The sequence below is a fragment of the Nocardioides psychrotolerans genome, from assembly GCF_900113685.1.
GTDB classification, from domain to species: domain Bacteria; phylum Actinomycetota; class Actinomycetes; order Propionibacteriales; family Nocardioidaceae; genus Nocardioides; species Nocardioides psychrotolerans.
Window position 1 is genome coordinate 56,645 of the sequence record NZ_FOQG01000013.1, and the last position, 56,091, is coordinate 112,735.

At 71.6% G+C, this 56,091-nt stretch carries 55 protein-coding genes (1 of these 55 running past the window's edge); 17 read left to right on the forward strand and 38 right to left on the reverse strand.

Annotated features, from left to right (window positions below; translation table 11 throughout):
• Together BM204_RS15405 and BM204_RS15410 are read right to left on the reverse strand one after the other, a co-directional pair.
• Positions 1–791, reverse strand: partial view of an ATP-binding protein gene (locus BM204_RS15405; RefSeq protein ID WP_091115123.1) — the 5' end (the start) only. 1,336 nt of this gene lie to the left of the window's left edge; the window shows 791 of its 2,127 coding nt (coding positions 1–791); the start codon lies at positions 789–791; its stop codon lies off the left edge, out of view.
• A 431-nt stretch (positions 792–1,222) separates the two neighbouring features.
• Positions 1,223–2,620 (reverse strand): amidase, encoded by a 1,398-nt coding sequence (locus tag BM204_RS15410; protein ID WP_091115124.1) that lies wholly within the window; start codon positions 2,618–2,620, stop codon positions 1,223–1,225.
• A gap of 123 nt (positions 2,621–2,743) precedes the next feature.
• Between BM204_RS15410 and BM204_RS15415 the strand changes: the two genes are divergently transcribed.
• Entirely contained in the window at positions 2,744–5,167 is a 2,424-nt protein-coding gene (locus BM204_RS15415) for an SCO7613 C-terminal domain-containing membrane protein (protein WP_143099787.1), read from the forward strand.
• Here BM204_RS15415 and BM204_RS15420 read toward each other — a convergent pair.
• The 8 genes from BM204_RS15420 to moeZ all read right to left on the reverse strand — a co-directional run bounded on the left by BM204_RS15420 (position 5,146) and on the right by moeZ (position 11,936).
• A complete protein-coding gene (locus BM204_RS15420) occupies positions 5,146–5,463 on the reverse strand; it encodes an MGMT family protein (RefSeq protein ID WP_091115129.1) in 318 nt (105 codons plus the stop codon). The genes BM204_RS15415 and BM204_RS15420 overlap by 22 nt on opposite strands.
• The gene (locus BM204_RS15425; RefSeq protein WP_091115132.1) at positions 5,460–5,996 is read right to left on the reverse strand and encodes a hypothetical protein; all 537 of its coding nucleotides are present in this window, start codon (positions 5,994–5,996) and stop codon (positions 5,460–5,462) included. Before BM204_RS15425 ends, BM204_RS15420 begins: the two co-directional genes overlap by 4 nt.
• Positions 5,993–7,291: a DUF58 domain-containing protein gene (locus BM204_RS15430; RefSeq protein ID WP_091115135.1), complete on the reverse strand. Its 1,299-nt coding sequence runs from the start codon at positions 7,289–7,291 to the stop codon at positions 5,993–5,995. The genes BM204_RS15425 and BM204_RS15430 overlap by 4 nt, the downstream gene beginning before the upstream one ends.
• A 12-nt stretch (positions 7,292–7,303) precedes the next feature.
• On the reverse strand, positions 7,304–8,302 hold the full coding sequence (locus tag BM204_RS15435; protein ID WP_439895894.1) for an AAA family ATPase: 999 nt from the start codon (positions 8,300–8,302) through the stop codon (positions 7,304–7,306).
• On the reverse strand, positions 8,299–8,772 hold the full coding sequence (locus tag BM204_RS15440; RefSeq protein WP_143099788.1) for a hypothetical protein: 474 nt from the start codon (positions 8,770–8,772) through the stop codon (positions 8,299–8,301). The genes BM204_RS15435 and BM204_RS15440 overlap by 4 nt, the downstream gene beginning before the upstream one ends.
• 10 nt (positions 8,773–8,782) lie before the next feature.
• Entirely contained in the window at positions 8,783–9,571 is a 789-nt protein-coding gene (locus BM204_RS15445; protein WP_091115139.1) for a DUF4129 domain-containing protein, read from the reverse strand.
• 104 nt (positions 9,572–9,675) lie between these two features.
• Entirely contained in the window at positions 9,676–10,569 is an 894-nt protein-coding gene (locus tag BM204_RS15450; protein WP_170259182.1) for a chymotrypsin family serine protease, read from the reverse strand.
• 140 nt (positions 10,570–10,709) lie between these two features.
• Complete coding sequence (moeZ, locus tag BM204_RS15455; RefSeq protein ID WP_091115141.1) at positions 10,710–11,936, reverse strand: adenylyltransferase/sulfurtransferase MoeZ; 1,227 nt, start codon at positions 11,934–11,936, stop codon at positions 10,710–10,712.
• A 257-nt stretch (positions 11,937–12,193) separates the two neighbouring features.
• Between moeZ and BM204_RS15460 the strand changes: the two genes are divergently transcribed.
• The 4 genes from BM204_RS15460 (at position 12,194) to BM204_RS15475 (ending at position 13,979) form a co-directional block, all read left to right on the forward strand.
• The gene (locus BM204_RS15460) at positions 12,194–12,793 is read left to right on the forward strand and encodes a TetR/AcrR family transcriptional regulator (protein ID WP_091115278.1); all 600 of its coding nucleotides are present in this window, start codon (positions 12,194–12,196) and stop codon (positions 12,791–12,793) included.
• Between the two features lie 17 nt (positions 12,794–12,810).
• The gene (locus BM204_RS15465; protein ID WP_091115143.1) at positions 12,811–13,032 is read left to right on the forward strand and encodes a DUF3107 domain-containing protein; all 222 of its coding nucleotides are present in this window, start codon (positions 12,811–12,813) and stop codon (positions 13,030–13,032) included.
• Positions 13,033–13,085: 53 nt separating this feature from the next.
• Entirely contained in the window at positions 13,086–13,388 is a 303-nt protein-coding gene (locus BM204_RS15470; protein WP_091115145.1) for an MmcQ/YjbR family DNA-binding protein, read from the forward strand.
• Between the two features lie 72 nt (positions 13,389–13,460).
• Positions 13,461–13,979: a P-loop nucleotide/nucleoside kinase family protein gene (locus tag BM204_RS15475; protein ID WP_143099789.1), complete on the forward strand. Its 519-nt coding sequence runs from the start codon at positions 13,461–13,463 to the stop codon at positions 13,977–13,979.
• A gap of 982 nt (positions 13,980–14,961) precedes the next feature.
• Here the strand turns inward: BM204_RS15475 and BM204_RS15480 are convergent.
• Entirely contained in the window at positions 14,962–15,663 is a 702-nt protein-coding gene (locus BM204_RS15480; RefSeq protein WP_091115149.1) for a ferritin-like fold-containing protein, read from the reverse strand.
• 230 nt (positions 15,664–15,893) lie between these two features.
• Between BM204_RS15480 and BM204_RS15485 the strand changes: the two genes are divergently transcribed.
• The gene (locus BM204_RS15485) at positions 15,894–17,348 is read left to right on the forward strand and encodes a DEAD/DEAH box helicase (RefSeq protein WP_246166302.1); all 1,455 of its coding nucleotides are present in this window, start codon (positions 15,894–15,896) and stop codon (positions 17,346–17,348) included.
• A gap of 45 nt (positions 17,349–17,393) precedes the next feature.
• Positions 17,394–17,630, forward strand: a complete 237-nt coding sequence (locus BM204_RS15490) for a hypothetical protein (RefSeq protein WP_091115152.1) — start codon at positions 17,394–17,396, stop codon at positions 17,628–17,630.
• Between the two features lie 6 nt (positions 17,631–17,636).
• Here BM204_RS15490 and BM204_RS15495 read toward each other — a convergent pair whose 3' ends face one another.
• Positions 17,637–18,329: a L,D-transpeptidase gene (locus tag BM204_RS15495; protein ID WP_170259181.1), complete on the reverse strand. Its 693-nt coding sequence runs from the start codon at positions 18,327–18,329 to the stop codon at positions 17,637–17,639.
• A 5-nt stretch (positions 18,330–18,334) separates the two neighbouring features.
• Positions 18,335–19,120 carry a ParA family protein gene (locus BM204_RS15500; protein ID WP_091115156.1) on the reverse strand — a complete coding sequence of 262 codons (786 nt, stop codon included), beginning with the start codon at positions 19,118–19,120 and terminating at the stop codon, positions 18,335–18,337.
• 61 nt (positions 19,121–19,181) lie between these two features.
• Here BM204_RS15500 and BM204_RS15505 point away from each other — a divergent pair, with 61 nt between their 5' ends.
• Entirely contained in the window at positions 19,182–19,949 is a 768-nt protein-coding gene (locus tag BM204_RS15505) for an SDR family NAD(P)-dependent oxidoreductase (protein ID WP_091115158.1), read from the forward strand.
• A 1-nt stretch (position 19,950) separates the two neighbouring features.
• Here BM204_RS15505 and BM204_RS15510 read toward each other — a convergent pair whose 3' ends face one another.
• Genes BM204_RS15510 through BM204_RS15525 form a run of 4 tightly spaced genes read right to left on the reverse strand, consistent with a single transcriptional unit; the run spans position 19,951 to position 24,056 of the window.
• Positions 19,951–20,829 (reverse strand): PHP domain-containing protein, encoded by an 879-nt coding sequence (locus BM204_RS15510; protein WP_091115160.1) that lies wholly within the window; start codon positions 20,827–20,829, stop codon positions 19,951–19,953.
• Between the two features lie 22 nt (positions 20,830–20,851).
• Positions 20,852–21,487: a DUF6758 family protein gene (locus tag BM204_RS15515; protein ID WP_246166293.1), complete on the reverse strand. Its 636-nt coding sequence runs from the start codon at positions 21,485–21,487 to the stop codon at positions 20,852–20,854.
• Positions 21,488–21,518: 31 nt separating this feature from the next.
• Positions 21,519–22,094 carry a histidine phosphatase family protein gene (locus BM204_RS15520; protein ID WP_091115162.1) on the reverse strand — a complete coding sequence of 192 codons (576 nt, stop codon included), beginning with the start codon at positions 22,092–22,094 and terminating at the stop codon, positions 21,519–21,521.
• 6 nt (positions 22,095–22,100) lie between these two features.
• Complete coding sequence (locus BM204_RS15525; RefSeq protein ID WP_091115164.1) at positions 22,101–24,056, reverse strand: CASTOR/POLLUX-related putative ion channel; 1,956 nt, start codon at positions 24,054–24,056, stop codon at positions 22,101–22,103.
• Positions 24,057–24,143: 87 nt separating this feature from the next.
• Here BM204_RS15525 and BM204_RS15530 point away from each other — a divergent pair, with 87 nt between their 5' ends.
• Positions 24,144–25,307 (forward strand): MFS transporter, encoded by a 1,164-nt coding sequence (locus tag BM204_RS15530; RefSeq protein WP_091115167.1) that lies wholly within the window; start codon positions 24,144–24,146, stop codon positions 25,305–25,307.
• Positions 25,308–25,478: 171 nt separating this feature from the next.
• Positions 25,479–26,384 carry a DUF559 domain-containing protein gene (locus BM204_RS15535; RefSeq protein WP_143099790.1) on the forward strand — a complete coding sequence of 302 codons (906 nt, stop codon included), beginning with the start codon at positions 25,479–25,481 and terminating at the stop codon, positions 26,382–26,384.
• 99 nt (positions 26,385–26,483) lie between these two features.
• Here the strand turns inward: BM204_RS15535 and BM204_RS15540 are convergent, their stop codons facing one another.
• A complete protein-coding gene (locus BM204_RS15540) occupies positions 26,484–27,023 on the reverse strand; it encodes a MaoC family dehydratase (RefSeq protein WP_246166289.1) in 540 nt (179 codons plus the stop codon).
• 105 nt (positions 27,024–27,128) lie between these two features.
• The gene (locus BM204_RS15545; RefSeq protein WP_091115174.1) at positions 27,129–27,314 is read right to left on the reverse strand and encodes a DUF5302 domain-containing protein; all 186 of its coding nucleotides are present in this window, start codon (positions 27,312–27,314) and stop codon (positions 27,129–27,131) included.
• Positions 27,315–27,435: 121 nt separating this feature from the next.
• Between BM204_RS15545 and BM204_RS15550 the strand changes: the two genes are divergently transcribed.
• A complete protein-coding gene (locus BM204_RS15550; RefSeq protein WP_091115177.1) occupies positions 27,436–27,942 on the forward strand; it encodes a DUF6174 domain-containing protein in 507 nt (168 codons plus the stop codon).
• Here BM204_RS15550 and BM204_RS15555 read toward each other — a convergent pair.
• The 10 genes from BM204_RS15555 to BM204_RS15600 form a co-directional block, all read right to left on the reverse strand.
• A complete protein-coding gene (locus BM204_RS15555; RefSeq protein ID WP_091115179.1) occupies positions 27,912–28,955 on the reverse strand; it encodes a hypothetical protein in 1,044 nt (347 codons plus the stop codon). The two genes, BM204_RS15550 and BM204_RS15555, sit on opposite strands and share 31 nt — an antisense overlap.
• 26 nt (positions 28,956–28,981) lie before the next feature.
• Positions 28,982–30,025, reverse strand: a complete 1,044-nt coding sequence (locus tag BM204_RS15560; protein WP_091115181.1) for a DUF2332 domain-containing protein — start codon at positions 30,023–30,025, stop codon at positions 28,982–28,984.
• A gap of 24 nt (positions 30,026–30,049) precedes the next feature.
• Positions 30,050–31,249 carry an acyl-CoA dehydrogenase family protein gene (locus BM204_RS15565; RefSeq protein WP_091115183.1) on the reverse strand — a complete coding sequence of 400 codons (1,200 nt, stop codon included), beginning with the start codon at positions 31,247–31,249 and terminating at the stop codon, positions 30,050–30,052.
• Between the two features lie 106 nt (positions 31,250–31,355).
• Entirely contained in the window at positions 31,356–31,577 is a 222-nt protein-coding gene (locus BM204_RS15570) for a hypothetical protein (RefSeq protein WP_091115185.1), read from the reverse strand.
• 7 nt (positions 31,578–31,584) lie between these two features.
• Positions 31,585–32,880, reverse strand: a complete 1,296-nt coding sequence (locus BM204_RS22710) for a DUF6752 domain-containing protein (RefSeq protein ID WP_307725912.1) — start codon at positions 32,878–32,880, stop codon at positions 31,585–31,587.
• Between the two features lie 2 nt (positions 32,881–32,882).
• The gene (locus tag BM204_RS15580; protein WP_143099791.1) at positions 32,883–34,466 is read right to left on the reverse strand and encodes a class I SAM-dependent methyltransferase; all 1,584 of its coding nucleotides are present in this window, start codon (positions 34,464–34,466) and stop codon (positions 32,883–32,885) included.
• Between the two features lie 11 nt (positions 34,467–34,477).
• Positions 34,478–35,542: an endonuclease/exonuclease/phosphatase family protein gene (locus BM204_RS15585; protein ID WP_091115192.1), complete on the reverse strand. Its 1,065-nt coding sequence runs from the start codon at positions 35,540–35,542 to the stop codon at positions 34,478–34,480.
• Positions 35,539–37,761 (reverse strand): cutinase family protein, encoded by a 2,223-nt coding sequence (locus BM204_RS15590; protein ID WP_091115194.1) that lies wholly within the window; start codon positions 37,759–37,761, stop codon positions 35,539–35,541. Before BM204_RS15590 ends, BM204_RS15585 begins: the two co-directional genes overlap by 4 nt.
• A gap of 50 nt (positions 37,762–37,811) precedes the next feature.
• Positions 37,812–39,239: a phospholipase D-like domain-containing protein gene (locus BM204_RS15595; protein WP_143099792.1), complete on the reverse strand. Its 1,428-nt coding sequence runs from the start codon at positions 39,237–39,239 to the stop codon at positions 37,812–37,814.
• 188 nt (positions 39,240–39,427) lie between these two features.
• Entirely contained in the window at positions 39,428–39,841 is a 414-nt protein-coding gene (locus BM204_RS15600; protein WP_143099793.1) for a hypothetical protein, read from the reverse strand.
• 68 nt (positions 39,842–39,909) lie between these two features.
• On the opposite strand from BM204_RS15600, the gene BM204_RS15605 reads away from it, so the two are divergent.
• The 4 genes from BM204_RS15605 to BM204_RS15620 are packed head-to-tail and all read left to right on the forward strand — an operon-like array spanning position 39,910 to position 43,270.
• A complete protein-coding gene (locus BM204_RS15605) occupies positions 39,910–41,181 on the forward strand; it encodes a magnesium transporter MgtE N-terminal domain-containing protein (protein ID WP_091115200.1) in 1,272 nt (423 codons plus the stop codon).
• Positions 41,174–41,743, forward strand: a complete 570-nt coding sequence (locus BM204_RS15610) for a DUF1003 domain-containing protein (protein WP_091115202.1) — start codon at positions 41,174–41,176, stop codon at positions 41,741–41,743. The genes BM204_RS15605 and BM204_RS15610 overlap by 8 nt, the downstream gene beginning before the upstream one ends.
• 12 nt (positions 41,744–41,755) lie before the next feature.
• Positions 41,756–42,931: an Mrp/NBP35 family ATP-binding protein gene (locus tag BM204_RS15615; RefSeq protein WP_091115204.1), complete on the forward strand. Its 1,176-nt coding sequence runs from the start codon at positions 41,756–41,758 to the stop codon at positions 42,929–42,931.
• A gap of 3 nt (positions 42,932–42,934) precedes the next feature.
• The gene (locus BM204_RS15620; protein WP_091115206.1) at positions 42,935–43,270 is read left to right on the forward strand and encodes a sec-independent translocase; all 336 of its coding nucleotides are present in this window, start codon (positions 42,935–42,937) and stop codon (positions 43,268–43,270) included.
• Positions 43,271–43,284: 14 nt separating this feature from the next.
• Here the strand turns inward: BM204_RS15620 and BM204_RS15625 are convergent, their stop codons facing one another.
• The gene (locus BM204_RS15625) at positions 43,285–43,818 is read right to left on the reverse strand and encodes a hypothetical protein (protein ID WP_091115209.1); all 534 of its coding nucleotides are present in this window, start codon (positions 43,816–43,818) and stop codon (positions 43,285–43,287) included.
• A 101-nt stretch (positions 43,819–43,919) separates the two neighbouring features.
• On the opposite strand from BM204_RS15625, the gene BM204_RS15630 reads away from it, so the two are divergent.
• A complete protein-coding gene (locus BM204_RS15630) occupies positions 43,920–44,621 on the forward strand; it encodes a LysM peptidoglycan-binding domain-containing protein (protein WP_170259180.1) in 702 nt (233 codons plus the stop codon).
• Positions 44,621–45,142, forward strand: coding sequence for an Rv3235 family protein (locus BM204_RS15635; RefSeq protein WP_091115214.1), 522 nt, complete (start codon positions 44,621–44,623; stop codon positions 45,140–45,142). The genes BM204_RS15630 and BM204_RS15635 overlap by 1 nt, the downstream gene beginning before the upstream one ends.
• A gap of 113 nt (positions 45,143–45,255) precedes the next feature.
• On the opposite strand, the gene secA is transcribed toward BM204_RS15635, so the two are convergent.
• The 8 genes from secA to mtrA form a co-directional block, all read right to left on the reverse strand.
• On the reverse strand, positions 45,256–48,078 hold the full coding sequence (secA, locus tag BM204_RS15640; RefSeq protein ID WP_091115216.1) for a preprotein translocase subunit SecA: 2,823 nt from the start codon (positions 48,076–48,078) through the stop codon (positions 45,256–45,258).
• Between the two features lie 73 nt (positions 48,079–48,151).
• Positions 48,152–49,351 carry a winged helix-turn-helix domain-containing protein gene (locus tag BM204_RS15645; protein ID WP_246166287.1) on the reverse strand — a complete coding sequence of 400 codons (1,200 nt, stop codon included), beginning with the start codon at positions 49,349–49,351 and terminating at the stop codon, positions 48,152–48,154.
• Positions 49,352–49,373: 22 nt separating this feature from the next.
• A complete protein-coding gene (locus BM204_RS15650) occupies positions 49,374–50,042 on the reverse strand; it encodes a response regulator (RefSeq protein ID WP_246166285.1) in 669 nt (222 codons plus the stop codon).
• Between the two features lie 85 nt (positions 50,043–50,127).
• Positions 50,128–50,751, reverse strand: coding sequence for a ribosome hibernation-promoting factor, HPF/YfiA family (hpf, locus tag BM204_RS15655; RefSeq protein ID WP_091115222.1), 624 nt, complete (start codon positions 50,749–50,751; stop codon positions 50,128–50,130).
• 385 nt (positions 50,752–51,136) lie between these two features.
• Positions 51,137–51,898: a ComF family protein gene (locus BM204_RS15660; protein WP_174813023.1), complete on the reverse strand. Its 762-nt coding sequence runs from the start codon at positions 51,896–51,898 to the stop codon at positions 51,137–51,139.
• A 61-nt stretch (positions 51,899–51,959) separates the two neighbouring features.
• On the reverse strand, positions 51,960–53,732 hold the full coding sequence (locus BM204_RS15665) for an LpqB family beta-propeller domain-containing protein (RefSeq protein ID WP_091115224.1): 1,773 nt from the start codon (positions 53,730–53,732) through the stop codon (positions 51,960–51,962).
• Entirely contained in the window at positions 53,729–55,351 is a 1,623-nt protein-coding gene (gene mtrB, locus BM204_RS15670) for an MtrAB system histidine kinase MtrB (protein ID WP_091115226.1), read from the reverse strand. The genes BM204_RS15665 and mtrB overlap by 4 nt, the downstream gene beginning before the upstream one ends.
• A 17-nt stretch (positions 55,352–55,368) precedes the next feature.
• A complete protein-coding gene (gene mtrA / locus BM204_RS15675) occupies positions 55,369–56,091 on the reverse strand; it encodes an MtrAB system response regulator MtrA (protein ID WP_439895895.1) in 723 nt (240 codons plus the stop codon).

Sequence of the window (56,091 nt, forward strand, 5' to 3'; positions counted from 1 at the left end):
GTGCTCTCTGGCGCGTCCTGCACGATGCTGGGGAAGCATGCGGCGAGCCCGATGAGGACGTAGCCGGTGATCCAACCGAGGTCGAGCACCGTGCCGAACTCGAAGGTCTCCTGGGCAGCGCGCACCGCGAAGGTAAGGTCGCCGACGGCGTACATGATGAAGCCGCTGGCGATCAGGGTCAGGGGCAGCCGGTCGGCTCCGCTGCCGCGCAGCACCAGCAGCACGGCGACCGTCGCCAACACCACGTCGAGCACCGGGAAGACCAGGTCGACGGCCCAGGCCGACAGGCTGCCGGAGGCCGAGCCGATGAGCTCCTCGTAGACCAGCACGGAGGACATCACGAGCACGGCCGCTGCAGCCACGAAGCCGTCCAGCGACATCAGCACCAGGTCGACCCCGCGGCGTCGGGTCGTAGGGAAGGTCAGGACGCCGACGATCGAGAGCAGCAGTGCCACCGCGATCGTGGTCTCGCCCACGACGCTCGGGGCGGCGACGGGGTCGGCACCGACTGCGGTCGACCACACGTTGCCCGCCACGGCGACGACGGCGGCACTGGTCAGCAGCAACCAGGAGCGCCGCCGGCGCCCCGCCGTACGTCGGGCACGCGCGGCGCAGGCGACGAGCGTGAAGAGGCCGGCGACGAGCAGGCCGACACCACTCACCCCCGCACTCAGGTCCGTCGGGTCGCGCACCTCGAGGAGCAGGCCGAAGCCGACGACCGCCGCCGCAGCTGCGGGCACCAGGAACCGAAATGCGCGTTGCTGCGCGACAAGGTCCCGAGCCTTCTCCATGCCCGCGAAGGTATCGCAGAGCAGGCCGTCCGGCCCCGGGGACGCACGGGCGCGGACCCGGAGATAGGCGAAGGGCCCTCGTGAGTATGAGTCACAAGGGCCCTTCTGGGTGATCGGTCACGGTGATGCTTCCGATCGACTGCTCTTCACATCCGGCCCCGGCAGCCTCATCACCCGGCTGCCGCGACAGGTCCCCGGGCGAACCGGATCTCCGTCGTCTGGACCCTCGTCTCCGAGCCGTCCCGCTCTCCCCGGGGGGAGTGCGTGAGGAAGTTCTACCCCTGATGTGACGTCCGGCACAAGAGGCCGGCGAGACATTCTCCTGGTTCCACCGGAAGTGGCCTGGTCATCCACAGACGAGGCCCTGTTCATGCACAGATCAGGCCCGGTTCTCCACAGCTCCAGACAGCTCCAGCGACCGTGGCGCGCCGTCAGCGGGCGAAGGCGCGAGCCTGCTCGAACGCAGCCGCCACCTCGAGCAGCCGGCGGTCCGCGCCGTGCGGCGCCACGATCTGCACCCCCACGGGCAACCCGTTCGGGGTCGTGCCCGCAGGCACCGAGATGGCCGGGCACCCGGTCATGGTCACCAGGTAGGCCGAGCGCATCCAGTCGAGGTAGGAGGTCGACGCCACGCCGTTGATCTCGGTGGGGAACTCCTGGTCGGCCGGGAAGGGCGGCACCTGGGAGACCGGCAGCACCAGCACGTCGTAGCGCTGGAAGAACACCCGCATCCGCTCCGTCAGCGTCGAGCGCTGGGCGTAGGCCCGGGCGACGTCGCTGCCGGTGAGCGACTCCCCCGCCCGGATGTTGTCGGCGAGCGAGGCCTTGAACGCGTCGGGCTCCCGCGCCAGGAGCGGCCCCAGCTTGGCCTGGAAGAGCCACGCGCGCAGGGTCCGGAAGGCCTCCTCGGCGCCCCCCATGTCGGGGTGGTCGCCGAAGACCCGCGCGCCGGAGCGGGACATCAGTCGCCCCGCCTCCTCCACCACGGCCGCGACCTCGCGGTCGACGGCGAAGGCCCCACCGAGGTCGCGGGACCAGGCGACACGCAGCCCGTGCAGGGAGCCCGTCACCGGTGGGGCGAAGGTGGAGCCCGCGTCACCCAGCGCCATCGGAGCCCGGGGGTCCGGGCCGGCGATGACCGACAGCAACAGCGCCACGTCGCCGACGTTGCGCGCCATCGGGCCGCCGGTCGCGGTCGACTCCCACTGGTTGTCGCGCGGCCACTCCGGCACCCGCCCCAGGGACGGACGCAGCCCGACGACCCCGCAGAACGAAGCGGGGTTGCGCAGCGAGCCACCCATGTCGGAGCCCTCGGCGAGCGGCACCATGCCCGAGGCCAGGGCCGAGGCCGCTCCCCCGCTCGACCCGCCGGCCGACCGCGTCGGGTCGACCGGGTTGAGGGTGGTGCCGAAGACCGAGTTGTAGGTGTGGGAGCCGGCTGCGAACTCCGGCACGTTCGTCTTGCCGATCAGTACGACGCCCGCTCGCCGCAGGCGCTCGACGATCAGCTCGTCGGAGTCCGGGACGTTGTCCGCGTAGATCGTGGATCCGTAGGTGGTCCGCCAACCGGCGGTGGCGTGGGTGTCCTTGACCGCGAAGGGCAGCCCGTGCAGCGGCCCGGTCGCCGCTCCGGACGCCAGGTGCTGGTCGGCGGCCGCCGCCCCGGCGCGGGCGCGCTCCTCGTCGAGGGACACGATCGCGTTGAGCTCGCCGTTGCGCTGACCGATCCGCTCGAGGTGCAGGTCGAGCAGCTCGCGCGCCGAGATCCTGCGCTCGCGGACCGCTGCGACCATGTCGCGGGCGGTGGACTCGACCGACAGCTCACTCATGGGCTCATGATCGCCCATGGCCGAGATCTTCCCCCAGGCGCTCGCCCGACGGCCGCCCTGAGTACGAAGGACCAGCAGGCCTGAGCCGAAGGACCATGGCGCATGGTGCCCGACGGGCGTGTGATGGGCACCATGACGCGCTACGCCGATCCCTTCGTCTGCCCCGACTGCCACACCCCGATCCCCCCCGGCGCCGACACCTGCCGCTCCTGTGCCCTCCCGTTGACCCACCCGCTCGCCGGAGAGCTGTTGAGCACCCTCACGCACGCCGACGACCTGCTGCTCCAGCTGCGCGCCGCGGCGACCCGCCCCGGAGCCGTGAGCACCGGCGCCTCGATGATCCCCGCGGTCGCGCCGATGCCGGCCGCGGCGCCCTCGCCCCGGCGTACGGGCGTGCGGACGGCGTCGGTCCCCCAGATCCTGCTCGGCCTCGGCGCCACCTGCCTCCTGGTCGCCGCCGTCATCTTCCTCGCCGTCGCCTGGTCCTGGCTCGGCATCGAGGGCCGTACGACGGTGCTGGTCGCGCTCACCGCGGTCAGCGGCGGCACGGGGGCCTGGCTCGCCGGGCGCGGGCTCCGCGTGGCCGGCGAGGCGTTGACCGTGGTCGCGCTGGGCCTGCTGGCCCTCGACGTGGTCGGGGCCGACGACGCGGGCTGGCTCGGCGACCTGTCGCTCGCCGGTCTCGTCGCCGTGGCCGGCGCCGTGCTGGGCACGGTCTCGCTGGGGCTGGCCCTCACCCCGACCCGCCTGGTCACCCCGCAGCTCGCCGCCGCCCTCGGCCTCGGCCTCGCCTGGGCCGGCACCGACAGCGCAGTCACGGGGCAGGACCTCCTGATCCCGACGCTCGCCGTGCTCGCCTTCGCCGCCCTCGCCCTCCTCGGCCGCACGACCCGCCGTGCCGTGCTCCCCTGGGCCGCCCTGGTCGGCGCCGGCTTCGCCTGGCTCGACCTGCTCGTCTCCTCCCTCGACGGTCTCGAGGTCGGCGGCACCCTCACCTTCGCCGGGGTGTGGGGCGGCACCGGTGGGGGCGTGCTCGTGGCTGCGGTCCTGCTGCTGGTGCCACTCGCCGTCGACCGTCGCCACGAGCTGACGCAGACCTGCCTCACCGCCGCCGCGGTCCTCACGACCGGCGTCCTGGTCGTCCCCGCCCTCGACGAGCCCCTCACGACCGCGATCGCGGTGGCCCTCGGCGTGCTCGTCGCCGGGACCGCTGCCGCCGCCGTGCTGCCCCGCGCGTGGTCGGCCGTCGCCCTCGTCCCGGCGGTGCTCGCAGCGCTGCCGGTCTCCATCGTCGCCGCAGCCCTCGTCGTCGACGCCGGCGTCCGGGTGCTCCTGGTCGACGGCCAGGACCTCCGCCTGGCCGAGGAGGACGCCCTGGTGCACCCGAGCCTGCTGGTGCCCGCCACGGTGGCCCTGCTCCTGCTGCTCGCCGTCACCCTCCCGGGCCTGCAGCGGCTCCTCTCGCACACCGTCGCGCCGCTCGCGCTCGTCGTCACCGCCGTCGCCACCCTCGCTCTCTTCGGGGTCCCGCTGTGGACCGTGGTCGTCGCGACCGCCGTGGTCGGTGTCGCCCTGGTCGCCGACGGCCTGCGCAACGACCCCGTCGCGGGAACCGTGCGCGCGATCCTGGCTGTTGTCGTCCTCCTCGCCGTCGTCGTCGCCGCCCTGCCGTCGCCGGTCCTCCTCACGGGCACCCTGGCCCTGCTGACCCTGGCCGCCGCCGCGATCCTGCTCCGCGGCCGCTTCCCCCAGGCCGACCTGCTCGGCGGCGCCACGCTCCCGGTCGCCCTCGCCGCCACGATGTGGTCCGCCGCCGACCTCGCCGACATCGACGCGGTCCTGCGCGCGGTGCCGGTCCTGGTCGTGGTCGGGTTGCTGGCGATCGTCCGTCCCCGCGCCGAGGTCGAGGCCGCTGCCGCGGTCGCCGGGGCCACCGCCGCCGTGCTGGCCGTCGCCGCTGCGGTCGACGGGCCCACGGTGCTCGCGATCCACCTCACGGTGGCCGGTGCGTTGGTGACCGCCACGAGCCTGGTCCACACCTCGCGCCGTCAGCTGGGCTGGGCCGGAGGCCTGCTGCTCGCCGCTGCGACCTGGGTCCGGCTCGCCGACCTGGGGGTCGACGCACCCGAGGCCTACACGCTGCCGAACGCTGCCGCCCTGGTGCTGCTCGGCCTGCACCGCCTGCGCACCCTCCCGGAGGCCTCCAGCGCGACCGCCCTCAGCCCCGGGTTGGTGCTCGCCACCGTGCCGTCGCTGCTCTGGGTCCTGGCCGGCGACCCGATCTCGCTGCGCGCCGCGCTGCTCGGCGCCGCGTGCCTCGCGCTGGCCCTGCTCGGCGCCCGGCTCCGTTGGAGCGCGCCGCTGGTCGTCGGCGCCGTGGTCGGCGGCCTGCTCGTGCTGCGCGAGCTTGTGCCCTATGCCGGGCAGACACCGCAGTGGGTCGTCATCGGCCTGGCCGGCACCGTCCTGACCGTGGTGGGGGTGACCTGGGAGCGCCGCCTCGTCGAGCTCCACCAGGCAGCGACCTACCTCGAGCGCCTGCGCTGACCCGACTCCTGGGGCGACCAGAAGGCCGCCACGATGTCGACGCTGCCGGAACGGCGCAGCGGCGTGCCCTCCTCGACGTAGGCCTGGCCGGCCTCGTCGTGGTGGCTCGGTGGCAGGGACCCGTCGCTGCGCACCACCCGCCACCACGGCACGGGTCCGCCGTGGCGGGACAGGCAGGCACCGACCTGCCGCGGCCCGCCTCCCACCACGTCGGCGATCGCGCCGTAGGTCGTGACCCGGCCGCGCGGGATCCGCTCGACGACCGACAGCACCTGCTCGACGTAGTCCTCGGTCATGCCCTGCTCCTCGGCCCCAGGGCCGTGGTCGCGACCACGGCGGCCACGGCCAGCGCGGCGACCGCCGTCACCCAGAGCCCGGCCGGCTCGGGCTGGCCCTCCAGGGCCCTGGCCAGCAGCCACACCACCGGCGCGACGAGGAACAATGCGGCGCCGCGCACCAGCCAGGTCAGCGTCAGGCGGCGGTCCAGCGGCAGGTCGGCGGGGCCGTAGGAGGCCAGCAGCGCCGCCACGTGAGCCGCGACCAACGCCCCAGCCGCGAGCACCACCCCCGGCGGTGTCGACGGGGACGAGCCGAGCCCCCACGTGAGCAGCACCGTCGCGAAGGCGACCGTTCCGGCCGGAGACTCCGGGAACAGCGCGAAGCCGAGGCTCGCCGCCACGACGACTCCCAGTCCCAGCCGACCGGGCGGGTCGCCGGTGAGACCGGCTGCCACCGTCGCCAGCACCGGTCCGGCCAGGACCACCAGCCGCAGGGCCCACTGTCCGCGGGTCCACGGAGGCATCACCTGGCCGATCACCTGGCCGGTCACCGCATCCCCAGGTGGGGCTGACGCGCGCGACGGGCCAGGCGGTGCGTGACCTCGTCGATGGTGCCAGGGCCGCGCCACGGCACCACCGGGCAGCCGAGCGTGGCCAGGCTCGCGAGCACCTGCTCACGCTCCAGGCGCCGCATCCGCCACGCCAGGTCGGCCAGCAGCGGATCGGCCGCTGGGTCGAGGCCCGCCTCGGCGTCCTCCGGCATGGTGTCGACCACCAGCGTCGGCAGGCCACGGCGTACGGCGGTCGCGGTCAGCGTCGCCACCACCTCGGTCAGCATCGGCGACAGCACCACCACCATCGTGCCCTCGGTGGCGCGCAGCTGCAGCCGCTCGAGCTCGCCGTCGTGGGCGGAGCCCGGCTGGATCGAGGCCAGCGTGCCGAGCACGCGGCGCAGGTGTCGCTGCCCGGAGCCGTAACCCACCTGGGACAGGGAGCGGCCCAGCACCCGCAGCGAGACCCGGTCGCCCTGACGCGTGGCGTGCTCGGCGACCGCCGCGGCGGCGCGGACCGTCAGGTCCAGGCTGCTCTCCGCACCGTCCACCCCGCCGGAGCGACCGTGGTCGGCGATCGCGTCGACCACCAGCAGCACGCCGGCGTCCTCCTCGGCGCGGGTCGTGGTGACGTGCAGCTGGTCGGTGCGGGCCGAGACGCGCCAGTTGATGCGGCGCAGCCGGTCGCCGGGCACGAAGGCCCGGATGCCGGCGAACTCCGTGCCGCTTCCCGGACGGGACGAGCGGTGGGCCCCGACGAGTCCCCGCGGCTGGGGCGACTCGGCGTGCGAGGCGTAGTGGAGGCCGATCGGCAGCACCCGCACCTGGTCGCCGATGATCGTGGTCGGGCCCCAGCGGAAACCGGCCCAGGGCGAGGTCAGCGCGACCGCCTCCTCACCGACGACCCGGCGACCCCACCGCTGGGGGCTGAACTCGAGGTCCACGGGACCGGCGGCGAGCAGCCCGGTGACCCGACCGCCGGCGGGGCGGACCGCCAGGAACGGCTCGGGAGACGCGACCCGGGTGACCTGCTCGACGTCCTCGGCGTCGGCGAGCACCAGTCGCGACGTGGTGCCCTGTCCCTCGTGGAGCGCGTGGTGGTCGAAGTCCGTGCCCACCGACGGGGTCCGGCGAGGCCGACCCGCCAGGGCGAGCGCCGCGGCCACGAGCAGCGGGGCCACGAGCACCAGCAGCGTGGGCCTCCCGGCGAGCACGGCCGCGACCGTGCCCGTCGTGGCGATCACGGCGGCACGGCTGGTGGCAGCGGTCGGCCGCCACTGCTGGGGCCTGGTCACGTCGACACCGGCTCAGCGCTCGAGCGCGGACGGTGTCGCCACCCGGTCGAGGACGTCGCCAACGACCGAGTTGCCGCTGCTCGCGCTCATCCAGAGCTCGGGCTTGATGGTGATCCGGTGGGCCAGCACCGGGCGGGCGATCGCCTTGACGTCCTCGGGGATGACGTAGTCGCGGCCCCGAACGAGGGCGAACGCACGAGCCGCCAGCACCAAGCCCAGCGACCCGCGGGGCGAGGCTCCGGTGAGCACCTCGCGGTGCTCGCGGGTGGCCACCGCGACGTCGACGCAGTAACGCGCGACGCTCGGGTCGACGCGCACCGTCTCGACCGCCTCCTGCATGGACCGGAGACCAGCGGCGTCGGTGACCTGGTCCAGCACGATCTCCTCCCGACCGCGGTCCATGCGCCGAGCCAGCACGTCGTACTCCTCCTGCAGGCTGGGGTAGCCGAAGCCGACCCGCATCAGGAAGCGGTCGAGCTGCGCCTCCGGGAGGGGGTAGGTGCCTTCGTACTCGATCGGGTTGGCCGTGGCGACGACGTGGAACGGATCGGGCAGCGCGAAGGTCTCGCCCTCGACGGTGACCTGACGCTCCTGCATCGCCTCCAGCAGGGCCGACTGGGTCTTGGGCGGCGTCCGGTTGATCTCGTCGGCCAGCAGCAGTCCCGCGAAGAGCGGACCCTGGCGGAACTCGAACTCACCGCGTCGCTGGTCGTAGAGGAACGAGCCGGTGAGGTCGGAAGGGAGCAGGTCCGGGGTGAACTGCGCCCGGGAGAAGTCGAGCCCGAGGGCCTGGGCGAACGACCGCGCCGCCAGCGTCTTGCCCAGCCCCGGGAAGTCCTCGATCAGCACGTGGCCCTTGGCGAGCAAGGCGGTGAGCACGAGCACCAGCGGCTCGCGCTTGCCGACGACGGCCTGCTGGACCTGGTCGAGCACGCGGCTCGCGGTGGCGGTCGCGTCCTCGGTGCTCATCGGTGTGCTCATCGGTGTGCTCGCGGGGGTCGGCTGGGTCATAGGGACTCGATCCTCTGCACGTGTCGTTCGATCTCGGACCTGGTCAGTCGGCGGGGTGGGTCGTCCACGAGGCCGAGCAGCTCGGGGCCCAGGAGCTCCTGGCCGCGCACGGAGCCGGGCGTCTCGCCGTGACGGACCCGCAGCGTGCGCTCGGCGAGCAGCACCAGGCGGTCGCGCAGCGCCCGGTCGGGCAGGGTGGCGGCGAGGTGGCTCTCCATCACGCTGAGGTAGCGCTGGGTCTGGAGGTCCAGCCCGCGTGGCGCGGCCGGGCGCACCGTGTCGGTGCCCCAGGTGGGCGCCGGCTTCCCGAGCGCGTCGAGGACGAACCCGGTCGCCGCGACCGCGAGGACCACCAGGAGACACACCCGCGCCACGTCGAAGCCGGTGTCGGCCAGCTCCCCGATCGTCAGCACCGCGGCGGCGACGACCACCGCGAGAGCGGCCCGGCGCCACCAGTGCACCGGCCTCATCGCACCGGCCTCATCGCACCCGGTCCCGGTCGCCGGCCCGGTCGACCAACCGGGCTGCCCAACGTTGCGCGAGGTCGGCGTGGAGGTCGTCGAGCGCCGCACGCGCTTGGTCACGGGCCTGCTCGTCGAGCTCGTGGTCGGAGAAGCGCGCCTCCCGGTAGAGCGCGGCCAGCCGCGAGACCGAGTGCCGATCGGCCGCGACCAGGTCGAGCAGGCGCAGCGTGAACTCGGAGGACGTCTCGTGCGGCAGCCGGGCCACGCCGACCCCGGCTGCTTGGGACTCGAAGCGGTGCCAGCACGCGACGATCGCATGGCGAGGCGTGCCCTCGGCGAGCGTGCCGCGTTGGTCGCTGGCGTCCTCGAGGATCGCCTGGGCCACGGCCGGGGAGTGCTGCGGCAGGGTGTCGAAGTCGACCTCGGGCGGTGTCCCCTGGCGAGGGTTGCGCCGAACCCCGGCCACTCGTCGTACGACGGCGACGACACGACGACCGACGTAGAGCACGACCAGCAGGGCCAGCGCCCCGGACAGCACCGTGGCCAGGGGCTGGACCCACCCCGAGGACTCACGCTCCTGCGAGCGCCGCGGCTGCGGGTCAGGCACGGCGCGCGGACCCGTGGCGGTGTTCGCGTCGGTGTTGCGGCTCAGGGAGACATCCGCGCTGCCCTGGTCGTCGGCCACGTCGTCCGGCCCGATCGAGGCCGCCCAGGTGCCGAGCACCAGCAGCAGCCCTGTCACCGCCAGCACCCCCAGGACGGCCAGGGCGGACGAACCGCTCCGAGGCTGTCGAGCGTCTGCCATGTCGAGCAACGTACCTGGTGTCACCGGGGCCGGAACTGACCGATGGCCCCGTCCTGCGTGAGGACGGGGCCATCGTCATGCTCCCGGGTGGTGCGTCTGGTGCGTCAGAGGATCGGGGCGAACGGCTCCGTGCCCAGGGCCAGCTTGAGGCCGGCGATGGTGCCGTGGGCCTGGGCGTAGGCGAGCTCGCTGCGCAGGTCGCCGACCCCGTTGGCGCCCACGAGCGGCGCAAGCTGCACGGTCGACAGGGTGCCGAGCGCCTTGCCCTCGGCGTCGATGAAGGCCGAGCCCGAGTCTCCCGGGATGCCGGGGGTCACCGTGTAGACGGGGTGGTTCCAGCCGTCGCTGTCAGTGCCGAGGCTGACGCCCTGCTTGGGCGAGAGCTGCTCGAGGCCACCCCGGAGGCTGGAGTTGCCGAACGAGTAGACGGTGTCACCGGCCGGCGCACCGGCGGCGTTGACGCCCACGGGGCCACCCCAGAAGGGGATGCTCGGGTTGACCTTGGCGACATCGGCCGCGTCGACCCTGACCAGCGCGAAGTCGTTGAAGGCACACGTGTTGGCGTCGGTCTCGTTGCGGCCCTGCATGGTCAGCCACGAGGAGTAGACGAGCGTGCCCGCGCCGACCTGCTCGCCGGAGGACGCCAGGCTTCCGCCTCGGTTGAAGGTGACGCGGGTGCCGAGCGGGAGGGACCCGGAGTCGCAGCCGTCGGTCTCGGTCGCCGTGCCGGTGCCGGCGCAGTGGGCGGCCTGGCCGAGGTAGACGTTGCCCGCAACGTCGGTGAAGACGAAGTTGGCGGTGCACTGACCACCGGAGGTGTAGGTCTGCACACCGGGCGTGATCGCAGCGGTGGCGGCGGGGGCCCACGCGGCAACGCGGATCGGCTTCTTGGCGGCCTCGGCGCCAGGGGCGCCGGCCAGGGTGACGGCCAGGGCGGCGCTGGAGAACGCGGCGGCAAGACCTGCGAGGCGGCGCGTGGACTTCGTTGCAACGAGCATCGAGTGATAACCCTCCTGAGTGGGTCGGCGACGATGCCGACGGGTGCGGTCGGGGTGTCCAACGACACACTCACCCGTTGAGTTACGGGCGAGTAGTCACAAATGACTACTCGCCCGTCCCAGGACCCAGGGGTCAGGCCTCAGTAGGTCGGCTGGCTGGGGTCGATCTGGTTGACCCAGGCCACCACGCCGCCACCGACGTGCACGGCGTCGGCGTAGCCGGCGCCCTTCACGATCGCGAGGGTCTCCGCGGAGCGCACGCCGGACTTGCAGTGCATGACGACCTGTGTGCCCGTGTCGACGGGGGGGAGCTGCGCCAGGGCTGTTCCGTTGAGGAAGTCGCCCTTGGGGATCAGCACCGAGCCCGGGATCTGGTTGATCTCGCGCTCGTTGGGCTCGCGCACGTCGACGAGCACGAAGTCGCGGGTGCCCTCGTCGCGCTCCTTGAGCATGTGCTCGAGCTGGGTGACCGAGATCGTCGAGCCGGCGGCGGCGTCGGCCGCCTCCTCCGAGATCGCACCGCAGAAGGCGTCGTAGTCGATCAGGCCGGTGACCGTCGCGTGCTCGCCGCACAGCGCGCAGTTGGGGTCCTTGCGGACCTTGAGCTTGCGCCACTCCAGCTCGAGGGCGTCGTAGATGACCAGCTTGCCGACGGCCGGATCACCGATGCCGGCGAGGAGCTTGATGGCCTCGTTGACCTGGATCGAGCCGATCTGGGCGCACAGGACCCCGAGCACGCCGCCCTCGGCGCAGCTCGGGACCATGCCCGGCGGCGGGGGCTCGGGGTAGAGGCAGCGGTAGCAGGGTGCGTCGACGCTCTCGCCGTGCTCGTCGGTCGCGTGCGGCCAGAAGACCGACGCTTGGCCGTCGAAGCGGTAGATCGAGCCCCAGACGTAGGGGATCTTCAAAAAGTACGCCGCGTCGTTGACCATGTAGCGCGTCGCGAAGTTGTCGGTGCCGTCGACGATCAGGTCGTAGCCCTCGAAGACCTGGAGGACGTTGTCGTTGTCGAGACGCTCCTCGTGCAGCACCACGGTGACGTAGGGGTTGGCCTCGGCGATGGACTCCTTCGCGGAGACCGCCTTGGACTTCCCGATGTCGGACTGCGTGTGGATGATCTGGCGCTGCAGGTTGGACTCGTCGACCTCGTCGAACTCCGCGATGCCGAGCGTGCCGACACCCGCAGCGGCGAGGTAGAGCAGGGCGGGGCTGCCGAGGCCGCCGGCGCCGATGACCAGCACCTTGGCGTTCTTGAGCCGCTTCTGCCCGATCATGCCCACGTCGGGGATGATCAGGTGGCGGCTGTAGCGGCGTACCTCGTCGATGGTCAACTCGTCGGCGGGCTCGACCAGCGCGGGAAAACTCACGGCGTACTCCTCGAAACGGTGGGGGGCGGTGCTCGGGTTGCTCCGGATGCAACGCCGGGACAACGCGGTGACCGTCGCTCATGTTCCCCGTCGGGGTCCTGCCGACCACCCCGCGTCCCGTCATCCGGACCAGGTGACCAGCGAGTAGGCTCGCAGCCGTCAACAGGCAGGTCCCCTCTGGACCAGTCCGGGCAGGAGCACACACGGTGAGCGCAGGTCAGTACGACGTCGGGGTGGCGCGCCCGCGAGGCGCACGCATGCCGCGCCGTGAGCGCCGTGCCCAGCTGCTGTCCTCCGCCCTCGAGATCTTCGTGGCCCAGGGCTACCACGCCGCCGCGATGGACGACATCGCCGAGCGGGCGGGGGTCTCCAAGCCGGTGCTCTACCAGCACTTCCCCGGCAAGCTCGAGCTCTACCTCGCGCTGCTGGACACCTCCTGCGACCAGATCATCGAGAACTGCCGCGTCGCCCTGGAGATGACGCAGGACAACAAGCTGCGCGTCGGCGCGACCATCGACGCCTTCTTCGAGTACGTCGCCAACGACTCCGGTGCGTTCCGGCTGGTCTTCGAGTCCGACCTCACCAACGAGCCGGCCGTGCGCGAGCACGTCGAGCGGGTCACCACCGAGTGCGCAGCCCTGATCGCGCACGTCATCGCCGACGACACCGGCCTGCCGGAGACCGCCTCGCGCCTGCTCGCGGTCTCGCTCGTGGGCATGGCCCAGGTCAGCGCGCGGTTCTGGCTCAGCGAGGCCGGTGGCATCTCCCGCACGGAGGCAGCCGCCCTTGTGTCAGCCTTGGCCTGGCGCGGCATCCGCGGCTACCCCAAGACCGACGAACACCCCCAGCAAGACTGAACTGAAGGAGACGACCTGTGGAGGTCAAGATCGGCGTCCAGTACGCCTCGCGAGAGCTGGTCGTGGAGACCGACGAGAACGCGGAAGCGGTCGAGAAGGTCGCCGCCGAGGCGCTCAAGGAGGACGGCGTGTTCACCCTGACCGACACCAAGGGCCGCAAGACCATGGTCCCCGGCTCCAAGATCACCTACATCGAGATCGGTGGCGGCGTCGCCGGTCACGTGGGGTTCCGCAGCTGACCTGACCGGGCCACGCCTGTCGGGACCACCCCGTCCGGACGTATCGCCCTGGGATGGACCTGGACGAGGTCGGCCGCCACGCGGAGTCGCTGCCCGACGTCCAGCGCAAGGGCACCGAGGCGCGACCAGGCTGGGTTATCCGTGACCGCCTGGTCGCCCGTCTCCACGACCCGCAGACGCTGGCGATCCGGGTGCTCCTCGACGAGCGCGAGGCCCTCCTCGACTCGCACCCGGACATCTTCGGCGTCCTGCCCCGGATGGAGGCGCACCACAAGGTCGAGGCCTATCTCGACCAGGCAGATCCCGCGGCCGTGTGCGCTGCCATCGACCTGGCGTGGGAGAGTCAGCGCCGCTGACGGTGCTCGCGTATCGGGGGTGGGCGACGTGACAGGTTCAGCACCACGACTCCCTCTGGTCACCGTGCCGTGGTGCTGATCGGCACGATGGGTGTCGGCAAGTCGTCGGTCGCGGCAGCCCTGGCCGGGTTGCTCACCACCCGAGGCATCCCCCACGCGCGTCTCGACCTGGACGACGTCCGTCGCGCGTGGCCCGCGCCTGCCGACGACCCCTTCCACTTCGCCCTGACCACACAGAATCTGTCGTGCCTGTCGACCAGCTTCGTGCGCTCGGGCGCCGAGCCGCTGGTGCTGGCCGGGGTGATCGAGACGCGCTCAGGGCTCGCGACGTTCTCCGCCGCGATCGACATGCCGCTCACGGTCTGTCGCCTGACCGCCTCACCGGACGTGCTCCGTCGACGACTCACCGCCCGGCACCTCGACGACGACGAGGCGCTCCGCTGGCACCTCGCCCGCGCGCCAGAGCTCGACCGCATCCTCGACGCTGCGCTGCTCGAGGCCTGCTCCGTGGACGTCTCGACGTCCACCGTCTCCGCCGCAGCCCGCGACGTCGCCCGCGTCGTCGGCTGGCTCCAGCACCCGGCCTGCTGAGGCGCCAGGCCGTCTGCAGGTCTGAGGCCGGGTGGCCGGTGGGCGGGCTGGCTGGAGGTTGGTGGCGCCCGGGACCACGACACGGGCCGACGCGGACATGCTCAGGTCGAGGCGGCGGCGGGTCGGGAGCAGGTGCGCTCAGGGCTGATCCCGGTGGCGCAGTCGATGCCGTCGCGGACGTGGTGGCCGTGACCTGACCGGCTGTTGGCGACGTCGGCGGCGGGGTGAGGCGGTCGCCGCAGGGCTGGCCGTGTCCTGCGGTCGGTGGTGTCGTGGACCGGGGAGGTTCTCACGCAGTGGGTGCGTGAGAACCTCCCCGGTCGCCCCGTCATCAGGTCGGGGCTGTGGCCGGACGTGCCGATGACCCCCGCCGGCGGCGGGTTGTGGGGCGCTGGACTCAGGTCTCGCCGGGTGGGGCGGTCGGAGGCTTGTCGATCGGGGTGCTGCCGTGGTCATCGCGGCGGACGAACAACCCGTTCGGTGATCGCCACACAAGACGCCGTCATCGATCGCGTCGTCGTCCCATCCGGAGTGGGTCTTCGCGCGGTGGTGCCCACGACACAACGGGGCTGTGTTGCAGGAGCACGTGGTCCCGCTCTGGTCGCGCGGCGTGATGTGGTCGATGCCGCAGGACCTCGCGGTTCTCGTGCACCACGGGAACACGCAGTGGTGGTCGAGCAGCTCACGCTGGACCCTCAGCCGGTCGGGGATCTCGTAGCCGCCCACGTGCACGTGGTCGGCGAGGTCGATGACCGGGCGCACGACGACGTGCGCGTCGGGGCTGGCGCACCAGTCGCGGACGCGGTCGGCCCAGATCCGGGACCTGGTGTTCTCCACCCGCACCAGGCAGCCGTCGGTACTGCCGCCACCGACGAGGGCTGCCTCTGCGAGGTGAACGTGCAGCACGACCCGACTCCGCGGCGGCACTCCGGACAAGGCCTGCACGACCGTCACGGTGACCAGCGTGCCCTGAAGCGTCGGGCTAGGAGTCCAGCCCCAGCTCGGCCATGCGCTCGGCGTGACGTTCGGTGAGGCGGGTGAACATCCGCCCGATCGCGGCGAGGTCGAGCCCGGGGCGGTCGACGCCGCCGGCGAGCAGGGCGGTGAGGGCGTCGCGCTCGGCGGCGACCCGCTGGGCCTGGGTGAGGGCCTCCCCCATCAGCCGTCGACCCCAGAGCGCGAGCCGGCCGCCGAGACGGTGGTCGGCCGCGATCGCCTCGCGGACCTTCTCCACCACGAACGCCGCGTTGCCGGCCGTGTCGACCGAGGAGACGACGAGGTCTCGGGTGTCGGGGTCGAGGTAGGCGGCGATCTCGCGGTAGAAGTCGTTGGCCAACCCGTCTCCGACGTAGGCCTTCACCAGGCCCTCGGGCCAGTCGGCCGGGGCGGTGTGGGCGTGGAACAGGTCGACCGCGGAGCGGAACGGCGCCATCGCGGCGAACGGCTCCCCGCCGAGCTCGGTGATGCGGTCGCGCAACGGCCCCACCTTGTCCAGCTCCGCAGTGGCCATCGCGGCGAGCGCGACCTTGTCCTCGAGAGTCGGCGCCAGCTTGGCGTCCTCCGCGAGCCGCTCGAAGGCGGTGATCTCGCCGTACGCGATGACGGCCAGCAGGTCGATCACGGCCTCGCGGTAGGCGGGGTCGGCGAAGGCGACCGGGACGTCGTCGGGTGGAGATGCGGGCATGCTCGCACCCTACCGATAGACTGACCGTCACTGTTGCCGCCGTCGGCGGCCCGTATGTGCGCGGCCGAGTGTGAATCTGCCGCATCCGACTTCTGTTTCGGCTGACCGGCTGAACCACTGCGAAAGCGATTGCACCCTTGACCACGACCTTCCGTGAGCTGGGCGTCCTGCCCCTCATCTGCGACGCCCTCGAGCGCGCCGGCATCATCACCCCCTTCGCCATCCAGGAGATGACCCTCTCGGTCGCCCTGATGGGCACCGACCTGATCGGCCAGGCCCGCACGGGCACCGGCAAGACGTTGGCGTTCGGCATCCCCGTCCTCCAGCGAAGCGTCGTCTCCACCGACCCCGCCTACGCCGACCTGCCGCAGGGCAAGCCGCAGGCCCTGATCGTCGCCCCGACCCGCGAGCTCGCGCTCCAGGTCTCCAACGACCTCCACCTCGCCAGCAAGGACCTCGGGCTGCGCGTCCTGACCGTCTACGGCGGCGTCGGCTACGACACCCAGCTCGACACGCTCGCGTCCGGTGTCGACGTCGTCGTCGGCACCCCGGGTCGCCTCATCGACCTGGCCAACCGCAAGGCGCTGGACCTCTCCCACGTGCACGCGCTGGTGCTCGACGAGGCCGACGAAATGCTCGACCTGGGCTTCCTGCCCGACGTCGAGCGACTCCTGAAGATGACCCCCGAGACTCGTCAGACGATGCTGTTCTCGGCCACGATGCCGGCCGCGATCGTCGCCCTGGCCCGCACCCACATGCGCCACCCGATGAACATCCGCGCCGAGTCCTCCTACGACACCACGATGGTGCCCGCGACCGCGCAGTTCATCTACCAGGCCCACGACCTCGACAAGCCCGAGATCATCGGCCGCGTCCTGCAGGCCGAGGACGCCGGCAAGATCATCGTCTTCACCCGCACCAAGCGTCAGGCGCAGCGCGTCGCCGACGACCTCGCGGAGCGCGGCTTCAGCGCCAGCCCCCTGCACGGCGACATGGCCCAGATCGCCCGCGAGAAGGCGCTCGCGAAGTTCCGCGAGGACAAGATCCGCGTGCTCGTCGCGACCGACGTCGCCGCCCGCGGCATCGACGTCGCCGGCGTCTCCCACGTCATCAACTACACCTGCCCCGAGGACGACAAGACCTACGTCCACCGCATCGGCCGCACCGGTCGCGCGGGCGCCTCGGGCATCGCGATCACCTTCGTCGATTGGGCCGACATCACCCGGTGGAAGGTCATCAACAAGACCCTCGACCTGCCCTTCGAAGAGCCGCAGGAGACCTACTCGACCTCCGAGCACCTCTACCACGACCAGGGCATCCCCCCGGGCACGAAGGGTCGCATCGTCGACGCCGCCCCGGTGGAGCGCAAGCCCCGCGAGGACCGGGGTGACCGGGGTGGAGACCGCGGTGGCGACCGTCGTCGCAGCGAGTCCGGCGGTGACCGTCCCAACCGCAACCGTGGCCGCAGCCGCACCCGCAGCGGCGGGTCCGGCAGCACCGACGGTGACAGCGCTCAGCCTGCCGCGTCCTCCGCCGCCGGCGACTCCGCCAGCACCCCCGCCAGCACCCCCGCCAGCACCCCTGCCAGCACCGAGGGTGGCGGCCGCACTCGCAGCCGCCGTCGGCGCGGCGGCTCGGGCAACACCTCCGGCGGCGAGGCCGGGACCACCCCGCAGCCTGCCTGACCACCCTGGCTAGGCTCGAAGCTCCCCTACGTCAGGAGCACGAGCATGGCCATCTATGACGCCAACCTGCAGGCCGCTGTCGACGCGACGTCGGTCGCGAAGTCGGTCGGCGAGACCGACCTGGGCGCCTACCTGCGCGGCCAGCTCGCGGAGCGCGACATCGAGACGAGCGACCAGGCGTGGCTCGACCTGATGGTCCAGCGCATCGGCGAGGACCCCAACTACATGATCGAGAGCGAGCCCTCGGACTACGAGCGCCCCGAGGGGACGCTCCCCCGGTGACCCGGCTCAGACGGTGACGACGACGGTCGTGCCGAGGGGCGCGAAGTCCCAGAGCGCGATCGCGTCGGAGCGGCGCTGACGGATGCAGCCGTGCGACAGCGGGGTGCCCAGCTCGTCGAAGCCCTGGATCCGCTCGCCGTCGAGCACCGGGATGTCGTGGAAGCCGATGGCGGCACCGGTGTCGCCCTGGGTGAAGCGCACGAAGTACTTCATCGTGCCCGAGTCGTCGATCCCGGTCGCGTCCTCGGCGCGGGAGTAGACCTCGAAGGTGCCGGGCTCGAGATTGTCGTAGATGCTGCCGGAGACCAGGTAGGTCATCGCGACCTCGCCACGCTCCTCCACCAACCAGACCCGCTGCCGCCCCTCGCTGAACACCACCCGCCTGCCCTCACCCGAGTCGGCGGGCAGCGTCTTCTCCGCCCGTCGCGCCACCTGGGCGAGCTCGCGAGCGGCCGCCGGGTCGACCTCGACCGACGGGGTCACCGGGTCGATCGCGGTCGTCGACGGCTCGTCGTACGACGGCCGGGGTGAGGTGTCCGCGACGTCGCGGTCCGCGCTGATCGACGCCCGCGCCGGTTCGGCCGACTGCGGCAGCGCGCCGGTGCCGCCGAGGACGGCGATCAGCGTCACGGCCAGCGAGGAGCCCAGGACGGCGATCCGGCCGTAGCGTGGCCGGACCTCGGCGCGGTGCTTGCCCACGCGTGTCAGCCTCGGCCGGCCCGGGTCACGAGGTTGGCGGCGACCGCGCGGTAGGCCTGGGCACCCTTGCTCGTGCGGCTCGTCGCGAGGATCGACCGACCGGCGGCCGGCGCCTCGGCGAACTTGATGGTCTTGGGGATCGGGGGCTCGATGACCTCGAGCTCGTAGGTCTCCGAGATCGTCTCGAGGACGGTGCGCGAGTGGGTCGTGCGGCCGTCGTAGAGCGTCGGGAGCACCCCCCAGACCTCGAGGCCACGGTTGGTGAAGCGGCGTACGTCGTGGACGGTGTCGAGGAGCTGCCCGACGCCGCGGTGGGACAGGGTCTCGCACTGCAGCGGGATCAGCACGCCGTCGGCCGCCGTGAGCGCGGCGACCGTCAGCACGCCGAGCGAGGGCGGGCAGTCGAGCAGGATCCAGTCGTAGTGGGTGCCCTTGGCCTCGAGGTCCTCGACCACGGCACGGAGCACCTGCTCGCGACCCGTGCGGGTCAGCAGGTCGGCCTCGGCACGGGCCAGCTCGATCGTGGCCGGCAGCAGGTCGACGCCGTCGTCGGTCGCGATGATGACCTCGGTGGCGTCGAGACCCTTGGTGAGCACGTGGTGGACCGACAGCTCGAGGTCCTCGGGGTCGATGCCGAGGGAGAACGTCAGGCAGGCCTGGGGGTCGAGGTCGACCAGCAGGACGGAGTGGCCCAGCTCGGCCAGGGCGGCACCGATCGAGGCCACCGAGGTCGTCTTGGCGACGCCACCCTTCTGGTTGGCGATCGCGAGGGTCGTGCGCTTCGTGCTCATCGGGGTCCATCATGCCGGACTCCCCCGCGAGGGTGGGGATCCCACCTGTTTCACTTGGCTCATGTCGAGCACCCGCACCGCCCTCGTGACCGGCGCCACCGCCGGCATCGGCCACTCATTCGCCCACCACCTCGCCCGTCGCGGCCACGACCTGATCCTCGTGGCGCGCGACCAGGGGCGGCTCGCCGCCGTCGCAGCCGAGCTCACCGCAGCACACGGCGTGCAGGTCGAGGTGCTGCCCGCCGACCTCGCCGACCGCACCCAGCTGGCGCAGGTCGAGGCCCGGCTGGCCGACGTCACGCGCCCGGTGGAGCTGCTGGTCAACAACGCCGGCTTCGGGCTGAAGGAGCGTTTCCTCGACAACTCCGCGGACACCGAGACCGATATGCTCGACGTCCTCGTCACAGCGGTGCTGCGGCTCACCCACGCCGCCCTCGGTCCGATGGCCGAGCGTGGCCACGGCGGTGTCATCAACGTCTCGTCCGTGGCGGCGTTCCTCCCCCGCGGCACCTACTCGGCGGCCAAGGCGTGGGTCAACAGCTTCAGCGAGTGGGCCGCCAACGAGTACCGCCCCCAGGGCGTGACCGTGATGTCGCTGTGCCCCGGCTTCACCAAGACCGAGTTCCACGAGCGCATGGACGTCAGCCGCAGCTCCGCCCCGGACTTCCTGTGGCTCGACGTGGACTTCCTGGTGTCCAAGGCGCTCAGCGACTACGACAAGGGCCGGGTGTTCTCGATCCCCGGCGCGCAGTACAAGGCCATCGCGGCGCTGACCCGGCTGGTCCCGAGCCGGGCGCTGCAGGGGCTGCAGTCGCTCGGTCGCAAGTAGGTCACGGGCGGAGGACCTCTGGGGTCGGGCGCCCCGAGCGCGCTGCGGCGGTGGCGGCCAGGTCGAGCAGCCGTGCGTAGTGCTCCGGCTCGGTGGTGTTGCAGCCCAGGTCGTGGTCGACCTTGCCGAGCCCGTGGTAGTCGCTGGACCCGGTCATGACCAGTCCGAGGTTGCGCCCGATGGCCCGCAGCCGCTCGCGGTCCTCGGCGTCGTGGTCCTGGTGGTCGACCTCGATGCCGGCCAGGCCGACCTCGACGAGGTCGGCCAGCGTCTCCTCCCCCGGCTCCCCGGAGGCGTGACGACCCCACGGGTGAGCGATGACGCTGATGCCACCAGCGTCGGTGACCATGCGGATGACGTCGACGAGCGACGCGGCGTAGCGGTCGACGTAGGCCGGTCGCCCCGGGTTGAGCAGCGTGCGGAACGCCTCGCCGCGGTCGGCGACGGCGCCGAGCTCGATGAGCGCGTCCGCGACGTGTGGCCGCCCGGTCGCGGCGGTGCCGTCGGCCACCCTCCTCACGTCGGCGATGTCGATGTCGATGCCGTGGTCCCGCAGCTTGTCGAGCATCGCCGGCACCCGCGAGGTGCGCCCGTCGAGGATCTTGTCGAGGGCGGTGACCAGTCCCGGGTGGGTGGGGTCGGGCAGGTAGGCGAGCAGGTGCACGCCGACGCCCGCGTGCTTGGTGCTGATCTCCATGCCGCGGACCAGCTCGATACCGATCTCGGCTGCCGCGCGGGCCGCCTCGTCCCAGCCGGTGGCGGTGTCGTGGTCGGTGATCGCCACGACGTCCAGGCCGGCGACCCCCGCGGCGCGGACGAGGTCGCCCGGTGTCTCGGTGCCGTCACTCGCCCGGGAGTGGGTGTGGAGGTCGATGCGCACCGCTCCAGGCTAGGCGCCGGGATCACCAGAGCGGCGCAGGACCACCGAACGGCAGCTCGACGAGCTGGGGGCCGACCTCGGAGAGGTCGCGCAGGATCCAGTCATCACTCAGCAACAGCAGGGCCGAGGCCGGACGGAAGACCAGCCACAGCCACCGACCGGAGGCCTCGCCCGCCACCACCGACCGGTCCCACTCCACCGTCGCGTTGCTCGTCGAGATCGCCCACAGCGGGACTGCCTGATGGTCGATGTGCACCTTGACCATCGGCGATCCGGAGCTGATGTCGCTGCCGGGATCGTCGTGGCGGGTGCCGGCGATCCGCGCGCCGAGGCCGACGCCGGCCTCCTCGCTGATGATGATCAAGTCGACCGGCCCGTCGAGCTCGCTGGTGCCGGAGCAGGCGATCATCGTCGCGCGCGCCCGCTCGGGGTCGGCCCCCACGACCGCGAAGTCGGTGACGCTCCAGGCCGGCGGCACCGGCCAGGGGATGAGGGTGGGGAAGCCCACCGAGGCGTGCAGGTGGTCGACGAACGCGTCGTACGACGCCTCGGGCGGGCGCCACAGCGGCGCCACGTCACCGTGCTCGGGGCAGCTCCACCGGTTCTCGACCTGGGCGATCGGGGTGGGGCAGCGCGGGCAGCCGACGGTCAGGTCCATGCGCCCACGGTCATCGGTGCGGGCAGCCCCGTCAAGAGTTCCAGCGCAGGACCACCGGGCTCTCGCGCTCGTAGCCCAGGACCGAGACGGTCGCGGTGTCCAGGCGGAAGAGCCGACCGTCCTCCACGGGCAGCCCCAGCCAGCGGGCCGTGAGCACCCGCAACGAGTGGCCGTGCGCGAAGACCAGCGTCGCGCCGCTCGCGCGACGGGCACGATCGACGACGCGGTCCAGCCGTGCGCCGACCTGGTCGGGGCGCTCACCGCCGGGGCATCCACCGGTCCAGACCGTCCAGCCCGGCACGGTCTCGCGGATCTGGGGCGTGGTGATGCCCTCGTAGTCGCCGTAGGCCCACTCGACCAGGTCGTCGTCGACCTCGGCGTGCGCGAATCCCGCGAGCTCCGCCGTACGACGAGCGCGGCGGCGTGGGCTGGTCAGCACCTGCGCGAAGGTGGTCCCCGTCAGTCGCGGGGCGAGCCCGCGGGCGAGCTCCTCGCCGTGCGGCAGCAGGGGCAGGTCGGTGACGGAGGTGTGGCGGCCGTTCTCGCTCCACTCGGTCGGGCCGTGCCGGACCAGCCAGAGCTCTGCGTGCTCACTCACGGCCACCATCCTGGGTCACGCCTCGGCGAGCACGACCACCCGGTCACCCGGCACCACGTCGAAGGTGCGTGACTTGGCCGGGTTGACGACCACACCGAAGCCCGCGACGTCGTTGCCGGCGAGGGCCCCGGACTTGTAGCCGATCGCCGTCTCCCCCCGGGCCACGGCTCCTGCGATGACGGTGGCATAGGTGACCTCGCGGCCGGGCTGGACGTACCACTCGGCCGGGCGGAGGTAGATCTCGCTGCCCTCGTCGCCGAGCAGCTGTCCGAAGACGGCTTCCAGGCGACGGTCCTCGGAGAGCTGGGTGACCAGGAGGCTCACGATCTCGCCGCTGACGACCACGTCGTCGACGTGGGCGACCTGGGCGAGCACCCGGTTGCGGTCGTCGAGCATCTCGCTGACCACCGGGGTGAAGGAGTCCGTGCGGCTGAGGATGTCGCGCACGTGCAGCAGCGTGACCAGGGTGCGGGCGTCGGCGGCCTGCACCGCGAGGTGGTCGGAGTAGCAGAGCACGATGACCTGGTCGAGGCCCGGCACGAGGTGGCTCTCGAGGGTGGCGCGATCCGTCGTCGACGCGGCGACCACGGTGACGGCGAGGTTCTCCAGCACCGGGACGACCGGCTGGCCGAATGACGTCACGACGGTGAGCGTCGAGCCCGGCGGGGCATAGTGGTCGAGCTCCCGCAGGATGATCAGCGCCCGCTCGTTCCACCCGATCAGCAGCGCCTGGGTGGGGTGCTCCTCGGTCTCGGCCTGCGTCCCGAGGGCGCCGAGGTCGGGCTGCGTGAGGGCGCGACTCTCATGCTCCAGCCCCTCGTCGTCCTCGGCCACGACCACCAGGGTGCTGTTGCCCACGAGGGTGTCCCCGGGTGGATTGAGCGTGGGCACCCCGTCCCTGACCAACCCGATGACCGAGGCCTTCTCGAAGGCCAGCAGCGCCTCGGCGTACGTCAGGCCAGCGAGGCCGTGCTGCTCCAGGAAGTAGATCTCGTCGCCGTCGTAGTCGAACAGCTCGGTGTAGACCGCGGCGGCGCCCGACTGCCGTGAGGTCTGGACGACCAGCTTGGCGACCGTCTCGCGGATGTCGAGCAGGACCGTCCGGTCCGCACCGACCAGGCGCGCGGCCTCGAGGTTGGTGGGGTTGCGGATCTCGGCGACGATGTTGGGCCCGCCCTCACCGCCGTGGGTCAGGGCAAGCAGGGTCTTGATGACCTCGCTGTCGGGATCCTCCGACTCGGGTGCCAGCAGGATCACCGAGCGGGCGCTGGTGTGGCTGCTGAGCAGCAGGTCGTCGATGTCCATCGGCGAGCCGGAGCGACAGATGACCCGGGTGCCCCTCAGGTCGGGCACCTTCGCCTTGACCTCGTCCTCCATGTCGACCTTGTCGCGGTCGGCCAGGATCACGATGACCGGCTTGGTGCGGCTCTCGTTGGCGATGGTGAGCTCGCTGATGATCGTGTAGATCGAGTCCGACCAGCCCAGGATCACCGTGTGGTCCCGCTCCAGGACGATCGACCTCCCCCGGCGCAGGTCGGCCAGCTTCGTGTCGATGCCCGCAGCGATCACACCGATGAGGGCACTCACGATGAAGAGGCCGGCGATCGTCAGCGCCAGCATCGTCAGCACGAAGCGCCACGAGCTGGCATCGTCGCCGCCGATCGTGCCGGGGTCGAGGGCGTGCAGCAGGCTGTAGAACATCTCGTGGAGGAAGCCGTCGGGAACACCGTCTGTCTCCGGGCGCAGGCCCAGCAGCGAGACGAACACCGAGAAGACGACGATCAGGACCAGGGTGGCCACGCTCAGCCAGGCGATCAGCGCCGGGGTGCCGCGCGACATGGAGTTGTCGAAGCGGTAGCGCAGCTTGTCGCCCAGGTCCGACTTCGGCGCGTTGGCCGAGCGGTTGGCCGACCCACCGCGAGCCATCGCCTTGGCGGTGCGCATGCGCATCTGCTGGCCGGTGCGAGCCATGTGTGTCTCCTCGTTCGTCCCGCGAATCCTCGCGCAGTTGGGGGCGTAGGACACCGGTTTCAGCGGGACTCGTGTCACGATCGCCCGGTGGAACTGCGTGCGTCGCGGCTCGCCGTCGCGGCCGCCTTCCTCAGCCAGGGGCTGGTGTTCATCAGCCTGACCACACGGCTGCCGGACTACCAGGACCGCTGGGAGATCTCCGAGCTCACCCTGTCGCTGCTCCTGTTGATGATGGTGCTGCTCGCGGGCGTCGGCTCGGTGGTGGCCGAGGCGCTCGCCAAGCAACGCGAGAGCGCCTGGCTGCTGCGGCTCGGGCTGGCGCTCACCGTGATCGCGGTCCCCGTGCTCACGACCGCCCCGACGATGGAGGTCTTCGTCGGTGGGCTGGCCGTCTACGGGGTCGCGCTCGGTGTCGTCGACGCCACCACCAACATGCAGGCCGTCGCGGTCGAGCACGCCTACGGCCGCCCGATCCTGCCGTCCTTCCACGGCGCCTGGACGCTCGGCGGCATCGTCGGCGCGGCTCTGACGCTCGCCACCTCCACGCTGCCGCTCGAAGTCGCGGCAGGGGTCGCCGCCGTGCCGCTCGCGGTGCTGGTGCTGCCGTTCCTCCCGCGGGCCGTCAGCGTCCTGCCGGCTGTGCCCTCCGACGTACCGTGGCGACCGCTGCTGCTGGTGGGCCTCGCGATGGTCGTGTTCTACATGGTCGACACCGCCGCCCAGACCTGGGGCGCGGTCTACCTCGACACCACCGTCTCCACCCCCGACGGCCTCGTCGCGCTCGCGACCCTGCCCTACCTCGTCGCGAGCCTCGCGCTGAGGCTCGGGGGCGACGTCCTGGTCCGCGGCCACGGCGCCGTGCGGGTCATCCGGGTCGGCGCGCTGGTGTCCTGCGGCGCGCTGGTCATCATCGTGCTGGCGCCGTCGTGGCCGGTCGCCGTGCTCGGCTTCACCCTGCTCGGCGCCGGGGTCGCGGTCATCGCACCGCTGTCGTTCTCGGCCGCCGCCCGCATCGCCGGCGAGGGCGTCGACGAGGCGTCACGGCAGGCCCGGGTGGACGCCGTGATCGGCCGCTTCAACCAATTCAACTACGCCGGCGCCCTGCTCGGCGCGGTCCTCACCGGGGCCGTCGGCCGCGACGACCTGCGGCTCGGCTTCGCGATCCCGATGGTGCTCGTCCTCGCCCTGCTGCCCCTCGCCCGGGCGTTCGCGCCGGCGGCCGGGGAGCCGGTCGAGCCGCAGCCTGCATGAGTCCCCGGTCAACCGGGGACGTTGGCGCTTGTCCGCCAAAGCAACCGGGCAGTTCGTGTGCTCGGCGACTTGCTCGAGCGTGACCTGTCGTTCGCTCGCGCCGAACTGCCGACATTCGCGCGCTTGTGGATGAGCTCAGCGAGCGCCGACCTGATCGGTCCAAGGTGAGCCATGGAGACGACGTCAGAAGTCATGGACCCCGGGGCCGCCCTCGAGTCGCTGGGTGGCATCGCCGGCATCGGCGAGTGGCGCCGCCTGACCGGTCGAGCGGCTGCACGTGATGCGCTGGAGGACGGGCGAGTCCTGCGGATCAGGGGCCGGCAGGTGGGTCTGCCGGGGCAGGCAGCAACCCGCGTCCTGGCGGCTGAGCTGGGCGGGACGACCTCGCACCTGAGTGCGGCTCAGCACCACGGTTGGAAGGTCAAGACGGCCCCTCCACTGCCCACGCTCACCGCCCCGCGCAGCTCGCGCGCTCCGGCGGCGACCACGAAGGTCGAGCTGCACTGGGCGGACCTGGTCCCGTCGTCGGTCGCGGACGGCGTGACCACCCCCGTGCAGACCGTCGTCGACTGCAGCCGTGCCTACGAGTTCGACGTCGCCCTGTGCGTCGCCGACTCGGCCCTGCGCTCCGGCCTGTTCACGAAGGACGAGCTGCTCGAGGCGGCGGCCCGGTCACCGCGCACCGGACGGTCGCGCGCACTACGGGTCGCCCGGGCCGCGTCAGCGCTGGCCGACAACCCCTTCGAGTCCGTCCTGCGCGCGATCGCGCTGAGCGTGCCCGGGCTCGACGTACGCCCTCAGGGGTGGATCGGCAACGCCGGTCGGTCAGACCTGGTCGATGACCGGTTGCTGATCGCGATCGAGGCCGACTCGTGGGAGCACCATGGCCACGTTGATGCGTTCAAGCGCGACGTACGCCGCTACTCCGAGTTCGCTCGCCGGGGCTGGGTCGTCCTCCGATTCCTCTGGGAGGACGTCATGTATCACCCCGAGCAGGTCCGTCGCGTGCTGCTCGAGACGACGCAGGTTCGAACGCGTCAGCTGGTCGCGGCAACGTCGGCAGTTCGCGTCTCATGAGCGCTCCACCCCGCTGGGCGCGGCCATCCGCCGGCCGAACTGCCCGGCGGGATTGGCGGACAAGCGCCAAGGTCCCCGGACATCCGGGGACCCATGCAGTCAGTCGGCCGCAGGCCCCGGCCAGTTCTTGTCGGGCTGGGGCAGAGGGCGGCCGGGCTGCTCGCCACCGCGTGCGGTGAGGTAGCTGTCCTTGGGCACCATCACCTTGCGGCGGAAGATGCACACGACCTTGCCGTCCTGGTTGTAGCCGATGGTCTCGACGTGGACGACGCCCCGGTCGTCCTTGGACTTCGACTCCCACTTGTCCAGCACGGTGGTCTCGCCGTAGAGCGTGTCGCCGTGGAAGGTCGGCGCGACGTGGCGCAGCGACTCGACCTCGAGGTTGGCGATTGCCTTGCCGGAGATGTCGGGGACCGACATGCCGAGCAGGATCGAGTAGACGTAGTTGCCGACCACGACGTTCTTGCCGAACTGGGTGGTCTCCTCGGCGTAGTTGCTGTCGAGGTGCAGCGGGTGGTGGTTCATGGTGAGCAGGCAGAACATGTGGTCGTCGAACTCGGTGACCGTCTTGCCGGGCCAGTGCTGGTAGGTCGCACCGACCTCGAACTCCTCATAGCTACGACCGAACTGCAACGTCATCACTCCTGATGCTCGACGAAAACGACGTCCCAGTCTCGCAGCAGTACGACGGTCCCCGGCCACCCGCCCGACCTGCGGGCAGGCACCGGGGCAGCGAGGCCCGGGTCAGGACCCGCCACCGCCCGCCTTCCGGCGATGCATCTTGGGAGCACCTCCGACGACCTCGCTGCCGTGCGCCTTCTCGGCGAGGGGGCCGTCTTGGTGCACGCCCTTCTCGCGGTCGTTCTTGCGGTCCAGCGCGGCCCGCATCTTGGCCTTGAGGTCGTCGTTCGCGGATGGGGAGTCGGTCATGGTTCCTCCTGGTGTCGCGGACAGGCGTGCGTTCCTCCACCCTCGCACCTCCCACCAGCACCCGTCGACAGACTTTCCCCGGCGAGTGCAACCGGCACCACCCGCGGCGCGTCCGACCCCCATGTTGCGCACCCTCGTGGCGGCCGTCGCCGCCGGCTTGGTCCTCGTCGGTTGTGGCTCGGCGGGCTCCAAGGTCGCCAGCGACCCCATCACGACCGAGCCCATCACGACCGAGCCCACCACCGCGCCCACCACCGCGCCCACCACCGCGCCCACCGTCGGCACCTACCCCGACTTCGCGCCGGAGGACTACGCCTACACGCTCACGGTGTCCTGCTTCTGCGCGGACATCGGCGCCCCCGTGCGGGTCACCGTGGTGGACGACGAGGTCGCCGACGCGGTCTACACGAAGGACGGACGCGGCGTCGACAAGGGCACGGAGGCTCCCGACTACCGCCGTCTCACCATCGACGACGTCATCGCGGCAGCCAACGACACCGGGGCCACACGCGTCGACGTCGAGTGGCCGCCGGGTCAGGACTTCCCCACGTCGGTCTACGTCGACCAGGACGAGCTGATCATCGACGAGGAGATCGGCTACGGCGTCTCCGACGTCGTCGTCGGCTGAGGCGGCTGAGGCGGCCGGGACGGCTGACCCGCCCGCTCCCGTACGACGGCGCTCAGGGCCGCCACGGCTGCGGCGGCGAGGTCGGTGGCGGGGACCGCGTCGGGGTCGGTGCCGGGCGTGGCGAGGGGCGTCAGGTCGCCCAGGTCCCCCACCACCCGTGCACCCGAGGCCTCCAGCCGCTCCCGGATCGCGGAGGCACGCTCGCGCAGCCACCGCGGCGGGTCGAAGCCGATCGACTCCCCCACGCAGCCGGCGAGCGCGCGCTTGCCCAGCTCGAACTTCACCAGCCGGTGGTAGTCGCCGGACGCGATCCCGTCCTGCTCCAGGAGCAGGTTGAGCTCGCGCAGGACCATGGCCGACGCGGCATCCAGGGACGTGTTGGCGGGCGCGACGGTTGCCGCGTCGAGCGCGTCCAGGCCGGCCGCGTCGCAGAACCGCTCCCACAGTGACCCGGGGTCGGCGCCGGGCGGCGGCACCGTCACGAGCGCGACGTTCGCCGGGCCGACGGCTGCCACCCAGTTGTCGACGATGCGGCCCATCCCCTGCTGCCGCCAGAACGCCTGGGCGGGCCTGCGCCTGCCGTCGAGCAGCCGCACATAGTCGATCCAGAGGCGCGTGCCGCCGTTCTGCAGGCTCTCCTGCCACATCGCGGGCACCGTGCGGCCGAGGTCGCGCAGCGTCACCACGACCTCCACGGGCACGGCTCCGAACGAGCCGACCACCCGGGCGATCAACTCCGGCCGCGCCGGGCCGAGGAACTCCATGCTCACCACGACGGCACCGTCGTGCGCCTCGACGTCCGCAACCAGCCGCGCCCACCGACCCGCGGACTTGCCCGCGAGCTGACGCCGCCCCAGCACGTCGCTGACCGCGAGCACCTGGTCGCGCCAGCGCTCCCCCGGCAGCAGCACCCCGCGCTCGAGCAGGAGGTCGCGGTTGGCCTCGAGCCGCTGCTGGACGTAGGAGGTGCCCGACTTCATCAGCCCCACGTGCAGGACCACCCGGCTCGCCATGGACGCAGGCTAGCGGTGTCGGCTCCCTACTCGCAGTGGGTCGGCACGCCGTGACCACGCGACGTGCCCAGGATGCGGCGCTCGCCGCCCGGCCAGGACTCCACGACCGCCAGGAACTCGTGCCCGCTCGACGGCGTACGACGCGTCGGCTCGAGGAAGACGTGGGCGAAGGGCGCGGCCTCGGTCGCCTGCGCGCCCAGCTCGTCGATCCGCACCGTGATCGCGGCCTGTTCCTCGCGGGCGACGTACTGCCAAATCACGCTGTGCCACAGCACCGTCCTCGCACCCTCGACCAGTGCGATGTCCTCGACGAACGCCGACGCCGCCTGCCGTCGTACGACGAGCGACGTGCGCTCGGCGAGGGCCAGGGCGCCGCGGAGCCGCTCGTGGCGGTGGACCTGGTCTGGCCACACGTAGGCCGTCAGGGCCAGTCGTCCCTCGGTGGAGCGGACGTCGATCGGCATCACGTCGCTGCCGATCCGCTCGACCACCTCCGGCACCGCCCCCCGGGGCACGACGCCGGACCAGGCCGGGTCGAGCACGACCGGGCTGTCCTCGGGCCCGATCGACGAGCCGTCGGCATCGACGTAGCGGAACTGGTCGGCCAGCAGGTTGAGGCCGCCGGACGACCCGATCTCGAAGAGGCGCACCGGCAGCGCCCGCTCGCGACCGAGCGCCAGCAGCCCGGCCATGAGGACCGTCGCCCGTCCGACCTCGTTGGTCTGCGGGGGCCGGTCGAGCCACTCGGCGACCGCGGCCGGCTCCTCCTCGAGCAACGAGCGGAAGGCAGCCCACCCGTCCTCGGGCGACCAGGTGCCCCCGACGCTGGGGTAGAACACGCCCAGCCCGCCCGCGCGACGCTGGAGCACCAGCCGGTGCACGCTGCCGAGCAGCCGCAGGCCGACCCCGTCGGGCCCGGCGGCGTCCAGCCACGGCGCCAGCACCGCGGCCGTCGCGCCACCCTCCTGCAGGTCGTCGGCGACGCGCGGCAGCAGGTCGGCGTACATCGGTGAGCCGAGGCTCGCGCACGCCACCGCCTGCTGCCGCAGAGCCGTCGCCAGGTCACCCATGTCGCCCCTAGTCGGAGGAGGGGCTCAGGACTTGAGCTTGTAGTCCTTGAGCAGCGACCGGCCGATGATCATCTTCTGGATGTCGGCGGTGCCCTCGCCGATCAGCATGAACGCGGCCTCGCGGTAGAGGCGCTCGATCTCGTACTCCTTGGAGTAGCCGTAGCCGCCGTGGATGCGGAAGGAGTCCTGGACGACCTCGTTGCAGTACTCCGCTGCGAGGTACTTGGCCATCCCGGCCTCGACGTCGTTGCGCTCCCCGCCGTCCTTGATGCGCGCTGCCTTGACCATCATCGCGTGCGAGGCCTCGACCTTGGTCGCCATCTCCGCGAGGCGGAAGAGGATCGCCTGGTGCTCGGCGATCTGCTTGCCGAAGGTCTCACGCGTCTGGGCGTAGGCGATCGCGAGCTCGAAGGCGCGGTTGGCGATGCCGCAGGCGCGGGCCGCGACGTTGACGCGACCCACCTCGACGCCGTCCATCATCTGGTAGAAGCCCTTGCCGGCCTCACCGCCCAGGATCTGCTCGGCCGAGATCTGGTGGCCCTCGAAGATCGCCTCGGTCGTGTCGACGCCCTTGTAGCCCATCTTGTCGATCTTGCCCGGGATCGTGAGGCCGGGCGCGGTCTCGCCGAAGCCGGCCTCCTTCTCCACCAGGAAGGTCGTCATGTTCTTGTAGACCGAATCGTTGCCCTCGTCGGTCTTGACCAGCACCGCGATCAGCGTCGAGGAGCCACCGTTGGTCAGCCACATCTTCTGGCCGTCGATGGTGTAGTCGCCGTCGTCGCCCTTGGTCGCCTTGGTCTTGATCGCCGCGACGTCCGAGCCGAGACCCGGCTCCGACATCGAGAACGAGCCACGGACCTCGCCGGTCGCCATCCGGGGCAGGTACTTCTGCTTCTGCTCCTCGGTGCCGTGGCGCATCAGGAGATAGGCCACGATGAAGTGGGTGTTGATGACGCCCGAGACGCTCATCCAGCCTCGCGCGATCTCCTCGACGCACAGCGCGTAGGTCAGCAGCGACTCGCCGAGGCCGTCGTACTCCTCGGGGATCATCACGCCGAAGATGCCGAGCTCCTTGAGACCGTCGACGATCTCCTGGGGGTACTCGTCCGCGTGCTCCAGCTCCGTGGCCACCGGCAGGATCTTCTCGTCGACGAACTGGCGGACCGCCTTGAGGATCTCGGTCTGGTCTTCGGTGAGTCCGTCGGTCTCGCAGAGGCGACCCATGGTCTGGCTCCTTCGTAGTGCCGGGCTGGATGCAGTGACGTGGTGCGGGGGCTGCGCGAACGCTACCGGGCCCCCGTCGTTCGTCCTATGGCCAGTTTCACACCCCTCAGAAGCGCTTCCTCACCTGACGCACCCGGTGCTCCAACGCCACGACGAGCGACTGCTCCAGCGCCGCGACCTGGGCCTCGAGCGGCTCGGCGAGCGCGCTGTTCTCCGCGACCGCGACCTCGAGGCTCTCCACCCGACGTCGCAACCGCAGCACCTCCTCGAGGCCCGTGCCCGCGGCAATTCGGCGCGCGACGCCCTGGAGCCGCCCCGAGGACCTCATCGGAGCCTCACAGGGACTCACTGCGGTAGGTGTTGAGCGCCCTGGCAGCGACGCGCCCGTCGGTCGAGCGCGGCGGCATCAGCAGCTCGGTGACCACATCGGTGAGCTCCGCGACCCGCAGGTGCAGGGCCCGGCTGCGCGCGACCTCGGCCTCGAGCTCGGCCACCCGCCCCCGGAGGTCCTCGGCCCGTGCGTCGACCCGCGGCGCCGTGACCCGTCGTACGACGCCCTTGCCTAGCACGGACAGGCGGGAGCCTTCCTCGGCCTGGGGCGACGCGGCCGCACCGCCCTCGAGGGTGCGTTCGCGCACGAGCTCGAGCAGCCGCACGATGGTCGCGACCGCGACCGCGAGCAGCTCGGTGTCACTGGCCTGGCCCGGGGTGCGTGCGTCGCGACGGCTCGCGACGATGTCGTCGAGGTCCCCGTGCACGGTGTAGCCGGCCTCGCGCAGCGCAGCCACCGCCTCGGTCGAGCGGGACGACGCATCGGCAAACTGCCGGTCGGTGAGCCCGATCGGCTCCCGGTCGAGGTCGACCAGGACGCCGTGGGCCAGGGTGTCGCGCAACCAGCGGGACTGCTCGCGGTTGCCGGTGATCGGCTCGCGCACCAACTCGTTGACGCGCCGCAGCAGCTCGGCAGCGACCAGCCCCAGCGAGGCGTTGACCCGCTCCACGTCCAGCTGCAGCCCGGGAACGTCGATCCGGCAGGCAGCCGCGAAGCGTCGCCACAGCTCGTGGTCGTCCGCCGCGCCGCGCGGGACCGTCACGACGTGCACGCGCTCGGGCGGCAGGTCGGCGCCCCAGCGGGCGGCGACGCCGGCCGGGTCCATCGTGCGCCAACTCCACTCGGCGCGGGCGCCGGCCGACTCCGGACGCGGCTTCCACCGCTCGAACGGCGTGGTGAGGGCGAACTTGAGGCGCTCCTGCCAGGCGGACGGGACCGCGGCGCCGAGGTCGCGAGCGGTGATGACGACGTGGACCTCGATCCCGGCGAGGTCGGCCAGGGCGGTCGTGACCTGCTCGGCGGACGCACCGGCGAAGAGCTCGTAGCTGAGGACGGCGCTGTCGCCGCGCCAGGCGATGACCTGCTCGACGAGCCGCCGCCACGAGGTGCGGGCGCGCTCGGGGAGGTGGTCGAGACGGGGGTCCTCGCGGACCACCATGGCGGCATGGATGCGGTCGAGGTGGCGCTCGCCGACGACGAGGACCCCTGCCGACGCCAGGCGCGCCCGGTTGGCCTCGAGCACCTGCTGGAGGTAGGTGGTGCCCGATTTCGGCGCACCGACGTGCAGGTAGAGACGCATGGTCACTGCTGGGAGTCCTCTCCGGAGGTTCCGGCGATCGCCGGCCACTCGACGACCATTCTCCACCGGGCCGGGGCGCCACCGGCAACGGCCGCCGCAGCGTCGAGGAAACCGTCGCGGTGCACCACGACTCCCCCGGCGCGGACGGCCTCGCCCTCGACGAGGCGCGGGTCGAGCGGCAGCCGCTTGCCGCCGCCGTGGGTGGCGCGCCACTCAGCAGCGTCGCGCCGCGAGAGGGCCTGCCCCTCGAGGAAGGCAGCGCCTCCGCCGCGCATGGTCATGGACGCGAAGCGCCAGAAGTTCTCCAGCCCGTCGGGCTCGAGCGTCTCGAGCAGCTCGCGGGCATAGAGCGTGTGCGGGCGGCGGTCGCGGGCGATCAGTGCGGCCCGGGTGAGGACGTCGCGCAGGTCGTAGAGGTTGAGGTGGGAGAACGACGCCGGCAGCCTCGCCCGTCGCGCGAGCCGCTGGGGACGGCGCAGCGACTGGCGCGAGTAGTCGAGGCCGACGACGGCCCAGCCGCGCTCGGCGAGGGCGAGCGCGTCGTCGCCGGCGCCGGAGCCGAGCTCGACCACCCGGGCGTCCTCGGGCAGCCGGTCGGCCACCCACCCGGCGAAGTCGGACGCACCGTGGGTGGGGTCCTTGGCGAGGTCGCCGACGTGCTGCTCCCAGTCACGACGCTGACGCATCAGCGAGGAGAACCAGCCGTCGAAGCGCTGCACGGTCTCGGGACCGGGCTCGTGCTTGAACGACGGGTCCGGCACCCGCCAGCCGGGGCCGTAGGACACGGCCAGCATTGCGTCCGGGTCGGCCGGGGCAGGGAGCATCCGGCCCTCGAACTCGAGCTCGGTCAACGGGAGGATCGCTGCGCGCGGCACCTGCTGGCGCACCGTGGCGGTCTCGTGGAGCAGGTCGCCCACGTAGAAGCAGGTGTAGACGTCGATGCTGGCCATGCCACCGTCGGGGGAGGTCCACACGACGGTGATGAAGGATCCCGACTTGTTGAGCACGGTCATCCCGTGGCGGCGCAGCGCGCGCCCGACCTCGTAGAGCTCGATGGCCATCTCCGCCGGCGTCTGCTTCTCGCTGAGGTAGGCCAGGTCGATGTCGGAGTCGTGTCCGATCACCTTGCCCTCGCGGGCCGCGCCCAGGAGCGTGCCGAAGGCGATCCACCCGAGCACGCCGCACTCCGACTCCATCACCTCGAGGATCCGGTCGGTCGTGTCGACCATCTGCTCGACGACGCTGGAGTCACGACCGGAGAACGGCCGCTGGAGCAGACCCCACTTGTCGATCATCACCGGGATGCCGGCCTTGTCGACGAAGCGGACACGGCCGGTGCCGGTGCCGAAGGTGACCGGGCCGGAGAACAGCTCCTCGTCGCCCTCCACGACCCGCACGGCGGACTCGCCGTTGAGCCAGCGCTTCATCCGCTTGGGCCAGGCCACGACCTGCTCGTCGCGACCCGGGCGGGGGGTCGCGGTGTAGGACCACGCGACGTGGCCGTCGAAGGACACGTCGCCGGAGCCTGCGTGGTCTCCCGGGAAGTGCAGTCCCGCGTCGTCGACGCGCATGTCCGGGCCAGCCACGACAGGCGAGGCTACGGCACCGACACCGTGGTGCTCAGCACGGCATGGTCGGTGATGCGGCGCACTGCCGGGCCCTCGTCGAGCAGGAAGCCCGAGAAGTCGATGTCGGAGGTGCCGAAGATCCAGTCGACACGGTTGGGGCGGGGCACCAGGCACCTGCCACCGGAGTTGGAGCCACCGTTGGCCGCGATCATCCCGGCCCGGGCGGTGAAGTAGCAGAAGGCCTCGTCGTGCTCGTTGAAGTCACCGACCAGGAAGACCGGGATGCCGTCCTTCTTGAGCTCGTTGACGGCCTCCGCCTCGATCGCCATCGCCTTGTCGCGCTCGGGCTCGCGACCCTGGGCGTCTCGCGGCGAGTTGTGGATGTTGAGCACGTAGATCTCGCGGCCGGTCTCGATGTGCTGGAGTCGCACGACCGGCTGCGGCCGTGTCTTGCCCACGAACGGGACCGTGATGGAGCCGGTGAACGTCGGGGTCCACACCGCCGAGCTCCACATCAGCGACTGTGGGACCCCCGCGCCACCGAGCGCCTCACCGGGCCAGAAGTCCCACGTGCCGCCGAGGGAGCGGTCGAGCGCCTCCACCTGGTCGCGCTGGATCTCCTGGAGCCCGACCACGCTCGAGCCGTAGGCGTTGACCAGGCTCGCGGCCCACTCGGTGCGGATCCGGCCAGGGGCGAACTCCGAGGCTGCGCCACCGGGGGCGGTGTGCTGGCTGCCGAGGATGTTGAAGGTGGTCAGCACGAAGTCGAAGGGCTGGTCACCGGCGAGGGCCTCCGCGGCGTTGGCCAGCGACTTGGCACCCGAGGGCAGGGCCTGGGCGACCTCGCCACGCTCCCGCAGGGCGCTGGTGGCGATCTCCTCGGGCGACATGGTGGCAAGGTCGGCCGCGCTCGTGCTGAGGGGCACAGGCGCGGACGGGAGGGCTGCGGCCTGGGGCGCCGGCTCCTCGGCCGGACCGGAGCGACCGAGCAGGTTGGCCACCACGACCACCAGCACGATCGCGACCACACCACCGACGGTGGCGAGGACCCCGAGCCGCTCGGAGGTCGAGCGGGACTCGTCGTCGTCGTTCATCGCACCTCCTTCGGCACCGGTCGGTCGGTTCGCGAACCGTCACCGACCTGGCCCAGCTCGTTGTTGCCCCAGCACGCGGTGACGCCGCCGTCATGGCTCCCACAGGTGTGGAACCATCCCGCGTCGACCGACAACCAGGACTCGTCGCTGCGGACCAGGACCGGCACCGTTCTCGACTGCCGACCACCGTCCCCGAGCTGGGAGTAGGAGTTGCTCCCCCAGCACCAGGCCGAACCCGTGTTGTCGACGCCGCACGAGGTGGCGTCTCCCACGGAGAGACTAGTCCAGATGCGGTCGCCCTTCACCGGAACAGCGACCCGTCGGAGCGTCTTGGTGCCGTCTCCGAGCTGTCCCCTGTCGTTGAGGCCCCAGCACCATGCGGCGCCCTCGAGCGTCACTCCGCAGGTGTGCGCCCAGCCGGAGCTCAGCTGGGCCCAGGCCTGGTCCCCGGCGACCCGGGAGGGCCGAGGCTGGGGCGACTGGTTCTCGCCGGTCCCCTGACCGAAGACGTTCTGCCCCCAGCACCAGGCCGTGGCGTCAGCACGGACACCGCAGGTGGAGAACCCACCGGTGGTCACGCTCGCCCAGTCGCTGTCGGTCCCGACCCGGGTCGGGGTGGCGCGCTGGTCGAACGTGCCGTCGCCGAGCTGGCCGCGCAGGTTGCTCCCCCAGCACCACAGGGTCCCGTTGCTCCGGGTGGCGCAGGTGTGGAACCAGCTGGTGCTGACCGAGGTCCAGACGCTGCCGGTCCCGACCTGGACCGGGGTGGAGCGCGGTGCACCGCGACCGACGCCGAGCTGGCCGGCGTTGTTGAGCCCCCAGCACCACAGGGTGCGGTCGGACTTGATGCCGCAGGTGGTGGAGCCGCCGGTGCTCACCGTCGCCCACCCGCCGCTGCCGGCCACCTCGACCGGGACCTCGGTGCCCGCCGTGGTCGCGTTGCCGAGCTGGCCGAAGTTGTTGCGCCCCCAGCACCAGGCGGTGGCGTCGGTGCGGGTCTCGCAGGACGTCTGGCCACCAGCACTCACCGCGACCGCCTCCGAGGCGACGGTGAGGACGACAGCGCCCGGGACGTCGGTGGTGGGAGGGTCGGTGCCGCGCACCACGTAGGTGATGTTCCAGCTGCCCTGCTCGGTCGGGGTGCCGGTGAGCACCCCGTCTGGTGACAGCGTGAAGCCGGGCGGCAGCTGGAGGGGCTCGGCCCACGCGACGCCGGCCGCAGCCTCCGGGAGCACGTCGACGGCCAGCTGGAGGGTGAGCGGCTCGCCCACCTCGCCCGAGACCACCTGGACACCGGGGTCGGGCACTGGCCGGAGCCGGGCGGAGCGCCAGAGCCCGAGGGCGCCGGCGCGCACCAGGCGGGCGCCGGCACCGAGGTGATAGCTGCGCGCGAGGCGCAGGGCGTCCTTCACCGAGTTGTCGACCGGGTCGCAGACCAGGTCCCCGGCGGAGCAGACACTCACGACCGTGAGGGTCGGCGCGACCGGTGGCACGTCGGCGACGGCCTCGAGGAAGCGGGGGAAGACACCACTGCGCCCGGCGCCTGCGGCGGGTGCACCGACCGGTGACACCACGCTGCGGGCCCGACGGTCGGGATCGGAGACGAGGAGCGCGCCGCCCACGCGAGCCAGCCCGTCGGAGCGCCCGCGCAGCACGCCGAGCACGCGATGCACCACCGAGGCGCCCTGGGCGTAGCCCGACAGCAGCACCTGCTGGGCGGGGCAGTCCAGCGCCGCCTGGTCCAGCGCCGCGACCGCGCGGGTCACCGCCGCTCCGACCGGCCCGCGCCACGCCCGGACCCGGGCAGCGGTGATCGTGCGCCGTGCCTTGTCAACGCGCGTGCGGGTGCCCAGCAACGCGGCGGGGGGTTCGCTGTGGAGCCCGAGGCCGAGGGCGCGCACCGTGCGGCCCGAGACCGACGCATGGCGCAGCACCGCCCGTCGTACGACGTCGACGGTGCGGCCGGGCCGCTCGCTGCCCAGCGCCTGCTCCCCGCCGCCGTCGACGGTGAGCAGGAAGGTGTCGTCGCACCGGTCGACGCTCGCAGCGGTCGAGGCCCCGAGGGCGCCGCGGTCAGGGGGCCGGACCGGCCCGGGGGCCGATCCCTGCTGCAGGACGACGGCCACCGCCCCGACGGACAGCAAGGCTGCCAGCACCAGCGCGACGAACCGGACCGCGCGCACGCGCCAGCCCCCAGGGGCCCCGTCCGGTCGTCGCACGCGCTCACGCTAAGGGCAGGCTCGCCCAATCTGGGGGATGCGCGCTGGCGTCAGTTGACCTCGATGCCCGACTCGGGCCGGATGCCGCTCGCGATGGCCGTGCGACGCGCCGTGGTGGCGGCGATCGCCTTGGCGCCGGTGAAGCGCGGCGGGTTGGCGTAGAGGAAGTCGACCCAGTTGGCGTACTGGGCGCGGATGCGTGGACCGACGATGCGCATGACGATCTCGTCGCTGACGAGGGCGACCTGGGTCCAGTTGGCCGAGCCGTTCCACGTGACGTTGGCGTCGGTCTTGCCCTTGTAGACACCGCTGACCGACATGTTCTTCATGTGAAGGTATTTGTCGTAGACGCCGTCGAGGTCGAAGTCCTGGGCGATCTGCCGGATCGGGATGCGACCGCGGTTGGTGTTGCGCAGGATCTGGAGGACGTTGTTGCCGAAGACGGCGTAGACGATCTTGATGTCGCAGCCGTTCTCGTACATGTCGCGCAGCCGGTTGGCGATCTCCTTGCCGCGGTCACCGTGCATCGAGGTCTGGGCGATGCGGATCTTGGTGCGCCCCTTCGTGCCGGTGCCGCCCGTGGCGCCCTTGCAGCGGATGTCGTTGAGGTCACGCATGAGCGGGTCGTTCTGGGTGCCCTTGCCCTTGAAGGGGTAGAAGTAGGACGTGAACGAGCCGTGCTGGTAGGTCACGTAGGACTGCTTGACCGCATTGTCGAGGTACATCTGGTCGAAGACGCCCAGGAACTCCTGGTAGATGTTGCCCTGCCCGCGCACGGTGAACATGTCGTTCCACTGCGAGTGGGCCGCGAGGTCGGTGGCGTTGTTGGAGCCGTAGATCACCACGTTGCGGGCCTTGCCGGCCTGGGAGAACATGAAGAACTTCGTGTGGGCGATGCCGGAGTAGTAGCGGCACGAGCTCACGCACTTGCGGGTGCCGCTCTTCTGGGTGGCCGCACGGCTCTTCTGTCCGGCCTTGAGACGGTTGGCCAGGCGGTCGAAGCCCGGGTTGGGCTTGGCCGGACCCGCGTTGCCGCGGTCGATGATCACGCGCACCGAGACACCGCGCTCGTGGGCACGGGCCAGGGCGTTCTGGATGTCGGTGCTCTTGACGTTCCAGCTGGCGACGCGGATCTGCTCGCGGCCGGGCACCGAGTCGATGGTGCGGATCAGGTGACGACGGATGCGACCGCGCGACTCCTTGCCGGCGAGGGGGTTGTTGAACTTCACCCCGGCCGGCGGCGTGTACTTGTCCGGTGCCGGCTGGGGGCCCTTGCGGCGCGGCTTGGCCGCGACCGAGGAGGCCTGCGCGAGCGTGACACCCTGCCCCGCGACCTGGCTCGCGGCCCGAACCGAGGCCTGAACCGAGATCGGTGCGGCGGCCTGGGACGAAGCCGCGGTCGAGGGCAGCGCACCGAGCAGGCTGACGACGATGGTCAGGCTCGTGGCGAGGACGGTGGCGGCGGGAAGACGGCGCACGCTTAAGTTCACACTCCCTGGTAGGGCGGCCGCGGCGATCAGTCTCGCGCGGACAGGGTCGGTCGGGAAGATCGGGGGAAGTCGGACCAGAAACGGCGCGGGGGAACACGTCGCAGCCCCACGCCTACGATTTTGACTCTAACAGCCGGGGCGGACGATTCAGGCGATCCTCGGACCGAACGGATGTGTCATCCGCCGCACTTGTTGATGGCTGTCTGGAACGCCGGGTCCTTGGCCAGGGCGCCCTCGGTCTCGTTGACCGGTCCGTTGGGGACCGCGTAGAACGAGTTGGCGTAGTAGAAGAGCCTCGTGCCGAACTCGCAGTAGGTGGACTCGGCCTGGACCAGCCGCTCCCCGTCGAGACAGCCCCTGTAACGCTCGGGGAAGGTCTGCTGGTCGACCCAGATCTCGCTGCACTGCGGCTTGGCCGGCGGGGCCTGCGTGGGCGGTGCCGACGTCTCCCCGGCCGGCGGCGCGCTGCTGCCCACGCTCGGAGACTCGCGGGGCGTCGGGTCGTCGGCGCTCGTGGTCTCGTCCTCGCCACAGCCGGCCAAGAGGACCAGCGGGAGGAGCAGGACAGCCGCGCTTCGTCGAAGCCTCATGCAAGGAGTGTAGGACGAATCGGCGCGGAGGGAGCCGGGCTCACGACGGGGGCACTAGCGTTGAGGCCGTGAGCACCACCCCGCCGCGCGTCTATGCCGCCCGTCTCGTCGGGCTGCCGATCTTCGACCCCCGGGGCGACCAGGTCGGCAAGGTCCGCGACCTCGTCGTCACCATCCGCTCCGAGGCCAGCCAGCCGCGAGTGCTCGGCATGGTCGCCGAGGTCTTCGGCCGCCGCCGCATCTTCGTGCCGATGACCCGCGTCACCAACATCGACAGCGGGCAGGTCTACACGACCGGCCTGCTCAACATGCGCCGCTTCGAGCAGCGCTCGATCGAGACGCTCGTGATCGGCCAGATGCTCGACCGCACGGTCGTGATGAGCGGGTCGGGCCTGACCGGCACCGTCTACGACGTCGCGATGGAGCAGGCCCGCAACCGCGACTGGGTGCTGTGCCGCGTGGCCGTGCAGGAGCCGTCCAAGGGGTTCCGCCGACGCGGGCAGACCCACGTCGTGGAGTGGCGCGACGTGCAGGGCCTCGTGGGGCGTGAGGAGGCCCAGGGCGCCACCCACCTGATCGCCGCGCTGAACGAGATGCGTCCGGCGGACGCCGCGAGCATGCTGCACGCCCTGCCCAACGAGCGCCGGAAGGCCGTCGTCGCCGCGCTGGACGACGAACGGCTGGCCGACGTGCTGGAGGAGCTGCCCGAGGAGGACCAGGTGCAGATCCTCGAGGCGCTCGACTCCGAGCGGGCCGCCGACGTCCTCGAGGAGATGTCTCCCGACGACGCGGCGGACCTGATCGCGGACCTGCCACCGGAGACCGCCGAGATCCTCCTCGACCTCATGGAGCCCGAGGAGGCCGAGGACGTCCGCCGGCTGATGTCCTACGTCGAGGACACCGCCGGCGCGATGATGACGCCCGAGCCGGTCATCCTCGGTCCCGACGCGACCATCGCCGACGCACTGGCCCACGTGCGCAACCCCGAGCTCACGCCCGCGCTGGCGGCCCTCGTCTACGTGTGCCGCCCGCCGCTCGAGACACCGACCGGGAGGTTCCTCGGGGTGGCCCACATCCAGCGACTGCTGCGCGAGCCTCCCTCGACCCTGGTGGCCGGAGCGCTCGACGACTCGATGGAGAACCTGCGTCCCGAGGCGTCCATCGACCAGGTCGCTGCCCACCTGGCCACCTACAACCTGGTCGCGGCTCCCGTGGTCGACGAGAACGGCCACCTGCTGGGCGCCGTCACGGTCGACGACCTCCTCGACCACATGCTGCCCACCAACTGGCGTGACCGGATGCCGCGTGGCGGAGGGCCCCTGGGGGTGAAGGATGGCTGAGCCACGCACCCCGCGCCTCGACACGCCGCGCAGCACAAAACGCCAGCTGGTCAAGCGCCCGGCCATCAACGCCGACGCGTTCGGCGTGTTCGCGGAGCAGTTCGCCCGGTTCATGGGCACCGCCACGTTCCTGATCTACATGACGGGTTTCGTGATCATCTGGGTCTCGTGGAACCTGCTGGCACCCGAGGACGCCCGGTGGGACAACTACCCCTTCATCTTCCTGACCCTGATCCTCAGCCTCCAGGCGTCGTACGCCGCCCCCCTGATCCTGCTCGCGCAGAACCGCCAGGAGCAGCGCGACAAGGTGATCAACGAGCAGGACCGTCAGGCCAACGCCCGCGCCCACGCCGACATGGAGTTCCTGTCCCGCGAGGTCGCCTCGCTGCGCATGTCCGTGGGCGAGGTCGCGACCCGCGACTTCCTCCGCTCGGAGCTGCGATCCCTCCTGTCCGACCTCGACGAGCGCGCCCAGGAGGAGCGCGACCGGGACGAGTCGGACGACGAGGGTGGGCCGTCTCACGGAGGCGCCCTTGACCGACCGGCGCCACCCCCCACCTAGACTGGCAACATCATGAGCACTCCCTCCCTCGGACCCTCGCTCGAGGCGGTCAACGCCGCCCTCGCGACCGTGAACGACCCTGAGATCAAGCGCCCCATCACCGAGATCGGCATGGTCGACTCCGTGGAGATCGACGCCGACGGCCTCGTGCACGTCAAGGTGCTGCTGACCGTCGCCGGCTGTCCCCTCAAGGACACGATCACCCGCGACGTCACCGGCGCCGTCTCGCGCGTCCAGGGTGTCACCGGGGTCGACCTCGAGCTCGGGGTCATGAGCGCGGAGCAGCGCGCCGGGCTCCAGGACGTCCTGCGCGGCGGCCAGGCCGCTCGGGAGATCCCCTTCGCCCAACCCGGCTCCCTGACCAAGGTCATCGCGATCGCCAGCGGCAAGGGCGGGGTCGGCAAGTCCTCGGTCACCGTCAACCTCGCGCTGGCGATGGCCAAGCAGGGGCTCAAGGTCGGTGTCGTGGACGCCGACATCTACGGCCACTCGGTGCCGGCCATGCTCGGCATCGCCGACTCCCGGCCCACCCAGGTCGAGGACCTGATCATGCCGGTGCCCACGCCCAGCGGTGTCTCGGTCATCTCCATCGGCATGCTCAAGCCGCGCCGCGACCAGGTCGTCGCCTGGCGCGGCCCGATGCTCGACCGGGCCCTGGTCCAGATGCTCGCCGACGTCTTCTGGGGAGACCTCGATGTCCTGCTGCTCGATCTCCCCCCCGGCACCGGCGACGTCGCGATCTCGCTCGGCCAGCACCTGCCGAGCGCCGAGGTCGTGGTGGTCACGACTCCGCAGGAGGCGGCAGCCGAGGTCGCCGAGCGCGCCGGGACGATGGCCTCGATGATGCACCAGCGCGTCATCGGTGTCGTCGAGAACATGAGCTTCCTGCCCTGCCCGCACTGCACTCCCGAGGGTAAGGAGCACCGCCTCGAGGTCTTCGGCTCCGGTGGCGGCGACCGCGTCGCGGCCACCCTCTCCGAGCGCTTCGGCTACGACGTCGCGGTCCTGGGGCGGATCCCGCTCGACATCTCGCTGCGCGAGGGAGGCGACGCCGGCAAGCCGATCGTCGACTCCGACCCCACCGCGCCGGCCGCGATCGAGCTCACCGCCATCGCGGCGATGATCACCGGACGTGGCCGCGGACTGGCCGGCATGCAGCTCGGGCTCACCCCGACGAGTAAGTTCTAGAACATGTTCGGAGTCGGTCTGGCAGAGATGGCGGTGATCGCCCTTGTAGCGATCCTCGTGTTCGGTCCCGACCGCCTGCCGGTGCTGGCCAAGCAGGCTGGTGGCTTCGCCCGCAAGGCACGCGAGTTCGCCAACTCGGCACGGGACGAATTGCGCGACGAGCTCGGGCCCGACTTCTCCGACCTCGAGCTGCGCGACCTCGACCCCCGCACGATCGTGCGCAAGCACATCATCGAGGCCATGGAGGACGCCGACGCGGACCAGAAGGCCTCCCGCACCCTGGGGCACCGCCCGTTGGACGAGGGCGAGATCCCGCCCTACGACGCCGACGCGACCTGAGCCCTGGTCGAGCCCTAGTCGCGGCTCTGCACCGCTGCCAGCGCGTCGAACGCGACCAGCACCCGTCGGTCCCCCGCCGTGACGAGCTCAGCGAAGTCCTGACCCACCCGGGCCAGGATCCCGTCCTGGCGCGTCCCGTCCGCCAGGTGGACCACGCACCGCTCACCGGCCTCGGCCAGCCGTCGCAGCGCCGACCCCAGCCCCAGCCTCGCCACTGGCGACCACGCCACCTCGGGGACCGATCGGGTTGACGCCCCGGTGACCGTCGTGACCGCGGCGAGCCGCACGATCCAGTCCTGACCGCTGCCGCTGACCAGGCACCACTGCGCGGCCACCCGGTGGAGGTCGCCGCTGACCGGGCCCGCACCGCGCACCCCGAGCTGGACCGGCTGCCCGACCGTGGCCATGAGCCGCCCGGCGAGCGTGACCTGCTGGTACTCCGCGCGGCCGCGGTCGGCCAGCTCCGGCGCGCGCTCGACGTCGTAGAGGGCGTCGGCCTGCTGCTCGAGGTCGTCGAGCAGCGCGAAGAGGTCGTCCTCCCAGGTCACCAGGCGAGCCTCTCAAGGAATCGGGCTGTGGAGAAGACCTTGACGAGACCGACAAAAGAGCGTTGGCTGACGCAAACGTAAGCAAACGCAAGGATATGACCATGAACGGCCTCGGGACTGCTCGTTGGGCGCGATGCCTCATCGTGTGGGCCGCCACCACGGCCGCGGTCGTCGTCGTGGTGCTCTGGTCGGTCCCGGACCTGCCTCCCGTCTCCGGGGGGCGCCTGCCCTTCGATCGGATGCTCGTCCAGGGCTGTGCCCTCGCGCTGGTGCTGTGCGCCGGATGGTGGTGGGCCGTGACCACGGTGGTGGTCCTCGAGGCCCTGGTCGGGACGAGCCGCTGCACGAGCGGTCGCGCGGTCCGGGGCGTTCCCGCTCCCGCGCGTCGGTGGCTGCTCGCGGCCTGCGGCGTCGTCGTGCTCTCGGGGGGCCTCACCCCGGCCCACGCGACCCCGGGCTCGGTCCACCGCGACGACCAGCCACGTGGTGGTGCGGTCACCCTGGACGGGCTGCCGCTGCCCGAGCGGCCCATCGGCGGCCTCGGCGGCACTGCCGGCCGACACCAGGACGGCGCTGCTCGACAGGTCACTCCAGCGCGGGTCGTCGTGCAGCCCGGCGACTCCTTGTGGGAGATCGCTGCCACCGCGCTCGGGCCCGGCGCCGACCCGGCCGCTGTCTCGGCGCACTGGCAGCGCATCCACCAGCTCAACCGCCACGTCGTCGGGGCCGACCCCGACGTGATCCACCCCGGCCAGCACCTGGCCATGCCCAGCCGTCCCACCCCACCTCGAGGAGAGTCCTGATGCCCCCCGTCACCACCCACGAGACCGTCGTCCCGCTCCGCGTGAAGGTGCCGGTCACCAGCACCCAGGGCACCCTCGCCCTCGACCTGGTGCCCCGCCATGACCCCCCGGGCCACGCACTCCTGGGTCGAGGCGTCTCCGACGTCGCGTCGGTCGTCCCGATCGACGCCCGGAGGCGACGCTCTGCACAGGACTGGGCCCACCGGTTCGCCCAGGCCGCTGTCGAGATCGTCGGAGGCGACCGTCCGGCGTCGCAGCTGCTGCGCTGGACGACCGGCAAGGTCCATGCCGACCTGGACCGCCGCGCCGTGCTCGTCGCCCGCGCCGGCGGCCACACGCCCGGCCAGGGCCGGGTGCAGCCCGTGCGCCCCCGGGTCCTGAGCGTGCACACCTGCTTCGTCAGCGATGACGTGGTGGAGGCGGCCGTCCACGTCCGCTACGGCGAGCGGTCGCGCGCCGTAGCGGCGCGCTTCGAGGCCCGCGGTGAGCGCTGGCTCTGCACCGCCCTCGACTTTGCCTGAGCCGCGGCGCAGCACGGTCTCGACCGGCGCTCGCTGCTCGACCACCGGGCGGACGACCGACGACGACGCCCCGCCGCGGAGTCCGTGGCGGGGCGTCGTGCGGAGCGGGTGGGTCAGCCGCCGGAGCGGGCGGTGAGGCCGGTGGGGCCACCAGCTGCGCCGTGGCACTGCTTGAACTTCTTGCCCGAGCCACAGGGACACTTGGCGTTGCGGGCGACGCCGGCGTACGCGTCGTCCTCGGCAGCAACTGCCTTGACCTCGACGTCACCGTCCTCGCTGGGTGCGGAGTAGGACAACCCCTTGGGCGGCTGCGGCCGCTCGAGGCCCTTGGCCTTGATCGCGGGTGCGGAGGCACGCTGCTTGACGGTGCCCTCGGGCTGGAGGAGGGGCTCGTAGACCTCGTCGCCCTCGTCGCCGTGGTCGTGGCCCTCGTGGTCGTCCTCGACCTGGACCTCAAGGTTGAAGAGGAAGCCGACGGCCTCCTCCTTGATGCCGTCCATCATCGCGGCGAACATGTCGAAGCCCTCGCGCTGGTATTCGACGAGCGGGTCGCGCTGGGAGTAGGCCCGCAGGTAGATGCCCTCGCGGAGGTAGTCCATCTCGTAGAGGTGCTCTCGCCACTTGCGGTCGAGCACGGACAGCAGGACCCGACGCTCGAGCTCCCGGGTGACTTCCTCGCCCATCTCGGCCTCGCGGGCGGCGTAGGCCCCGTGCGCGTCGGCCTTGAGCGCCTCGATGAGCTGGTCACGCTCCATGTTGTGGCGCCCGCCGGCCTCGGCCTCGAGCTCCTCGATGCTCAGCCCGATCGGCCAGAACTGGCCGAGGTCGGTCCAGAGCTGCTCGAGGTCCCACTCCTCGCCGAACTCGGCGAGCGAGCCGGTGATGTAGCCGAAGACGACGTCGTCGATGAAGGTGCTGATCTGCTCGCGCAGGTCGGCGCCCTCGAGCACCTCGCGACGCTCGCCGTAGATGACCTGACGCTGGCGGTCCATGACGTCGTCGTACTTGAGGACGTTCTTGCGGGACTCGAAGTTCTGCGACTCGACCTGGCCCTGGGCGTTGGCGATCGCGCCGGTGACCCGCTTGTTCTCGATCGGGACGTCGTCGGGGATCTTGAGCATCTGCAGGACGCGGTCGACCCACTCGGACTTGAAGAGCCGCATCAGCTCGTCCTCGAGGGAGAGGTAGAAGCGGGACTCGCCGGGGTCGCCCTGACGGCCGGAACGACCACGCAGCTGGTTGTCGATGCGCCGCGACTCGTGACGCTCGGTGCCGACGACGTAGAGGCCGCCGAGGTCCCTCACGTCGTCGTGCTCCTTGCCGACCTGGGCCTTGATCCGCTCCAGCGTCTCGGGCCAGGCTGCGTCGTAGTCGTCGGCGGTCTCGCCGGTGGGCTGGAGACCCTTGCCGCGCAGCTCCTGGTCGGCGAGGAACTCCACCGAGCCACCGAGCATGATGTCGGTGCCTCGACCGGCCATGTTGGTCGCGACCGTGACCGAGCCCTTGTGACCGGCCATGGCGACGATCTTGGCCTCGTCGGCGTGGACCTTGGCGTTAAGGACGCTGTGCGGGATGCCGCGCTTGGTGAGCAGCGCCGAGAGGTATTCGGACTTCTCGACCGAGACCGTGCCCACGAGGATCGGCTGGCCCTGCTCGTTGCGCTCGGCGATGTCGTCGGCCACGGCGTCGTACTTGGCCTCCTCGGTGCGGTAGACGAGGTCGGCCTGGTCGGTGCGGAGCATCGGCTTGTTGGTGGGGATCGGGACCACGCCGAGCCCGTAGGTCTTGTCGAACTCCGAGGCCTCGGTCATGGCCGTGCCGGTCATGCCGGAGAGCGTGTCGTAGAGGCGGAAGTAGTTCTGCAGGGTGACGGTGGCGAGGGTCTGGTACTCCTCGCGGACGGTCACCCCCTCCTTGGCCTCGATCGCCTGGTGCAGGCCGTCGTTGTAGCGGCGCCCCGAGAGCATGCGGCCGGTGTGCTCGTCGACGATGAGCACCTCGCCTTGCATGACGACGTACTCCTTGTCGTTGCGGAACAGCTCCTTGGCCTTGATGGAGTTGTTGAGGAACGAGATGAGCGGGGTGTTGGCCGACTCGTAGAGGTTCTCGATGCCGAGGTGGTCCTCCACCTTGGTGATGCCGGGCTCGAGGACCGAGATCGTGCGCTTCTTCTCGTCGACCTCGTAGTCGACGTCCTTGACCATGGTCTTGGCGAGCTTGGAGAACTCGCCGTACCACTTGACCTCGTCCTGGGTCGGGCCGCTGATGATCAGCGGCGTCCGGGCCTCGTCGATGAGGATCGAGTCCACCTCGTCGACGACGGCGAAGCTGTGGCCGCGCTGGACGCACTCCTCGATGGAGCCGGCCATGTTGTCGCGCAGGTAGTCGAAGCCGAGCTCGTTGTTGGTGCCGTAGGTGATGTCGCAGCCGTAGGCCTCGCGGCGCTGGGCCGGACGCATCTCGGGCAGGATCACGCCGGTGCTCAGGCCGAGGAAGTGGTGGATGCGGCCCATCATCTCGGACTGGAACTTCGCCAGGTAGTCGTTGACCGTGACGACGTGGACGCCCTTGCCGGAGATGGCGTTGAGGTAGGACGGCAGGGTCGCGACCAGGGTCTTGCCCTCACCGGTCTTCATCTCGGCGATGTTGCCGAGGTGCAGCGCTGCGCCGCCCATGATCTGGACGTCGTAGTGGCGCTGGCCGAGCACGCGGTGGGAGGCCTCACGCACGGTCGCGAACGCCTCGGGCATGAGGTCGCTGAGCGACTCGCCCTTCTCGTAGCGCGCCTTGAACTCGGCGGTCATCCCCCGGAGCTCGTCGTCGCTCATGGTGACGAAGTCGTCCTCGATGGCGTTGACCGCCTTGGAGATGGACTCGAGCTGCCTGAGGATCTTGCCTTCGCCGATGCGGAGAAGCTTGTCGATGATGACGGGCACGACGGGATGACTCCTTGTGTTGGCCTAGCTGATGACGCCGCGGTGACGCCGTGGAGCGGCGCTCCCACTCTACCTACGAACACTGAGCCAGCCGCACGGCCAGGTCCCCACGAGGCTCGACCACCACGTCGCCGAGGCCCAACCAGCCCGCCAGCTCGACCAGGGCGGCATGGAGCTCCTCGGCCGTATCGGGCGGAGCCGTCGGCTCGGCGAAGGCCCCCTTCACCAGCAACCGGCCTGTCCGGCGGTCTGCCTTGAGGTCCACACGCGCCACCACCTGGTCCCCCAGCAGGAAGGGCAGCACGTAGTAGCCGTGGACCCGCTTCTCGACCGGGGTGTAGATCTCGATGCGGTAGCGGAAGTCGAAGACCCGCTCGGCGCGCTCGCGCTCCCACACGACCGGGTCGAACGGGCTGAGCAGCGCGCGGGCGCCGATCCTGCGGGGCAGTCGGGCGTCGCGGTGGAGGAACGCAGGGCGCTTCCAGCCCTCGATCGCCACCGGCAGCAGCTCGCCGGACTCCACGAGGGTCGCGACCGCAGGACGGACCTGGTCGATGTGCATCCGGTAGTAGTCCTGGAGGCATCGCGTCGTCGCGACGCCGTGCGACCTCGCGGCGCGTCGTACGAGCTCGAGGTGCGCCTCGGCAGGCGTGGGTGTCGGCCGGGCCAGGACCTCGGCGGGGATGACCCGCTCGGGAAGGTCGTAGAGCACCTCGAACTGGCCGTTGCGGCCGGCGATCGCGAGGTCGCCGACGGTGTAGAGGTAGTCGAGGACCTGACGACTCCTCGACCAGTTCCAGCCCCAGTGCTCCTTGCTCCGCGGCAGCCCGTCGTCGAGGTCCCGGGCCGTGGCGGCACCACCCTGGCGGATCTCGGCGACCAGCGATGCCTCGAGCTCGGGCTCCTCCTCCAGGACCCTCCACTTGCCCCGCCGGGCTCGGTAGGTGTCCATGCGGAACTGCATGACGGGCCACAGGTCCACGGGCATGAAGGCCTGCACGTGCGCCCAGTACTCGACGACGCGGCGCGGCCGGCTCTCCGCGGCGCGGCGCAGCAGGTCGACGTCGTAGGGGCCCATGCGGGAGTAGAGCGGCATGTAGTGCGCGCGCTGGAGCACGTTGACCGAGTCGACCTGGAGCACCCCGGTGCGCTCGAGCGTGCGGCCGAAGGTCCGCATGGTCGGCCCCGTGTGGCGCGGGTCGAGGAAGCCCTGCGCGGCCAGCGCGATGCGCCGCGCCTGCGAGCGGGAGAGCGTCTGGGCCCGAGCGGTCACGGTCCTGGTCCGACCACGGGGACTACGGGAGCTCGAGGAGCTTCTCGCGCACGGCGTACATGACGGCCTCCATGCGCGAGTGCAGCTGCAGCTTCTCCAGGATGTTGCGCACGTGGTTCTTGACGGTGTTCTCGCTGATGTAGAGGTTCTTGGCGATGTCGCGGTTGTTGAGGCCCTTGGCGACGTTGCTGAGGACCTCGAGCTCGCGGTCGGTCAGCCGCAGGCCGGGGACGTTCTCGCGCTCGGGGCGCGACATCTGCTTGAACTCGTCGATCAGCTTGACCGCCATCGACGGGCTGATCAGCGACTGCCCGTCGGCAACCACGCGCACGGCCTGGGCCACCTCGTCGATCGAGGAGTCCTTGAGGAGGTAACCCGACGCACCGCTCTTGACGGCCTCGTAGAGGTCGGCCTCCTCGTCGGAGACGGTGAGCATGATGATCTTGGCCGACGGAACGGCCTCCTTGATGGCCACGCAGGCCTCGATGCCCGAGCGCTTGGGCATCCGGATGTCGAGGAGCACCACGTCGGGTGCAGTGGTCTCCGCGAGGGTCGTGCCCTCGAAGCCGTCGCCGGCCTCGCCGACGACCTCGATGCCAGGGTCGACACCCAGGAGCATGGTCAGCCCACGCCGGAAGAGCTCCTGGTCGTCGACCACGAGCACCCGGATGGGTTCACCCTTCTCAGCCACGGACGAATCATGGCACGTCCGGGGGGTGCCCCGTGACCGAACCATGGGTTGAACTGACCACCAACCCATGGCCCGATCGGGTCGGTCAGCTCCCGAGGTCGAGGGAGATGACGCCGTAGTCGTAACCGCGGCGGCGGTAGACGACCGCGGGCCGCTCGCTCTCCTTGTCGACGTAGAGATAGAAGTCGTGGCCGACCAGCTCCATCTCGTAGAGGGCCTGGTCGAGCGTCATCGGGGCGGCAGGGTGGGTCTTCTCGCGCACCACCAACGGTCCGTCACCGGTGACCGTGATCGGTCCGACCTGGTGCTCGGTGATCCCGTCGTCCTCGCCGGCCTGCGGGCTGGCGTCGATGACCTCCATCCCGGCCAGGGCCTGGCCGACGGAGGCCGGCGCGTGGCGCCCACGGTGCACGCGCCGACGATCGGCCGCCTTGCGCATCTGGGAGGCCATCTTGTCGAGCGCCAGGTCGAGGGCGCCCATCTTGTCGTCGGCGGCGGCCTCGGCCCGGATGACCGGGCCCTTGGAGAACGCCGTCAGCTCCACCCGGACGGCCCGGTCGTGCTGGCGCGGGTTGGGCTCGGAGTCCACCTCGACGTGGACGCGGATGATGCGGTGGTCGTGCTTCTCGAGCTTGCTCAGCTTCTCTTCTGCGTGCCCTCGGAACGAGTCCGACAGCTCGCAATGACGCCCTGTGACCACAACTTCCATGTTGAACCTCCTGTTGAGCAGTTGGCTATCCAGTTGCCTGGCATGAAGTCCGCCCGGCCGACCTGGTCTTCGACCCCACAACCGCCTGCTGAAGCTCTCGCAGCTCATCTGCCATCTCTGGCGCCACTACTGACCTTCTCCCGCCGACACCCGTATCTGACGGGTGGGGCGAGGCAGGACTTACCTCTAAGCCGCACCGTGATCGGCGTCCCCCGCATGCGGAGGAGCACGCGGGCCGCAGCCCGTCGGGCCGGGGCCTGTCGGGCCGGAGCCCTTCGTGCATCGCCTTACGTGGACCGTTTCGCCTGCGACTGGCATCGGCTAGCCGCTCCGGCACAGCCGGAACGGGGCAACCACGGACCCGGACGGACTCCATACAGAGACGTTAGTGGGTGCTCGTGGATGGCGGTAGCCGTACACCTGAACTTTCACTGTGCGTCTGGTCCCCGCCGCTGGCGAGACGCTTGCGGGTGGCGGTCGCGACGGCGATCGCCCGCACCTCGAGGCCGACCGCCTCCAGCGCCCGCTGCGCCTCTCGGGCCGTCGCTCCGGTGGTGAGGACGTCGTCGCACACGACCACCCGCGCCCGGGATCGTCGTACGGCGAGGGCCCGGAGGGCCGCGGTGGGACAGGTCATGGACCCGTGGAGGTTGGCCGACCGTCCCACCGCGTCGAGGCCCGCCTGGTCGAGCACCCCGGGGCGCAGCCGGAGCAGCCTCCCGGCGACCACGTCGGCGCCCCCGGCCGCGAGGGTGCTCGCGGCCAGCCGCGTGATCGTGTACGTCGGGTCGTGGCCGCGCTGCCGCACCGACGAGGCCCGCGACGGCACGGGCACCAGCACCACAGCGCCCTCGACCTCGGCGACCGCGGCGGCGACCGAGGCAGCCAGGAGCGAGGCCAGCGGTCGGGCCAGCGCCAGCATCCGCCGCTCCTTCAACCCGAGCACCATCGCCCGCGCGACGCCGTCGTAATCGGTCGGGGCGAAGGGCGTGACCAGCCCGGGCGGGCTCGGGGTGGGCCAACGGGGCCGAGCCGTGGTGGGCAGGTCGAGGCGGCACGAGGGGCACAGCAGCCGCCCCGGCCGGTCGCAGCCCACGCAGCTCCCACCAAGCACCAGGTCGTCGAGCGCGTCGCGGAAGGCCCCCATGGTTGGCCATCGGACCAGTCCGACCTGCGCGGGGCAACCGGTGGACCGACGGGCTGTGGGGTCAGCCGACGTAGTCGAGCGAGTCGACCCGGTCGCCGAGCCCGAGGACGCGGCCCGTCGACAGGTCCACGAGGCTGTCGCGCGTCACGGCGTACTGACGCCCGCCCTCCAGCGGCGTGCCTGCGAGCGCCACCACCCGGGCGTTGACCGTCGTGGACAGCGCCTCGGTTCCGGCCGGTGCGCCGTCGACGGCGACCGTCCGGACCTCGAAGAGCTCACCGGGCACGACCTGGCTCAGCAGCGCCACCTCGGTGGCGGAGGTCCAGCCGATGTCGGTGACGCGCAGCGGCTCGGCCTCGGCGAAGGTGAGGGTGCGCGTCTCGACCACGCGGCGCACCCGCCCCTGGAAGTCGACCTGGATCCGGCCGACCTGGAGCCGGTCCACGCCGCGGGTGCGCACGACGGCCACGAAGCGGGTCGCGTCGCGCGAGACGATGAACGAGCGGACGTCCTCGCCGGTGACGCCGGGCACGACCAGCGGCCGCAGGGCGCCGCCCTCCCGGAAGATGACGCGCGCACCCTCGGTGGCGCGGTCGACCAGCCACAAGCGGTCGGTGAAGTCCCACGACGGCGGCAGCAGGTCGGTGGCTCCGGAGACGACCTGCTCGACGGTGTCCTCCCCGACCTCGCCGGCGACCTCGCGCACGGGGGCGAGCAGGATCGAGGTGCCGTCGGCCGAGACCCCCGCCGCCGAGGTGGCCGGGAGGTTCACCGAGACCGAGCGCAGACCGAAGTCCTCCAGCCCGAGGGGACCGTCGGCCGGGGAGAGCGCGTCGGGCTCCCCGGAGACCAGCAGCCCGTCCCGGAGCCCGTAGAGCAGGCGGCTGGACTGGTAGCCCGTGGGGTCGTAGTCGGGCGCGTCGTCCACGCCGTACTCGCTCACGCCGCCGGGCAGGCGCACCTGCTCGCCGCCGATCGCCAGGCGGACTGCCCGGATCGACGGCTCCTGCCGCAGGGTCCAGGTCAGCTGCGCCAGGATCTTCTCCACGACCTCGGGGTTCTGCGCCCCGGCCTCGCCGACGAGCGAGATCTCCGCGACGCCCTCGTCGGAGACCGGGACCGAGAGCCCCACGCTGAGGCCGGACGGCAGGAAGCTGCGGGCGATGCCCGTGAGGTCCTCCCCCGGCCCGGCGAGCAGCCCGTCGATCAGCGTCGTCGCGAGCTGTTCACCGCGCGGCACGAACACCGGCTCCGGCACGAGGATCTGCGCCGTGCGGTCGAAGAAGTAGAGCGACACCTGACGGAACCGCTGAGCGAACCACGACGCCGGGACGATGAGGGCGTCAGGGGCCTCGCGGATGCGGTACTCGCCGTCCTCGATCACCATCTGGAACGTGAGCTCGCGCTCGCCCTCAGGCAGCGGGCCCTCCCAGCCACCCCGGGCGTCGAGCGTCTCGGGATCCCTGAGCGTCACCGACACCCCCGTCCCGCTGGCGCTGGGCGTGGTCACGTCGGCGTAGGTGATCGTCGCCTCGTCGGGGTTCCAGGAGGTCTGCGCCTCCTGGGCGAGGAACTGGCGCGCGACGTTGGTCTGCACGGGGTAGGCGGTCATCGCCGCCAGGAAGCCGTCGACGATCCCGAGCGCGGAGTCGCCCTGCTGCGGGGGTACGGCGTCGATGGCGGCCGCCTCCGGCTCGTCGAGGACCTGCGACGGGGCCGTCTCGACGACCGGCCCCGACTCGGGCAGGCTGACGCAGCCGGCCGCGAGCAGGCAGCCCAGCAGGGCCAGGACGACGCCCGTCGTGGGACGGCGTGCGGCGCGGATGGTCGTCATCGGGTCTTCTCGGGGACGGGGTCGTCGGCGTCGACCGGCACGAGTGGCAGCGGGCTGTGACGCAGCGGGTCACCGGCGCGGCGCGGCAGGGTCAGGCGGAACTGGGCGCCCTGGCCCGGGCGCCCCCAGGCCTGGAGCCAGCCGCCGTGCAGGTGGGTGTCCTCGAGGGCGATCGAGAGCCCGAGACCGGTGCCCCCACTGGTGCGGGCCCGGGCCGGGTCGGCGCGCCAGAAACGGTTGAACACCATCGCGGACTCCCCCGGCGCCAGGCCGACGCCGTAGTCGCGCACGGCGATCGCCGCGGCGTGGTCGTCGCTGCCGAGGAGCACCTTGATCTCCTCGCCGAGGCCGGTGTCGGCGTGGTCGATCGCGTTGGTGATGAGGTTGCGGATGATCCGCTCGACCCGTCGTACGTCGGCCTCGGCCAGGCAGGGATGGCCGGGCGACTCCACGACGACCCGGACGCCGCGCTGGTCGGCCAGCGCCCGGGTGGCGTCGACGACCCGGTGGGCCACGTCGACGAGGTTGACGTCGTCGGCCTCCAGCACCGCCGCTCCGGCGTCGAAGCGGCTGATCTCGAGCAGGTCGGCGAGGAGCACCTCGAAGCGGTCCAGCTCGACCTGGAGCAGCTCGGCCGCGCGCGCCGTCACCGGGTCGAACGACGCCCTCGCGTCATGCAGGACGTCGCCGGCCATCCGGACCGTGGTCAGCGGGGTGCGCAGCTCGTGGGACACGTCGGAGACGAAGCGACGCTGGACGCGGCTGAGCTCCTCGAGCTGCCGGATCTGACGCTGGAGGTTGCTCGCCATCTGGTTGAACGAGGTCGCCAGCCGGGCCAGGTCGTCCTCACCGGTCACCCGCAGCCGCTCCTGGAGCCGCCCGGACGCGAGCCGCTCCGCGACCTGGCGGGCCATGCGGATGGGGGTGACGACCTGGCGCGCGACCAGCCAGGTGATGCCGGCGACCAGGATCAGCAGCGCTGCCGCCGCGGTGAACAGGGCCCGGGTGACGAGCCCGAGCGTCTCCTGCTCCTCGTCGAGCGGGAAGAGGAAGTAGAAGGTGTAGGTGTTGCCGTCGGACGGCAGGATGATCTGGCTGCCCACCACGATGCCGGGCTCCGCGACGACGTCCCCGGCGTCGGTCCGGGTCCGGATGGTCGTGTAGGTCCAGGCCGTGGGGGCCACCTGGTCGAAGTGCTGCTGCAAGGTCTCGGGCACGCTGACCAGGTCGAGGTCCGTGGTGTACTCCGGCCCGCCGTCCGAGAGCCGGGCCCCCTCCCGCGCCGGGACCCCGAGCACGACGCTGAAGCCACGGGTGTCACCGCGCGCGATGATCTGGTCGGCCAGCTCCCGCTGCTGCCGACTCGCGTTGACCTCGGTGCCGGAGGCAGCCTCGAGGCGGTTGCGCGCCTCCTCGGTGCTGGCCTCGGCCTCGGCGAGCACCGCGTCCACCCGGTGCTCGAGCAGTCCGTCCTTGGTGGAGCTCAGGAGGAACCAGCCGACACCGCTGATCACGGCAGCCGACAGCAGGAGCGTGCTGGCCACCACGCGGGCCTGGATGGATCGCCGCCAGAAGGTCAGGGCTCGTCGCAGGCCGGGGGGGACGCCTAGGCGGGCCATGGTCTCGCCGACGACACCTAGCTGTTCCCGGCCTTGTAGCCGACGCCACGGACGGTGACGACGATCTCGGGGTGCTCGGGATCGTGCTCGACCTTGGAGCGCAGTCGCTGCACGTGGACGTTGACCAGACGGGTGTCGGCGGCGTGCCGGTAGCCCCAGACCTGCTCCAGCAGCACCTCGCGGGTGAAGACCTGCCAGGGCTTGCGCGCCAGGCACAGCAGCAGGTCGAACTCCAGCGGGGTCAAACTGATCGGCAGGCCGTGCCGGCTCACCGCGTGCCCGGCCACGTCGATCGCCAGGTCGCCGATCGTGAGCGTCTCCAGGGTCGTGGTGTCGAAGCTGCGGACGCGCGCCCGGATGCGGGCCACGAGCTCCTTGGGCTTGAACGGCTTGACGACGTAGTCGTCGGCGCCGGACTCGAGGCCGACCACGACGTCGACCGTGTCGCCCTTGGCCGTCAGCATCACGATCGGCACCCCGGACTCGGCCCGGATCTCCTTGCAGACGTCGATGCCATCCTTGCCGGGGAGCATCAGGTCGAGCAGGACCACGTCGGGCTTGTAGTCACGGAACTCGTCGAGGGCCAGGTCCCCGCGGGTGCACATCCGGCTCTCGAAGCCCTCCTGGCGCAGCACGATCGTGAGCATCTCCGCGAGGGACGCGTCGTCGTCGACGACGAGCACTCGCCCCTTGGGCGTGAGCCCGCTCGCGGTGCCGCCCAGCTGTGTCATGACCTCCAT

Bases quoted from the DNA above. Each gene is read 5' to 3' on its own strand.
- BM204_RS15540 (WP_246166289.1), bottom strand. From the start codon at position 27,023: ATGACGTTGCAGTTCGGTCGTAGCTATGAGGAGTTCGAGGTCGGTGCG.
- BM204_RS15480 (WP_091115149.1), bottom strand. From the start codon at position 15,663: ATGCCCGCATCTCCACCCGACGACGTCCCGGTCGCCTTCGCCGACCCC.
- BM204_RS15460 (WP_091115278.1), top strand. From the start codon at position 12,194: ATGCCGCGCCGTGAGCGCCGTGCCCAGCTGCTGTCCTCCGCCCTCGAG.
- BM204_RS15445 (WP_091115139.1), bottom strand. From the start codon at position 9,571: ATGGCAGACGCTCGACAGCCTCGGAGCGGTTCGTCCGCCCTGGCCGTC.
- BM204_RS15415 (WP_143099787.1), top strand. From the start codon at position 2,744: ATGGGCACCATGACGCGCTACGCCGATCCCTTCGTCTGCCCCGACTGC.
- BM204_RS15490 (WP_091115152.1), top strand. From the start codon at position 17,394: ATGGCCATCTATGACGCCAACCTGCAGGCCGCTGTCGACGCGACGTCG.
- BM204_RS15500 (WP_091115156.1), bottom strand. From the start codon at position 19,120: ATGAGCACGAAGCGCACGACCCTCGCGATCGCCAACCAGAAGGGTGGC.
- BM204_RS15665 (WP_091115224.1), bottom strand. From the start codon at position 53,732: ATGACGACCATCCGCGCCGCACGCCGTCCCACGACGGGCGTCGTCCTG.
- BM204_RS22710 (WP_307725912.1), bottom strand. From the start codon at position 32,880: ATGCGTCTCTACCTGCACGTCGGTGCGCCGAAATCGGGCACCACCTAC.
- BM204_RS15520 (WP_091115162.1), bottom strand. From the start codon at position 22,094: ATGGTGGCCGTGAGTGAGCACGCAGAGCTCTGGCTGGTCCGGCACGGC.
- BM204_RS15565 (WP_091115183.1), bottom strand. From the start codon at position 31,249: ATGGGTCGCCTCTGCGAGACCGACGGACTCACCGAAGACCAGACCGAG.
- BM204_RS15585 (WP_091115192.1), bottom strand. From the start codon at position 35,542: ATGAACGACGACGACGAGTCCCGCTCGACCTCCGAGCGGCTCGGGGTC.
- BM204_RS15600 (WP_143099793.1), bottom strand. From the start codon at position 39,841: ATGAGGCTTCGACGAAGCGCGGCTGTCCTGCTCCTCCCGCTGGTCCTC.
- BM204_RS15420 (WP_091115129.1), bottom strand. From the start codon at position 5,463: ATGACCGAGGACTACGTCGAGCAGGTGCTGTCGGTCGTCGAGCGGATC.
- BM204_RS15515 (WP_246166293.1), bottom strand. From the start codon at position 21,487: ATGGACCTGACCGTCGGCTGCCCGCGCTGCCCCACCCCGATCGCCCAG.
- BM204_RS15535 (WP_143099790.1), top strand. From the start codon at position 25,479: ATGGAGACGACGTCAGAAGTCATGGACCCCGGGGCCGCCCTCGAGTCG.
- BM204_RS15440 (WP_143099788.1), bottom strand. From the start codon at position 8,772: ATGAGGCCGGTGCACTGGTGGCGCCGGGCCGCTCTCGCGGTGGTCGTC.
- BM204_RS15470 (WP_091115145.1), top strand. From the start codon at position 13,086: ATGGACCTGGACGAGGTCGGCCGCCACGCGGAGTCGCTGCCCGACGTC.
- BM204_RS15450 (WP_170259182.1), bottom strand. From the start codon at position 10,569: ATGCTCGTTGCAACGAAGTCCACGCGCCGCCTCGCAGGTCTTGCCGCC.
- BM204_RS15485 (WP_246166302.1), top strand. From the start codon at position 15,894: ATGACCCTCTCGGTCGCCCTGATGGGCACCGACCTGATCGGCCAGGCC.
- BM204_RS15505 (WP_091115158.1), top strand. From the start codon at position 19,182: ATGTCGAGCACCCGCACCGCCCTCGTGACCGGCGCCACCGCCGGCATC.
- BM204_RS15435 (WP_439895894.1), bottom strand. From the start codon at position 8,302: ATGACCCAGCCGACCCCCGCGAGCACACCGATGAGCACACCGATGAGC.
- BM204_RS15410 (WP_091115124.1), bottom strand. From the start codon at position 2,620: ATGAGTGAGCTGTCGGTCGAGTCCACCGCCCGCGACATGGTCGCAGCG.
- BM204_RS15570 (WP_091115185.1), bottom strand. From the start codon at position 31,577: ATGAGGTCCTCGGGGCGGCTCCAGGGCGTCGCGCGCCGAATTGCCGCG.
- hpf (WP_091115222.1), bottom strand. From the start codon at position 50,751: ATGGAAGTTGTGGTCACAGGGCGTCATTGCGAGCTGTCGGACTCGTTC.
- BM204_RS15615 (WP_091115204.1), top strand. From the start codon at position 41,756: ATGAGCACTCCCTCCCTCGGACCCTCGCTCGAGGCGGTCAACGCCGCC.
- BM204_RS15525 (WP_091115164.1), bottom strand. From the start codon at position 24,056: ATGGCTCGCACCGGCCAGCAGATGCGCATGCGCACCGCCAAGGCGATG.
- BM204_RS15660 (WP_174813023.1), bottom strand. From the start codon at position 51,898: ATGGGGGCCTTCCGCGACGCGCTCGACGACCTGGTGCTTGGTGGGAGC.
- BM204_RS15550 (WP_091115177.1), top strand. From the start codon at position 27,436: ATGTTGCGCACCCTCGTGGCGGCCGTCGCCGCCGGCTTGGTCCTCGTC.
- mtrB (WP_091115226.1), bottom strand. From the start codon at position 55,351: ATGGCCCGCCTAGGCGTCCCCCCCGGCCTGCGACGAGCCCTGACCTTC.
- BM204_RS15610 (WP_091115202.1), top strand. From the start codon at position 41,174: ATGGCTGAGCCACGCACCCCGCGCCTCGACACGCCGCGCAGCACAAAA.
- BM204_RS15620 (WP_091115206.1), top strand. From the start codon at position 42,935: ATGTTCGGAGTCGGTCTGGCAGAGATGGCGGTGATCGCCCTTGTAGCG.
- BM204_RS15545 (WP_091115174.1), bottom strand. From the start codon at position 27,314: ATGACCGACTCCCCATCCGCGAACGACGACCTCAAGGCCAAGATGCGG.
- BM204_RS15630 (WP_170259180.1), top strand. From the start codon at position 43,920: ATGAACGGCCTCGGGACTGCTCGTTGGGCGCGATGCCTCATCGTGTGG.
- BM204_RS15560 (WP_091115181.1), bottom strand. From the start codon at position 30,025: ATGGGTGACCTGGCGACGGCTCTGCGGCAGCAGGCGGTGGCGTGCGCG.
- BM204_RS15555 (WP_091115179.1), bottom strand. From the start codon at position 28,955: ATGGCGAGCCGGGTGGTCCTGCACGTGGGGCTGATGAAGTCGGGCACC.
- BM204_RS15635 (WP_091115214.1), top strand. From the start codon at position 44,621: ATGCCCCCCGTCACCACCCACGAGACCGTCGTCCCGCTCCGCGTGAAG.
- mtrA (WP_439895895.1), bottom strand. From the start codon at position 56,091: ATGGAGGTCATGACACAGCTGGGCGGCACCGCGAGCGGGCTCACGCCC.